The sequence below is a fragment of the Brevibacillus soli genome (genome assembly GCF_044759095.2).
GTDB lineage: Bacteria > Bacillota > Bacilli > Brevibacillales > Brevibacillaceae > JBIYSM02.
In genome coordinates, this window is the sequence record NZ_JBIYSM020000019.1 from 1 (window position 1) to 57671 (window position 57671).

The following is a 57671-nucleotide window of genomic DNA, read 5'->3' on the forward strand; positions in this document are numbered from 1 at the left end:
GGATTGGTTCAGGGAGAAGGGTATCCCACAATGTGATTTGCTCGTTACGAAGTTTTAACATAATCGCTCACCTCAAATAGGATTTTCGAGGAGCACTGTTGAATTTCTTTATGAAGAAAGGAATTCAGTCCCTCTTTTTGGATGTATTGCCTCGTCAACAACTACTTCCATTTAGAGAGCTGAATTCCTTTTGTTTTTGACTTACCCCAGGAATTTTTCAGGGGAAACTAGCTATCCTCGCCCCACTCGGCGAAAGCTACCGCTGTGCAAAAAAAGCCTGCGGGCGCAAGCCGTCACAGGCAATCTTACAAAATGCAGTTGTCAGGACTCCAGCCAGGTTTGCAACGATCGATACGCCCTGCGTGCATCGTCGTAACCCAACTGGTAAAGCTCAAGCAATTTGATCGGATTTCGTTCCATTCGTCTCATTCGCACAGGTTTGCTGGGGGAAAGGACGAATGCGCGGTTTTCCCGCTGCAAGGCGCGAATCTGCCTCAGTGACTGATTGTAGCGGGCATGATGCTCAAACATTGCACGTATCAGTGCCTGATAACGCGGCCATATCCGCTGCAGCAGCCAGGACAGGTTGACCGGCTGCGGGACCATTTCATCGTTCCCTGTTCGAACAATGATGTTCCATTCGTTTCCGTCGGCCAGAGACTTGTTGACAGGAATGGGATCGACAATTCCGCCGTCCAACAGCTTCAGCCCCTGATAGTACACCACGCCGGACAGCAGCGGAATGCTGCAGGAGGCGCGTATCGCTGTGACAAACGGTTCGCATTCGCCCTTGGAAAAGTAGACACTCTCTCCCGTCTCGCAATTGGTCGCTCCGACGACGAGCTTTTCCTTCGCCTGATCAAACACGTCAAAAGGAAACGGGCGAATGCGTCTGGGAATCTCGTCAAAGATGAAATCCATTCCAAGTAAGCTGCCGTGTCGGAGCAGATTGCGCCAGGACAGGTAGCGCAAGTCATGCAAGTGCTCCGTGTACATGTACTTGCCAAGTCCCTTGTCCCTCCCCAGGTACGCCATCGCGTTGCACGCCCCCGCCGAAACAGCGATGACATACGAGGGAAACACGTCCTGTTCAATAAAAAAGTCCAGAACCCCGGATGTGTAAATGCCTCGCGTTCCGCCCCCCTGGAGAACCAGTCCGACTTGCTTCATCGCCACCATCCTTGTCCGTTGCCTGTATTTCTTAGCTGTTAGTATTTCAACGGACAAGGCGGACATGCACATTGACTTTGATGACATGAATGGTCACCACAAATTCCCACCCCACGCCTTTCCTTTTTCTAGTATGATAAGTGTGCCAGATTATCGAAGGGAGCCATATCTTTGAAGAAACGAATTGCGTGGGTCACGGACAGTACGGCTTATGTGCCGGATGACATTCGGGAACAGCATGATGTCCACATCGTGCCGCTGGACGTCATCTTTGAAGACGGCGTTTATGAGGATGGTGTCGGCTTGACGCCAGAACAGCTCTATGAAAAAGTAAACACTTCCCGAACCGTTCCCAAAACCTCGCAGCCTGCCATCGGAAAGTTCGTGGAATTATACGAATCATTGAAAGAGAAGTACGACTGCGCCATAGCAGTGCATGTCTCCAGTCAACTGAGCGGAACGTACAATACCAGTCAGTCTGCGGCCAACATGGTGGATTTTCCAGTCGAAGTGGTGGACTCCAAAATAACCTCCTATCCCATTACCTCGATCATGCAAAAAGGGTTCAAATTGGCCGAACAGCAGCTTGATTTTCGGAATATCGCCTCTATTTTGCGAAGTGAATACGCCAAGATCGAAAACTATATCGTGGTCGGCAGCCTGCAGCAACTGCACAAGGGCGGCCGTTTGAGCAGCGCCCAATTCCTGATCGGCAACCTGCTGCAGATCAAGCCGATTTTCCGCATCCGGGAAGGCGTCGTGGAGCTGTTTGAAAAGGTTCGAACGGAAGGCAAGGCCATAAAACGGATTCTGGAACAACTGGAACTCGCCCGCAGCATGCACCGGGTGACCAGCGTACAGATCCTCCACGGAAATGTCCTGGAAAAGGCGCTGGAAATCAAAGAAAAAATTACAGAAACGTATCAGGATGTGGAGGTTTTGATCGGACCCATCAGCTCCGTCCTGGGCGTCCACGGCGGGCAGGGAACAATCGCTCTCACTTGGGTAAACGAATAACCGTATATCATTCAAACACCAGACGCCCCTCACTCAGGAGGGGCGTCTTTCTCTGCAAAACGTTATATTTCGATGATTCCGATCTCGTGTCCGGCGTTGTCAAAGAAACGAAATTCCTTTATGCCGTTTCCCTCTGCCAAATCCGTTGTCTGCACGCCCTGTGAACAAAGCGTTTCGTGATCGGCGGCCGCGTTGGTCGTCCGCAGTTTACACTGCATGTGCAAGAGGGGGGGACCGGCGATTCCACGAGCTGAATCGGAATGTTCCGAAACGTGCAAGTTCTCGTATTTTTCCGCACGCAGAAATAACTCATAGATACCCGTGATATTCATGCCAGACCCCCCATTCCTTTTCTTTATATGGTAGTATTTACCAAACACTTCGGCAAGAGGGTACTCAGGCGCTCCTGTTAGCTTAAAGCGAGATCATTTTCGATACAACGGGTAGTCCACTTCCTGCGGAACCTCGATGAACACAATCCGCAAGCCTTCTGATTCAGCCGCCGAGAAGATCACTTGTGCGTCTTCATCTGTCGTTACGACGCTGAAATCTCCCCTCTCAAGTGCTGAAGAGCCCACAGATCCGCTTCCTTGCACCGCGACCACAGCAAGCGCCTTCCCTGCCCGGAGGCTGTACGTGAACGTTTTTCCCTCAGAGATCTCTGCGTCAAACATGCTCGTGTCCGTTTCCAAAGAGATGGGAGAGCCTTTGCCGATGATCGTTTTTAGCTTCACGCCGTTCTCTTCGCTCAACGGAAAATCCTCATGCTCATACTGATTGTACGTCGGCGTTTGCTTGGTGGTTTTTGCAAGATGCGGTTCAAACCAGATTTGAAACAGCTCCGCGTCTTTCTCGATATTTTCCGCGTGATAAACACCCGAACCGGTTTGCATCACCTGAGCACCGCCCGCGGAGACTCGCTGGAAATTTTTCAGTGTATCGCTATGTCCTACCGTTCCCTTCAAAACGTAAGTCAAAATTTCAAAACCGGAATGAGGATGCAAGGGAATTTCGAACGTTTCCACTCCCTTGGCCCAGGACCAATAAAACAGCGGCCCTACTCGTTTTACAGCCGTTTCTTCATGGGGAAACGCAATCGGTTTGCTCTCGATGATTCGGCCGCCCCCAAAATTTCCGACGCCTTGCTGGTCAAGATTGTATACGGAAATGTTCATGGCTTCTCTTCCCTTCCCTTCATAAATCTCCAAATTAAATATCTTAAATTAAAGATAATTAATTTAGAGTAAAAATGTCAAGGCCCTTTCAAAAAGTTCTCTTGAGCCGCACGTCCCAATTTCTTCAGCAGTTGAATCGCCTGCTTTTTCTCCTCGGAATTCAAACCGTTCACAGCCAACTCAATCACCTTTTTATGCTCGGGAAAAATCTCCGCCAGCAGTTGTTCGCCCTTCTCCGTGAGCTCCGCAAAAATGACGCGCCGGTCGTTCGGAGACGGTTTGCGTACTAGCAAATGCTTCTTCTCCAGCTTGTCAACGACATAGGTGATATTGCCGCTGGAGATCAGGATCTTCTCGCCGATTTGTTGAAGCGGCTGCGGGCCTTTGTGGTATAACACCTCCAGAACACCGAATTCGGTAGGATTCAAACCGTGTTTGCGGATATCCCGATGAGTATGGGCTGTCACCCAGTCATAGGCGCGCGACAGCACAATCAACAAATCGAGTGAATCGTCCCGTTGTAGGTCAGGCATAGGCTCCCTCATCTCCTCCCGTGTCATGCAATACGATCTTAAATTCAAGACAATCCTATCCAAGCGGACGACTCTTGTCAAATGGATGGACGCAAATGAAAACAGCACCCTGATTTGGGTGCCGCTCACATGAAATAATAGAAAATGCCCAGAAAAGCCAACAAGCTGAGACCGTAAAAAATCAACAGCCTGGAGAGATTTTTCTTTGTTTTCATTCCGTACTTTGTCTCGGGCGGCGTGACCCCCACGAGGATGGTTCCGATCCCGAGTACAATGCTGAATAATATAATGAATACAATCATGTATTGATCACTCCTCATTCGGACTACACCTTCTATGATAATGGATGTTGCCGTCTTCCGCCCCATCCACTTGAACTTTATTTTACCCATCCAGTTGTTTATAATCTGGTTAACTATCACAATCGAACAGAAAAAGGCCGTGATCAACCCATGGATTGGAAGCCATCTGACACACGCGACAAACCTTTATACAAACAAATTGCCGAGTATATCGAACGGCGGATCACCTACGGAGAATTTCCTCCGGGCAGCCTGCTCCCCTCGGAACGCACCCTGGCCAAGGAGTTGCAAGTAAATCGCAGCACGATTGTGGCTGCCTACGATCTCCTGCGGGCGTCAGGTGTGATAGAAACCAGACACGGAAGCGGGACACGGGTAAGTACGGATATATGGGGCATCTCACGCACCCGCGTCCCCAACTGGCGGCAAATCGTAGAGACAGGCTCTTTCCTTCCGAATCTCCCGCTCATCCGTCAAATTCGCAAGGAAACGATGGAAGGCGACCTGATTGATCTGGCAAGCGGAGAGCTTTCGGCTGACCTGTTTCCCAACAGAGCCCTTCGCAGCATCCTCTCTTCCGAAGAGTTTGACGGTCATCTCGGCTACGAGCATCCCCAGGGGAATGTACCGCTGCGGGAAACCCTTTCCGCCCATGTAAAAACGTGGCGGGACATTGACTCGACACCGTCCTCCATCCTGATTACCTCCGGCGCTCAGCAGGCGCTGCACCTGATCGTCCAGTGCCTGCTAAAGCCGGGGGATGCGGTTGCCATTGAGGATCCCTCTTACTGTTATTCGCTCCCCCTGTTTCAGTCGGCGGGCCTGCGCACCTTCTTGCTGCCTGTTGACAAATATGGGGCCAATCCTGACGATTTGGCAGCCCTGCATCGAAAGCATCGGATCAAGATGGCGTTTCTCAACCCCAACTTTCAGAATCCGACCGGTACCCTTCTTGATTTGTCCCGGCGAAAAAGGTTTCTCGAGCTGTCTGCCGAATTCGGAATCCCCTTGGTTGAGGATGATCCGTACAGCGTCACCTCGTTTCACGGAGAAAAAATACCGACGCTCAAATCGTTGGATCGAAACGGGACCGTCCTGTACATCAGCTCGCTGACGAAGATCGTCGCTTCCGGTTTGCGGATCGGTTGGATTATCGGGCCGCAAACAGTGATTGAGCGCTTGGCTGATGCCAAACAGCAGGTGGATTTCGGCCATAGTATTTTCCCGCAGTGGATTGCCAACCGTTTTTTGTCATCCGCCGACTTTCCCGAACACATCGCGATGCTGAGGGAAGAACTGAGGAAGAAGCGGGATTTGCTGGTTTCCGCTTTGCATCAGTGTCTTCCTACCGAAGTAGAATTTACGGTCCCCGAAGGAGGCATTCATCTCTGGTGCAGCGTGAAGCAGACCGACAACGAATCCCGCCTGCTGAAAGCGGCGATCAAGCGCGGTGTTGTATTTGTTCCGGGGAGTGTGATGGGATCAAAAAAGGGGTATGCCCGCTTTACGTTCGGGCGAGCGGAGAAGGATTCCATTACCGACGCCATTCAGCGCTTCTCAGAAGCCTTGCGTGATGTGATCCCCTCCTAATTTTGTCATTACGGTTCCCCAAACCAGACCTGGAACAGCAGCTTGATGCCTTGCTCAATTTCTTGCAGGGAAAGACCGCCAAAACCGACGAAAAACTCTTTCCTCTCTTCTTCCGGCGGCTGCATCCATGTGTACGAAGCCGGAGAAATTCGGATCCCGGCGCTTTTTGCCATCCGGGTCAGCTCTCGCTCCGAGTGGGGACTGTTGATTCGCAAGAGCACGTGAAGCCCCGCTCCTTTGCCGATTACAGCCGCCCTCTCCTGAAAGGTATTTTGTATCGTTCCGACCAGTACATCGTGTTTTTTTCGGTAAATGTTTCGCATTTTTCGTACGTGCTTTTCCCAATATCCACGCTGCATAAAAAGCTGCAGGGTTTTCTGATGCAGCGGGGAAGAGGATTGCTCGAACAACAGGTTGTACTCCAGCTCATGGTAAGCGTCAAGCAGCGCTTCCGGCAGCACCATGTAGCTGATGCGGATCGCCGGTGCCAAAGCTTTGGAGAATCCCCCCATGTACACCACGTTGGTGTCCGGCAGAAGCCCCTGCAGCGAGGGAACCGGTCTGCCGTGGTAACGAAATTCTCCATCGGAGTCGTCCTCGATGATGTACCCGTTTGCCTGTTTTGCCCATTCCAGCAATTGCAATCGCTTCGCGACCGGCATGATCATGCCTTGAGGGAATTGGTGAGACGGTGTGACATAGACAAGCCGAACGCGGCTTTCGTACAAATCCTTCAAATCGATGCCGTCATGCTCCAGAGAGATCGGTACGACCTGAAATCCATGCTGCCGAAAGGTTGTGAAGATGAGGGGATATCCTGGCTCTTCCACCCCGATGCTGGTGGAGTGTTGTTTCAAAAGCAGACTGAGGAATGTCAGCAAAACGTGTGAACCTGCCCCGATCACGATCTGTTCTGGTGAACAGGAAACCCCTCTGAACTGGTGAAGATACCTGGCAATTTCATAACGAAGCCCCTGTTCTCCTTGAGGATCCCCATAGAAGAGCAATTCTTTCTGTTCCAAACGAAGAATCTCATTGAACAGCCTCCGCCAAACAGAAAACGGAAAGTGGTCAAAATCATTTTTCGACAAGTGAAAATCATATCGATAAGCCGTTTTATCACGGGCAGGGTACTTTCTTCTTTCCATCAGATCGGAACTGCCAAACTGTCCTTTTTCCACCTGCAGGCAGGGATCGGTCAATTTCGGGACATAGTACCCGCTCCTGGGCTTGCTTTCGATAAAGCCTTCTGCGAGAAGCTGATTATACGCCATTTCAACCGGGGTTGTACTGATTGCCAAAAATTCCGCGAATTTACGAACGGAAGGAAGCAACGTATGCTCTGCGATCCGTCCGGCGATGATTTCGTTTTTGATATAGGTGTACAACTGCATGAACAGAGGGGTTTCACTGTGTTCGTCGAGATTGGGCAGGAGCAGCATCCGGCATCTTCCTTACATCTGTCCTTTGGTTTTTTACAAAACTGCACATTTCCCAGTATACAACAATGCGCTATCGTATACATAAATGTGAAAAACAGGAGGCTCACGACATGCAGCACCAACACACGACAAACACACCCGTACGTTTCCTAGAAGGTGAACAGGTCTATCTGCGTCCCATCGGTTTGGAGGATACCGATCTCTATTTCCGCATGCTGTTTCATCCGGAAACCAGAAGATTGACCGGAACCCAAAAAAGTTTTACTCGGGAACAAATTCACCGTTATATTGAAGGGAAGTCGCAGGACACTTCCAGCCTGCTGTTGTTGATCGCCCTGCGCGAAACGGACGAAGTGATCGGCGACATCGCCCTGCAAAGCATTGACAGCTACAACCGCAACGCCAACATCCGGATCGCCATTGAGGAACCCTACCAGGGAAAAGGCTACGGAAGCGAAGCAATGAAACTGATGCTCGACTATGGATTCGGGATCGTAAACCTGCACCGCATCGAATTGAACGTCTTTGCCTACAATGAGCGGGCGACCCATGTCTATGAGAAAATCGGGTTTAAAAAAGAAGGCGTACAACGGGATGCTCTCTATTACAACCACCAGTACCATGATTCCATCCTCATGAGTATCCTGGAGGACGAATTCCGAGCCATACACGGGAAAAAGACACCTTAATCGCGATGCCAAACAACATGACATGTGCTACAATCGTGGAAGTTTCCATCAAGATGGGAAGCATGGCAGTTCCGATAGTAGAAATAAAGGGTGATGGAGTTGTCACTTGGGATTCGTTTAAAAACCATAAGGATAGACAAAGGGTATACACTTCAAGAACTGGCCGAGCGTTCCAACGTAAGCCGTTCCATGCTGTCGCAACTGGAACGTGACCAAAAAAACCCGACGATCAACGTCCTCTGCCAGATTGCTGAAGCGTTGAATGTAACCGTTTCGCAGATCCTCGAACAAGAGGAAGCGAAAGAAGTCGTCTTGATCCGTAACCGACAGCGCCCTCAATTCCACGACGAAGAAACAGGTTTTCGGCGCATCCTGCTATCCCCTGCTTTTCCTTCCAAAGGGCTTGACTTTCTGTTGAATATCCTGCCGGAAGGAAAAAGCACCGGAATCATACCGCCTCACAAGCACCCTGTACCGGAATACGTTTACGTTACACAAGGTGCCTTGCAAATTACTTTGGGGGAGCGCCAGACGTATCAACTGGAAGCCGGAGACTCCTTTTACTTTGAGGCGGATGTCACCCATCGAATGGACAACATCGGAGTCGGTGATTGTCAGTATTTTCTTGTAATTGACTCTCACCGCTGAGCTGGACTTGACGCAATAGATTGTTTGGAGAAAGGAGAAGCTCATGAACAAAAAAGAGATTGAAGATCAAATCATAAAAAACTATCAGCGTGACGAAGGCATGATGATCCTGGTATTTGCCCAATGGTGTGTGAATCATGAACTGGATGCGCTGGAACTGTACCACCGTGCCTATCCGCAACAAGGCGCGAACACCTTGCTTCGTCAGATGATGGAGGTAACCGTCCCAAAGGAGGAATCTGAAGAGATTCCTGATGCTACCTTGCTAGGTGTCTTGTCTCTTTTTGGAAATGATGACTTGGCGTTTGTAGTGAACGAAGAGATTGAGAAGCGCAGGAAAAAATAGGAAGTTACACTCCCGGTTACCCTGCCTTCCTGCAGTGCCAGAGAACCCAGCGGCATCCCGCCTGGTGACCAACGCTTACCCTTTACTAGCGAGAAACTCAATCATCTTTCCGTCTGTTTCCCCTGCTTCTTTTCCTAGCCAAATCAGATGGCCCCATGTCGGTACAAAAACCAGCTCAGAATGAGGAATCTGTTTTTTGGCATGGTATGCATGTTCAACAGGTACAGCTTTATCATGTGGACTGTGTAAAATGAGCGTCGGACACGTAATCGCTTGAAAATGTTGGGTTGAAATGGTCCCGATCTGAGCAAGATCGATAAAAAAACCATGACCTGATCGCATCCGGTTGTTCATCCTGCGTATCTGCTCAATGTCGTCTTCCTTCATTCTGGCAAGTACGTCTTCATAGGGAAGATTGCTAAACGAAGGCACCATCTGCTGAAACATGTATCTAGGAAATCGGTTATTCATGAGTCCGATCAGCTTCCAAATTATTTTCTCAAGCCCGGGACGAAATAAGATTTGAGCTGCACGGTACTCTTTATCACCTGGTTTGATCCATTCCTTGGTTACGGCACTTTGCAAAGTGAGTGTTTGCACTCGTTCGGGATGACGGGAAGCAAAATAAATGCCGCTCGGACCTCCTGCCGAAACGGCAACCAGATGGACTTTTTCTACTTTTTCATGGTCCAATAACGCAATATAGGTCCGGGAGGCTCGTTCCAGACTGTCCCCCAATTCCTTGGAAGTGCTCCCGTATCCAGGCCGCGAAGGTGTGATCAAGCAGTATCCCTGCTTTGCCAACACTTCGTAACCGAATTCCTCCAAACAGTTGGAATGTCCTCCGTGCATCACAAGAATGGGCGTTCCTTCCCCTAAGATCGAATATTCAAGGGTGTATCCGTCCACAATGATTTGTTCAATTCGTCTGTTCATGGGTCACCTGCTACTTTTTTACAGTTTCTTTTCAATATACCTCATCGCTTTTTATTTGTCCGGTGCCCTAACAGATTTTTTTAGAACAACTTAAACCATCTCCAAAGGCATTTTCTTACGAGGTTTCGGAAAAACCTCGTCGAGTCTGTTCAGATCTTCTTGGGTCAATTCAATCGAAGCAGCTTCCGCATTCTCAAAAACATGTTGTTCCTGCACAGCTTTCGGGATGGCAATTACATCATGTGTACGTATCGTCCAGACGAGAGCAATTTGTAATGGTTTTACATCGTATTTTTCTGCAATCTCATTGACGATTGGATCATGTAACAATTGTTTTCTTAAAGAACCTCCTTGAGCAAGGGGAGAATACGCCATAATCGGCATGTGATGTTCTCGCTGCCAAGGTAATAGATCAAACTCAATTCCTCTGGAGCCTAAATGGTATAACACTTGGTTCGTCGCACAATTTGGGCCATTGGCGGTGTTCCATAGCTCTTTCATGTCATCCGTATCAAAATTGGAGACTCCCCACCTTGCAATTTTTCCTTCTTTCCGCAGCTTTTCCATGCCTTCAATCGTTTCCTCTAATGGAATGCGGCCCCTCCAGTGTAAAAGATATAAGTCTACATAGTCTGTCTCTAGCCGTTTTAAACTGTTTTCACACGCTGTTGAAATCATGTTTAAACCTGCATGATGGGGATACACTTTAGAGACTAAAAAGACATCATCCCGACGTCCTTTGATTGTTCGCCTACTACTCGTTCAGATTCTCCATCCCCGTACATTTCAGCCGTGTCAATTAGTCTCATGCCCAATTCGATTCCCAGTTGTAACGCTTTGATTTCCCTGGCTTTCGCTTGAGGATTTTCACCCATGTACCATGTTCCTTGTCCTAAGCATGGAAGAGAAGTGCCATCGGGCAATGTCACTACGCGTTTTTCAATGCGGCTTTTCATCAACAATCTCCCCTTTCTCACAATCCTGCGCTCCTACTTATTTTTCCACGGGAGTTCTCATTTACCCTACGCCTCGATACAAAAAAAGCACCCTTTGAGGGTGCGTTGTGTCGTATATGGGTGGAGGCGGGTGTAATCCACCAAGATCATTTTGAGAGGTCCCCCATGATTCTTTCAACGACATTCTTCTCCAACAACGCTAGTGACACGTCTGAGAACTGACGCGGACGCTGGGCATTGTTGCGTATGTCCAATGCTATTTGGCCATCCTCGATTAGAATAATGCGGTCCGCTAGGCGAACAGCTTCGCGAACGTCATGAGTCACTAGCAATGTCGTAAAGCCTAACCTAAGCCAAATCTTTTCGATTAAATTTTGCATTTCAAGACGGGTTAGAGCGTCGAGTGCGCTAAGCGGCTCGTCAAGCAGCAATAACGATGGCTCATGAACGAGTGCGCGCGCTAGCGCAACACGCTGCTTTTGCCCACCTGAAAGGGTAGCCGGCCATTCTTTTTTAAACGGAAGCAAGCCGACAGCATCTAATACTTGCTCTGCCTTTTGCTCCCAATTCCCTTTTAAACCTAAGCCAACATTTTGAATTACTTTTTTCCACGGCAACAGTCGTGAATCTTGATACATCATGGTCGCCTTTGATTTTGATTCCTTTACAGGCACTCCATCAAATAATAAATCACCGTCCGTTGGCGTATCTAACCCGGCAATAAGACGCAGCAGTGTACTTTTACCGCTGCCGCTCTTTCCTACGATGGCAACAAATTCACCCGCTTCAATATTTAGTTGGACCCCTTTTAACACTTCTTTGTCACCAAATGTTTTACTGACATTGTTTACTTTGATATGAATCGCATTTTTCTTATCTGCTTCTTCTTTTTGCCTGTCTAAAGCTAATGCTCTCATCCTTCTTCCTCCTTATGCTTGACGGCTATAGTTCGGATGCCAACGGAGTGCGCGACGTTCTCCCCATCGCGCCAACAAATCAGCCAATTTACCAAACAATGCATAGAGAAGGATGGTGATGATAATAATATCCGTTTGCATAAATTCACGCGCATTCATTGCTAAATAGCCGACGCCTTCGTTTGTTGCAATTGTTTCAGCAACAATTAGCGTTAACCACATGACGCCAAGCGCATAGCGAATGCCAACGAAGATGGATGGTAGAGCTCCTGGTAATAAAATTTCTTTAAACAACTGCCATCCTTTTAATCCATACATTTTTCCCATTTCAATATAACCCGGATCGACCGTACGGATGCCGTGAAACGTGTTGATGTATATCGGAAACATCACACCTAATGCAACAAGAAAAATCTTCGCACCTTCGTCAATTCCAAACCATACGATGACCAGCGGCACGAGCGCTAAATGGGGAATGTTGCGAATCATTTGAATCGTGGTATCAAGCAATCGAAACGATGCGTTTGATAATCCGTTCACCATCCCTAAAATAAAACCGATTCCTCCGCCAATCACCGTTCCAATAAAAGCACGGCTAAGACTCGCTTGCATATGATAAGCAAGCTCCCCAGTCACAATAAGTCCCCAAGTAGACGATAACACCGTCGTTGGTGATGGAAACAGTTTTGTTGAAATCAGTTCAAGCGACGAGCTTATTTGCCAGCTAACAAGGAGAAGAAGGGGAAGAAGCCAGGGTAATGTTTGCTGTATAAATTTCTTTCTCACTTTGCTTTGCCCCCTTACGTTACTTTAAAAGCTCTGGCGTCCACTTTGCATCGATTGGCATATCTTTTGAAACATCAACTTTTTTTGGAATTAAGCCGATGCGATAATAGACATCCGCTTGCTCCTGTTGTGCTTGAATGACCTCTTTTGATATTTTTTCAACTCCATATGTGCGGCGCTCAATTGCTCTGGCAATCACTTTTTGATCAATGCCAAGCATCTCTGATAACAGCTTCACGACTTCAGGTTTATGGTCGTTTGCCCATTTGTCCGATTGATTTGTTGCTTCTAAAATGATTTTGACTAACTCTGGATGTTCCTTTGCAAAATGAACATTCGCAAAGTAAAACGTCCGATTCGGATAATGGTAGTCAATACCTTCCGTTAATGTGATCGGATGCAAATCGGTTTCAACTCCGGCAAAAAAAGGATCCCATGAGGCAAGTGCATCAACTTCTTTTGTTTCAAATACCGCGCGACCTTGCGAAGCATCCTTTACATATACCCACTCTACATCATTAACCGTTAAACCCGCCTTTTCTAAGGCCAGTACAGCCAAGTAGTGGTGATTTCCACCTTTAAGAGTAGCGATTTTTTTTCCTTTTAAATCTTTTATTGTTTTCATGCCTGAATCCCTTAGCACCATTACGCCTACTCCTTCTGGATTAGGCAGGTCGGCACCAACGTAAACAAGCGGCTTATCACTTGCTTGCGCAAAGATACCAGGGCCATCTGCCGCATGACCGTAATCAATGCTTCCGGAAAACAACGCCTCCAATAAAGGCGCACCGGTAGCAAATACTTTCCACTCCACCTTATACCCTTGCCCCTTCAAACTTTCTTCCAAGAAGCCGCTTTCTTTTAATATGTTCAACGTATTTCCTTTCTGATACCCAATTCGAATTACTTTTTCCTCTTTGTTCGCACCGTTAGCCTGTTGATTATCTGCTGTACCGCATCCTGCCAGCACAAACATGAGAACAACGCAAGCAACTATCCATTGTGCCATGATTTTATTGTATTTCATTTCCTTTCACTCCTGCTTATTTCTGATTAACTATATTGAAATACTATGAATTATTTGTATGTCGAAACCAGGCAACATTGAGCTCTTACCCAATAAAACGATAAATACTGCCCAGCAGATGTTTGTCTCCTTTTTCCGAACTCCCTGATAACCCGACCAGGAAAGGTCGTTCTCCACGCGTTGCAAGGACCTCTGAAACGATCCCGCCGTCGATTGGACTGCTAAACACTAAATTCCCCCCAGGAAGTTGAAGCGTTTGGCACACTGCCTGTAGGGATTCGTCAACAAATTCATCTCCGCGTTTCAAGCCAAGCCACTTCGACCAGTTGTCTACCGTCGTATTCAAATCTTTAACTGCAAAAGCGACATAGGATAACGATACATCGCCGGCCGGATGCGGAGCGATCACTTTCCGATCTTTCAAATCATTTCTTCGTTCTTCATCGTTTTCTTCCCATTGGATAAAAAATGGTAATGGCAATTCTTGATCCTTATGCCCAACGTACAGCAACTTCCAATGAATGACGCTTCCATCGGGTCTTCTTCGGCTAAGTGGAACAGGGCCGTTTACCGTCAACCCCTGTTTGAGAAAGTGTTCAGCAACCTTTTCCAGTTGATTCGTCCGTATGGCAATCCGCGAAAATCCTTCGGTATATGAGTCTTTCACAATGGTTTCAATTAAACTATGTTCGATACTCTGGCGTTCCTCCACTATCTGTTTATCATACACACCCAAAAACTCAATATAACTTAAATCGAAATAACTAAGTACATTGTAGGTGCCCCTGTTTTCATGGACGCCACCTTCTACTGCATAAATGCCATTTTTTCGTAAAAGCTTTATGGCTTCCTGCGGATCATTGACGAAGTGTACAAGATGGTCAAAACGAAAACTCATACATTCTCCCCCTTGGATTCAGAATTGTTAACTCATGCAGTTGGCTGATCTGTTAATTCATACTAAATAGGTCGGATTAATTTGAATTATTTACATTTTAACCTGCAATAAAATAATGTCAAGAAATAATTATTCTATTCCAAGTTGCCTAGTTTTTCTTCTACATATTTCGTAACCAACTGTCCAAATGCATGGACCCCTTTTTTCAACTCGTCTTCACTCAACAAGGAATAACTGAGTCGAAGATGATGGGATTCAGGGTCATATGGATAACATGCCGACCCTGGCAGAAAGGTAATCGAGTGTTTTTGCAGCTCAAGCAATAACTCATCGGTGTTGATCTGCTTTGGGAATGTCAGCCATAAAACCCAAATAACCCAGCCGACTTAAGCTAGGCTGATTCCGGTTCCAGATAATCTCCTTGACGAACTTCCACTCCGAGATCAGCAAGAGCAGAGGCTTTTTCCACATGACGGACGATTGCTATGATCTGACTTGCGGGTACTTTCTTGAGCAGGTGTTGAATCACAAGACCTCCAAGCTGGCCTGTAGCACCTGTAACAGCAATGGTCATGGACATTTCCTTCCCTTCTTCTGATCAATTCAAGACAGCTAAATGTAACCATATTAGTTACAACGCACTTGAAAAAAAATCAGCTCTTGCTTGAGCCAATTTTCTCACCAAGTTCACTCACCAACTGCTTCATCGTGACTTGAGCCAATACATGTTCCATTGCGGACTGGGCTTGAAGCAAAGTGGATCGAAAAACAGCTTCGATATTAGCGCCAACAGGACAATCCGGATTGGGATGGTCATGGAAATGAAAAAGATCACCTTTCTCGACGACTTCAACGGCTCTATACACGTCTAGCAGCGTAATTTGATCCAATTCTTTCCTCAGGGATGCTCCGCCCGTTCCAGCTCGTACGTTTACCAATCCAGCCTTTTTTAGCTTGCCCATGATTCTACGGATCACCACCGGGTTGGTCTGTACACTTTCCGCTATGAAATCCGATGTGCACGGTGATGTACTTAGTGCTAACAAAGATAAGATGTGAACGGCGATGGAAAATCGACTGCTGATTTTTTTCATGTGCTTCACCCTCTTGGTGTAACTATTATAGTTACAATCAAAACGAAAGTCAAATATGGAGAGTGGAACGATTTAACTCATCGGCGGAAGATGCCGCCTTGGAAGTTGCCTCTCCAATTTCATTGATAACCTGGGCCAGCAGACGCATATCCCTCTCCACTTTCTGAATATCGTGGATGCTGTGTTCCAGGGATTCCATGATTTCATCGAACGTTTGACGTGTGGCAGCCGACTCCACTTTCCCATTCTCCACCAGCTTGTTGACTTGTTGAATGGAGTAAACGACCACTTCACTGTAATAGGACGACTGCGCAATCAAATGGTTGATTTGATCGACGGACTTCCTGGTTTCTTCCGCTAATTTTCGCACCTCATCCGCAACCACCGCAAAACCGCGCCCGTGTTCACCTGCTCGTGCCGCTTCGATCGCTGCATTCAACGCCAAGAGGTTGGTTTGATTGGCAATTTGCTTCACCATGACCACAATGTCCTTGATCTGCTCGGAGGAATCGTTGAGACTTTGCACGATTCCTTCCATGTTTCTTGTGCTGTCGTAAATGGAAGCAATCCGCGACTCCAACTCTTGAATTCGTTGCTGCCCCATTTGAGCTAATTCTTGGGTTTCTTTCGTGCGGGCAGATGTTTGCTGGGCAAAATCATTCACCTCATCAGTTTTTCGGACGACCTGCTCCACCGACGCACTGGTTTGCTGGGTTAGGGCGGCTAACTCCAGCGCTGTGGCAGCAATCCGTTCTTTTAATTCTGTTTTGACTTGCTCGTAATAACTTTGTTTCTGGTTTAGATTTTCTTTTTCATAAGCATCTAACACCAATTGCTGCTCAAAGTTAAAGATTTTCGCAATCACTTTGGTTGTAAGGTGAATATCTTCTTTATGATCGATTTGCTCATGTAAGAGATCGATGAGGGCGTCCTGCAAATTTTGAAAGGCTCCAATATACCATTTTGGATCCAAACCGATTCTCATATGAGTTTCAGCGACCTTTCTCCGCTTCTGGACAAATGAGGCATCCATCTTGCCGTTAAACATTTCAAGCAGATGGATACGAAGTGTCTGGCGCAAGCGATCGACCGTACTGTGACTTTGCACAATATGCTTCAACCGGTCAACATTCAGGATGGTTTGGTAGAAGGTTGAGACAATCTTTTCAATGTGTTGATCGACCAAAGGGCGAATATGCGCGATGATCTTCAGTTCCTCTTCCGATAACCCGATCATTTTCATTTGGTTTTGTAACTCTTCATTTTGAATATGCAGGGTAACCTGCTCGAATTTGGACTGCTCCACCATGCTTGAATGTTTCTCTGGTTTTTTTCCAAATAGCGCAGCCATAGCGGAAAACGGGCATTTCGACATAGAAATAACTTCCTTCCCAAGATTCAATTCATTCGATCTTTAATAATTTTGTTAATCCTGTTACCTCAAACCATTCCTTCAAACTGCCTGTAAGCCCTGTGATCACGACTTCCCCCCCTTTTGGCTGAACACGATTATGGATCGATACTAATAGGCCCAATCCTGAGCTATCAATGCGATGAACATTCCGCATGTCCACATGAAACGTTTTATAGCCTTCCTCTATAAAATGAATCAGTTCTTCACGCATAAAAGTTGATTCCTCTACAGTGATCTCACCCGTCATCACAACGGAAATCTGGTCATCCGATGTATAAATTTGATAGAACACGCCACACGAAACCTCCCCCTGTCTAATTTGTTATCTTTTGAGCCAGTATATGTTTTTCGAAATCTTCTTTCGAAAGCGGTTTTTCGAAAAAGTACCCTTGTCCCATATCACAATGAATTTGTTTTAGGAATGTTACCTGGTTGCCATTTTCAATGCCTTCCGCAATCACGTTGAGACGCAGTGAATGAGCCATGGTAATGATCGAGGAAACAATGGCCAAATCAGTCGAACTAGTCGAAATATTTTGGACAAAAGATTGATCGATCTTCAATCGGTGAATCGGAAATCGCCGTAAATAGCTTAGCGAAGAGTAACCGGTGCCAAAATCATCTAGTGATAATTGAATGCCAAGTGATTTACATTCATGGAGTGTTTCTGCAGCTTTCTCCAAATTCCTGACGAAGACGCTTTCTGTTAATTCCAGCTCAAGGTGATTTGGGCTTAAACCCGTTTCCTTGACGATACGGGTCACCATGTCTACAAAATCATTTTGCAGAAATTGAAAAGGAGAAATATTGACCGCTACACGCATTGGCGGATACCCCTTTTCCTGCCACATGATGTTTTGCCTGCACGCTTCCCATAAAACCCATTCGCCAATTGGTAAAATTAACCCGGTCTCTTCTGCCAATGGGATAAACCTGGATGGAGGAATACATCCCATTTCAGGATGATTCCAACGAAGTAACGCTTCCATCCCTACAACTCTCCCTGTATGCAGTTGGAATTGAGGCTGAAAATACAGCTGGAATTCCTGGCGCATCACTGCTTTCCGCAGATTTGTCTCAAGTTTTAATCGCTCCGCAACTTTCGTGTTCATGGCATGGGTATAAAATTGATAAGTGTTCCCACCATTCTCCTTGGCTCTGTACATGGCAGCATCCGCGTGTTTTATCAATGTTTTTACATCTTTCCCGTCAATCGGGAAAATGCTGCTGCCCACGCTGACTCCAATAAACAGCTCGTGTCCACTCACATAAAAGGGTTCGGATAAAGAGTGAACAATCTTATGCGAAACCTCGGCAACGTCTTGTGTTGATTTTATATTGGGGAGCAATACAATAAATTCATCCCCGCCTAAACGTGAAACGGTATCTGTTTTTCGCAAAATGCTGGAAAGCCGTTTTGCCACCTCTTGCAATATCAGATCTCCGACAGCATGTCCTAATGAATCATTAATCGGTTTAAAACGATCCAAATCAATAAAGATGACCGCAAAGGATTGCTGATAAAGAGCGGCGTGCTCCAACTCCAATAAAATGCGGTCCTCAAATAAAAAGCGGTTAGGCAATCCGGTTAGATTATCATGATAGGCCTGATGTATGATTTGTTCTTCAAAGCGCTTCCGTTCTGTTATGTCACGAAAGGTTGCGGAGTAAAAAACCGTTTTTCCTTTTTCGTCCTTGATCGATTGAATGGAGAGATGCTCCAGGTAATTCTCTCCATTCTTGCGGCGATTCCAAATTTCCCCCGTCCAATAGCCGGATTCGTGAATCGAAGTCCACATGTCGACATAAAAATCTGCGCCATGACGACCTGAGCTTAAGATCTTGGGATTTTTGCCGATAATTTCTTCTTTTTGGTATCCCGTCAGTTTCGTAAATGCGGGATTAATCAGCAGGATGGTTCCCTTTCGATCGGTGACCATGATGGCTTCACGTGCAGTCTCACACGCCAATGCTGCTAGCCGTAACGTATATTCGTTCCACATGTTTAGGCTATTCGTATGTTCATGGCGGACACCGGTTTGATAGTTAGCCAGCTCCTTAATAAGTTCTTTCGTACTTATCTCTCTGCTCCCCATATGATTCCCCCTGATTCGCAGCCTTCCCCATCATTCATTAGGGAGAAGGTAATTTTCTAATGCTTGAGAAGGTATAGGAGGGCTGAATAAATAACCCTGCATTTCATTGCAATGTAGCATTTTCAAAAATTCCACTTGCTCGATTTCATCGACTCCTTCGGCGATTACCTTCAAATTAAGCCCTTTTGCCAACGATATCACCGCTTTCACAATCGCTGCATGATCATCCTTGGTTGTAACATGACGAACGAACGATCTGTCAATTTTTAAGGTATCGATGGGAAAACGGCTCAGGTAGCTTAAAGAGGAATATCCGGTCCCGAAATCATCAATCGATAAGGTAAGACCGAGGCATCTTAATTCATTGAGGGTTTCAATCACTCGGTTTCCATCGCTCATGGCGATGTTTTCGGTTATCTCCAATTCCAAATACTGAGGATCCAATCCAGTTTCCTCCAAGATTCGCGCAATCGTTTCTACCAGATTTTCTTGTTGAAATTGGCGGCCTGATAGATTCACTGCCACTTGAATCGGTTTGTACCCGGCATCCTGCCAGGCTTTGTTCTGTTTGCAGGCAGTACGCAGCACCCACTCCCCAATCGGAATAATCAAACCTGTTTCTTCTGCAAGGGGAATAAAATCAACGGGACTTATCATTCCCAACTCAGGATGCCTCCACCGAATCAAAGCTTCCGTCCCTACGATCTGATTTGTCTTCAAGTCTACCTTGGGCTGATAATACACGAGGAATTCATCGCGCTCCAATGCCTTATGAAGATTACTCTCCAGCACTAGCCTCTCCAGTGCCTTTTCGTTCATATCAGATGTATAAAATTGATAGGTGTTTCCTCCCTTTTCCTTCGCACTGTACATGGCCGTGTCGGCATTCTTCAATAAGGTTTCCGGGTCGTTTCCGTCTAGCGGATACAAACTAATTCCCATACTCGTGGTCAAAAAAAATTCTTGATTCCCTACGACTAATGGTTGTTCAAAGGATTGAACAATGTTCCTTACCTTCAGTGCCGCATCTTCCACATTTTTGATGGGTGAAAGCAGGATCGAAAATTCATCACCGCCCATACGAGCCACGGTATCCCCTTCTCTAACCGCACTTTGCAGCCGTTCTGAAACAGCTTGCAATATTTGATCTCCAACGGAATGCCCCAAGCTGTCGTTTATACTTTTAAATCGATCCAAATCAAGAAATACCAGTGCCGCCCATGTATTCATGTGTTGAGCTTGATCCAATACCGAGGTAAGCTGCTCATGAAACAAAGATCTGTTCTGCAAACCGGTGAGGGAATCGTGACCCGATTGATGTGCAATTCGTTCCTCAAAGAACTTGTGCTCCGTAATATCTGTAAAAATACCCGCATACCCTCTGATTTGGCCCGTTGACTCTTTAATCGCCGTAATCGTGAGCCATTGTAAATAAATTTCACCGTTCTTCCGCCTATTCCAAATTTCGCCCTGCCATCGACCCGTTTCATGAATAGAGGCCCACATATGCAGATAAAACTCCCCATCATGACGTCCGGAACTCAGGATGCTTGGTTTTTTTCCGATCACATCTTCAGCCAGATATCCCGTAACCGTTTCGAAAGCAGGATTAACCTTTTGAATACGTCCGGAACGGTCCGTAATCATGATTCCCTCAACGGTATTGTTAAAAATGGCGGAAGCCAGATACAACTGCTCTTCATGGTCATTTAACACGTTTTGTTTCGAAAATACACCAAGGTAGTTGGTGATTTCTTCCTCCTCGTTCTTAACCACGCTGATCGTCAGCAAAACTTTAAGCGTTTCGCCATGTCTACCACGAAATCGAGGAGTACCCTTCCATTGATCAAACCCAACCGGAAAGAGAAATTCGTGCTTCTCCGCAAAAAAAAGGGACATATGCTTGCCTACCACTTCGCGGATGCTGTAGCCCGTAATGGTCGTGACCGCAGGGTTAGTGAATTGTATGATTCCGTTCGCATCGGTAATGACGATCCCATTATGTGACATCTGATAGATTTTGTCTCCTTTTCCAATCATGATCGACAAGGCATTTTATCTATAATTGTAATCGGATGGAAATTTCAGATACAATCAGGGAATTCCCTGATATTTAACCGAAAAAAAACAAAAAAAACAGTTATCTTTTGATTCAGCGATAACTGCTTTCCATACGAAACTACTTATCCTACCGCATCAGATACCTGTTTTTGATTCAAGATAAAGCCAATCGAGATTCGGTTAAATTCTTCTGGCTGATCCACGTTGACGACGTGGCCGGAGTTGGAAATCAAAGCCAGTCTGGAATATTTCCTCTGGCTCACACATGCTTCGACAGAAGGTAAAAACATATAGTCCTCGTCCCCCATAATGTACAGGGTAGGGATCGGAGGTTCCTTTGCCAACAGTGCGCTTAAGAACGAATTAACGCCCTTGGTCAGTTTAAACCATTTCTTGAATTCTTTCTGGCACAGCTTTTTGGCTTCTCTTACAAAAAGTGACCGGGATTCCCGATGTCTTTTCCTCGGCATGATAACCCACGCAAACAAACGATACAGCCACATATAGGGAACAAAATGCTTCACCATGTTGCCTAATGTAATCAGAACCTGGGAACGAAAGTTCAGCTTGGTTACAGCGCCGCCCAATACCATCGAACGTATTTTGGAAGGATACCTCTCGGCAATCGACTGAATCACGATCGTACCGAGAGATATCCCGACAAAATGCGTGGAGTGGATTTGCAAATGGTTCAAAACATCAATGATATCCTTGCTTACTTCGGCAAACGTATAGTCCTTAAACCACTTGCGCTTGGAGTCCTTTGATTTCCCATGGCCACGAAGGTCAACGAGTAGAATATTAAACTTCTCTTTGAATGGTTTCAGCTGTTTATACCATATGGTTGAGCTCCCCCCTGCCCCGTGCACAAAGGTCACCCATTCATCATTTTCTCCGCGTACATACGTCTTGTAATGAATCAATTGCCTTACCCCCTCTGTCTATTATATAGAAGGGGCAGCACCCTTAAAAGGTTTACCATTTTCTAGGATGAACGCTTTTGGCCCATGAATTTCAGTGTTTCGACGATCCCTGTTTGATACGGAGTCATGGGAATTTTCCCGATTTGCTTTTCCAGTTTCTCTCCGCTTAGCACGACAGGATTTTCCGTCAAATACATCATTTCCACAACTTCCTTCATCATCTTATCCACCAGTCCAAGCAGCCATAGCATTGGCTTTGTAACCGTTCCCACCCGTTTCCGGTATCCTGTCTCCTCTCTTAGAATCTGCACAATCTCCTCCCCGGAAATGACCCCGCTCCCCGGTATATTCCAATTCTGCCCATAAGCCGAATCACACAAGGAAAGCTGTACCAAAGCTTTGGCTCCATCAGGGGTATAGATGTATTCCCTTTTCCTCTTTTGATTTCCAATAAACATGGCTCGTTTGTTGGATAGAACGCCTTGGAAGGTGTAGTGGAGCATGGTATTTCCGGCATGAGGACCGTAAAAGTCGGGAAAATGAGCGATGATCGCCGGTATGCCAGATTGTTTGACCATTGTCTCGAGTTGGAAACGAATGCGCCCTTTTTTTGTATGCGGAACTTTTGGTGTATCTTCCGTCACTTTTGTTCCATTGCCTTTTCCATACGCATAAATATTATCTACCACCACAAGCCTTGCGTTGTTTCTTTCAGCGGCATTCAGAATGTTGCTCATGAGAACAGGCAGCCGGCTTTCCCATTCATAATAGGGCAGATTCATCGCATGGAAGATAACATCTGCCCCTGCTGTAGCTTCTATCAGACGATCCATATCAAAAGCATCCCCAGGAAAGATGTTCACCTTTTCCTCCTCTCCAAATAGGGATGCAAGTCTTGACTCACCACGTGCAAAAGCCGTTACTTCTATTCCTCTCGCAATCAATTCCATTACAATCGCATAACCTATACTACCGCTTGCGCCTAACACAGCCGCCTTTTTCAAGGGTATCCCTCCATTAATTAACCATTGTTCAATTAAATTGCAAAAAAAATTATTCCCTATGCAATGCCTTGAGAAGAAAGGAAACATGCGATTCTGCCATCATCCGAACGTCTTCAAACGTTTGGTTGCAGTGGCGACAATAATGGGTGACAAAACCGTGCAGGGACAAAAACACAGACCATATTTCCTGGAGAGTCACCTTGTTTCCGCATAAGGAATGCACCGCTTTTGCAAATTTTTCATAGCTTGCGCTTGGCCCATCATCCATAAAGTTTTGAACTTCCTTGTCTTTGATGAGAAACATAATCTCGTAATGACTCTGATGCGTGAGACCAAATTGGATAAATCCCAGCAACACTTCTCTAAGCTTTTCCTTCGGATCCAACTGTCGGCTCATGATCTCTTCAAGGATTCCGTCCAGAAGAGAAAAATCCAGCTTCACCATCGCATAGAACAAATCCGCTTTATTTTTAAAATGATAGTAGATCGCACCGTGGCTGTAGTTCAATTCTTGGGCGATTTGTCTCATGGAGACATTTTGATATCCTCTCTCTCTAAATAATCCCCGTGCTACGTCCATGATCATCTCTCGGGTCAGTTCTTGCGCAACTGCTTTTCTCGGTGTCATGTCGCCCTCCTTTTTGACCGCTGTTCAATTAAATAATAAGCACTAATCCAATTTTTGTCAACACTCATTTTCTGAGTGATGAGACTGTCGAAAAAGGAATTCGTGTCTATTCGGGACCGATTTCTCCGCTCCGGGACGATTCGCGTGGGCATCGCCAAAGCCGCGTCCCTACGCTAGCAGGTAGTCACAGCTCGCGGGTAGCTGGAGGAATCGGTCCCTCTCCAAACCATTGGTTTCTCAACAAACTGATCACTCATTTCCTGAGTGATGTACTCGTTCGGACTTGCAAGATCCAACCTTACTGCTTGTCAAACCACTTGATCAGCGCCTGCGTGCCGCTGTCTTCCTCTCCCATTGCAGCCAACTCTTTGTACAACGACTGGGACAACTCCAAACCGGGCGTCAGCAGGCCCATCTCCTTTGCCGCCTCCAGCGCAATCGTCATGTCCTTGATGAAGTGCTTGACGTAGAATCCCGGCGCAAAGTTGCCGGCGATCATGCGCGGGGCCAAATTGCTCAGCGACCAACTCCCAGCCGCGCCCGCCTCGATACTCTTCAGTACGCGGGACGGGTCGAGACCTGCTTTTTTGGCGTAGGCGATCGCCTCGCAGACGCCAATCATGTTGGAAGCAATGGCAATCTGGTTGCACATCTTCGTATGCTGCCCGGCTCCGGGGCCTCCTTGCAGGATGACGTTGGTACCCATCACCTTGAGGATCGGCTCAACAGCAGCAAACGCTTCCGCATCGCCGCCTGCCATGATAGTCAGCCGCGCCTCCCGCGCACCGATATCGCCACCGGAGACAGGGGCATCCAGCGCATGCAGGGAGCGCTGTTTCGCCTCGTCGTAAATCTTTCGCGCCAGGGACGGTTTGGAGGTCGTCATATCGATCAAATAGCTTCCCGGCTGCGCATTCGCCACGATTCCATCCGTACTGAGATAGATCTCCTCCACGTCCTGCGGATAGCCGACCATGGTGATCACCACCTGCGCGGATGATGCCAAATCAGCCACCCGGTCGACCCAGACCGCGCCCTGGGCGATCAGTTCTTCCGCTTTTGCTTTCGTGCGGTTGTAGACCAGCACGCGATAACCCGCCTTGAGCAGATGGCCCGCCATGCTTTTACCCATCACGCCCGTTCCGATAAAGCCGATCACTGTCTTGTCCGTTTGCAAGGACATGTTCACCACTCCCATCGCTGTAACAGAACATTCCAAGTTGTAGTTTTCTCCTTGATCCCATCATCTCCTTTTTTTATGCGGCTTCTTTTTCGATCTTTTATGTTTTCGCAAACGTAACGTAAAGCACAGCAGAAAACCTAGCAGTGATCTTTCCGCTAGGTTTTCTTACTAGTGGGGTGATTTATTTGGCGGCGGCTGAAGACGGCGTATTGGAGTTGGCGATAATGAGAACCACCCTGCGATTTTTGCGGCGCCCTTCTTCCGTGTTGTTCGGGTGCGACGGACGGTACTCGCCGTAACCGGTAACGACAAACCGTCCCGGATCCAAGTGGTGCCGGTCGATCAAATAGCGGGCAATCGCGCTGGCTCTAGCTGCTGACAATTCCCAGTTTGTCGGAAATTTGGCACTCGCAATCGGAACGTTATCGGTGTGCCCCTCCAGCCTGATTTCGTTCGGGATCTGCTGCAGCAGCGGAGCGATATGATCCAGCAAGGATTTGGTCATATCCAGAAGATCCGCTTTGCCGGAATCAAAAGACATCACTTCCGGCATGGCGATCTCGATGCCTAGTTTGGTTCGCTGCACCGATAAGTCAATCTTGTTGTCTTTGGAAAAGTGAGAGACCGTTTCCATGATCTTCTGGATTTCCTCTTCGTTTTTCATGACTTCAAGCAACTGCTCTTCCGTCTTCTTGTCGATTTGAACCGTATTCTCTCCTTGGTTGCCGAGCAAACTGCGATTGTTGAACGAATCAACCACAGACTTCATTTTGATGCGGTCGACTTGGGAAAAAGAAAAGAGGAGCACAAACAACACCAGGATCAAAGTCATCAAGTCAGCGTATGTGACCAGCCAGCCGGACTGTGGCCTATCCAGAAATCCCCTGCTTCGCTTCATGTTTTGCACGGTCGTCATACCTCGTTTCCAATTCCTTCAGTTGGTTTATTGTCTCCTGCGTAATGAAGGCCTCCAATTTTTGCCGCAAAACCAATACACTTTCATTTTTTCGGATGCTGATAACGGCTTCGGTCACGATAGTCTTCATCAATATCTCATCTTCGGAAAGTCTCAGCAGCTTGTTGGCGATCGGAATCAAAATCAGATTGGCCAAAATCACGCCATAAAACGTGGTGATCAGAGCCAGGGCAATGCCGGGCCCCAATTTTTCCGGGTCGTTCAACTGTTGGAGCATCAGCACCAAACCGATGATCGTTCCGACCATCCCCCAAGCGGGCGCGACTTCACCGGCTTTACTGATCAGCGTGTAACCTCTGAAGTGCCGGCTTTTCAAAGCTTGAATTTCAATTTCGAGGATTTCCTTTATTCTTCTGGACGGCACTCCATCCATGACCAAATCAATTCCTTTGCGGATAAAAGCGTCCTGAATCCGGTTTTTTCCTTCCTCCAGCCCCAAAATGACGCCTTTCTCTTTCGACTGCCTTAGCAGCAGCACAAAAAACTCAATTAATTCCTGCAGATCCACTTCTTTTCTGTAATACGTTTGACGAATGACGGACAGGCAATTTTTCATTTCCTTCCATCCGAAGTCGACGAAAATCGTCGCAAATATGCCTCCAACGACGATGGCGAAGGAAGGCAGACTAAAAAAGCCGAGAACGCCCGATGTACCTCCGGCAAAATAAATGGAAACCAAAATCAATATCATCCCGATGATAATACCAACGGGAGTGCTCCAATCTTTTCTCATTTTCTTCCCCACTCCAATTTTCGGAAATGTCATGATAAATGGCGCAAACGGCGGCTTCTGTTTCGGCAATTCGTTCGACATGATCCCCCTTATTTTCCTAATTATTGACATGTATTTTTCTACTTTCAGATGATAGATGGGGGTAACTTCAATGTCAATGAAATTTAGCTTTAGCAAAAAAACATCAAACAGAAAATCATTCGTTACGATTTCCCGTTTGATGTTTTCCCTTGGTTATTCAGTTATATCCGCCCATTTAAAATCTTGGAAGCTCAGGCTATCATGCAAAACATCTTTCACTTTGGGCGATTGAACCCACATGTCTGTGTAATAGTAAATGGGCGCAACCGGCATTTCATCCATAAAAATTTGTTCCGCTTGCGCAAGGAGTTGCTTACGCTTTGCTGGATCCATTTCTTTTCCCGATTGATTGAGCAAATCAACAAACTGTTTATTTTCCCAGAAGGTGTTGTTATTTCCGCCATTCTTGTCTTTAAACAGTTCAAGGAAATTGATCGGATCATTAAAATCCCCTGACCAACCGGCACGGGCAAGCTGGAAGTTTCCTTGGTCGCGGGTTTCGAGGAATACTTTCCACTCCTGATTGACGATTTTCACCTCAACGCCTAACGTTTGTTTCCACATGTCTTGAACGGCTTCTGCGATCTTCTTATGACCTTCGCTCGTGTTATAGATCAGAGTAAGTTCTGGAAGCTTTGTGATGCCAAGCTCCTTCATCCCTTCCGCAAGCAGTTGTTTTGCCAACTCTGTATCATTATCCTTAAAATATTCGCCTTCATGCACCGCCATGGTTGGAGGAACAAAGCCCATTGCCGGCATTTCTCCTGCCTGCGATACATTTTCGGTAATCATTTTGCGATGAATCGCGTACGAAAATGCTTTGCGGATTTTTACATTGTTAAACGGCGGCTTTTCTGTATTGAAGAGATAATAGTATGTGGCAGCCGTAGGTTTTACCTGGAGCTTGCCCGCCTCTTGAAGAGGTTTCACAGCGTCAAGCGGAACGCCTCCCATAGGTTCCCCTACAAGATCAAGCTCTCCATTTTCAAACATGGAAAGTTCGGTATTTTCATCTTCGATCATCGATACTTCAATACCGTCCAGTTTCACTGCATCTTTATCCCAGTAATTTTCATTCTTTTTCATAACAATTTTCGATTTATGCTCCCAGGTTTCCAATACAAAAGGGCCATTCCCAACAAAAGATGCTGCTTCATTTGCCCACTCTGCTTTTGATTGAACCCATTTCTTGTTTACGGGATAATACGTGTAAAAGCCAGTCAACTCAAGGAAATATGGCGTTGGATTTTCTAGCGTAACGACAAGTGTTTTATCGTCGACAGCTTTCACACCCAGCTGATCAAAACCGATTTGTCCACTGTTTGCTTTTTCGGCGTTTTTGATATAGAAAAGCTGGTAAGCATAATCGGATGCTGTCTTCGGATCGAGTGCCCGCTTCCAAGCAAATTCAAAATCATGAGCCGTTACTGGATCACCGTTGCTCCATTTTGAATCACGCAGATGAAACGTATACGTTAATCCGTCTTGTGACACATCGATTTTTTCAGCTACGGCCTCATGCGGCTTTTCATCAAGTCCCGTGCGAGTAAGACCATCAAACAATGCTCTTGCGATTGTACCGCCCGTCGTGTCGGTAATGAGTGCTGGATCAAGACTTGGTGGTTCAGCTGTGGAATTTGTGCGCAGAATTTTCGATCCGTTGGCATTTGATGTTTGCTGTTGACCACTAGCTACAGGTTGTGCAGCTTCTTGAGCGCAACCGGTTAGAATTGTCGAAATGAACATGGCAGAACTAAGGAACATCATTCGTTTTTTGTTCATGGTTGTTATCCCCCTTTTATAAAGATTTTTACAGTTGCGAAAACCACCTTTGCGTCATTGTAGCAAGCGAAAATAAATCGTGAATAAAATTTTGATTATTAAAAATAAATATTATGGTCATAATTATTAAGTTAGCTATGTCCAGACGTAGGCGGGGGGGATTAGAACCCTCTTCCAAAACGGCGACACATTCATACTCCGAAGTGACTACAGATGCTAAGAAAAAAATTTAGAAAAATGAATGATCTTCTTCGAATATGGTATATACTGCAAATCAGAGCAGGTAGAAGTAAGAGAAAACAGTGGCGGCTCCCGGATCAGGGAGGAATCTCCGCTGTTTTTCTTATTGGGGGATATGGGATGGAAAATCGAGATTGGTTTATCTTACAGGAATTGTACCAACACAAAAACATTACAAAAGCCGCACAGAGCTTGTATATATCTCAGCCGGCTTTAACCAAGCGCATACGGCAAATCGAAAAAGAATTTGGCGTTCAGATTGTACATCGTGGAAGAAGAGGCGTTCATTTCACTCCTCAAGGGGAGTACCTGGTGAAATGTGCCGATGAAATGCTGTTACGGCTGAGAAAAATAAAAGAACATGTATGGAATATGGATCGTAATGTTACCGGCTCTCTGCGTCTGGGTGTTTCCAATTATTTCGCCCGGTATAAACTTCCAGGAATATTAAAGCGGTTTAAAGATGAATATCCTGACGTCGAGTTTAAGGTTTTCACCGGCTGGAGCGCAGATGTTTACAAAATGGTGTATAACCAGGATGTTCATGTTGGTTTTGTCCGCGGCAATTATCAATGGCGGGATCAGAAACAGCTCTTGTTTGAAGAAACGATCTGCATCGCTTCGAAAAACAAAATCGCCATCGAAGATCTGCCCCTCCTGCCGAGAATTGAATATGAAACCGATCATTTGTTAAAAGCATTGATTGATAATTGGTGGGCGGAAAATTACTCGCAGCCTCCATCTATTGGCATGGAGGTTGATAAAGCGGATACCTGCAGGGAAATGGTTCTGAGCGGATTGGGATATGCCATTCTCCCGAGCTTCATCTTATCCGGAAGAGACGATTTATTCACCATCCATCTTACCGATCAGGAGGGAAATCCCCTTTTGAGAAAGTCGTGGATGTTTTATCATCAGGAATCCCTGGAATTAAAGATCGTCAACGCATTTGTCCGTTTTTTGGAAAATTTGGACTTGCAGGATTCACACTCTTGTTAGCTATTCGAATTTTTGATTGGTAACAATAACTTATCTATATTTTTCATTTCCTGCGATCTCTTTTACACTTAGCCTACATCGAACTTGATACCGCAAGTCTCAATACAAACGGGAGGGTCTATGCTGCAACGCTTGCTTCGAACACTACTCATCGCAGCGACAGGGGGAGCCCTTTTTACCCTGATTCATTCTCCTCTTCCCTGGTTACTTGGACCTTTGGTTTTGACTGTCCTGGCAATATTTCTGGGATGCAACACGCTTTGGGTTCCTGCGTGGTTTCGCAAAGCGGGGATAACCATTGTCGGAATTACCATGGGGCTTCGCATTACACAGGATATCTGGCAGACGATGATGGATCATGTAGGTCTCATGCTGATTGCCACCATCATCACGATCTGCTTCGGTATTCTGAATGCGTGGATCATGCATAAGGTGCACAAAGTGGATGTGACCACTTCCATCTTTAGCAGCATTCCCGGGGGACTGGTAGAGATGGTGAATGTCGGGCAGAATTTGGGCGGCAACCTGCCAATCATCTCGCTGTTTCATTCCATTCGGGTCGTCATCATTGTGCTGCTTACGCCTTTTATCGTCACCCTTCTGCCGAATCAGCCCGGCTTTTCCCTGATCCATTCCGGGGGGCATGTGCTCGGAGGTATACCAACCCTATGCGTTCTCGCAATCGGAGCGGCAGGTGCGCTGGCTGCTGCCCGCTGCAAGGTTCCCGCGCCTTTCTTACTCGGACCCTTGCTGTTTACCACGCTCGTATCGCTTAACACAACATTTTTGGGTGGTACGCCTGTATTGTCCGATGCCATTGTCAACACGGCGCAAATATTCATCGGGGTCAGTATCGGACTTGATTTCAGACGGGAAGATTTAATCAGATACCGAAGGCTTTTCCTTTCAGGGTTGGTCCATTCCCTCTTCTTAAGCGCGGCGAGTATTCTGCTGGCTGTTTTTCTGGCGAACACGACCCGTATCGATCTGATCACAAGTATATTGGCAACGGCACCGGGAGGCATTGCCGAAATGAGTTTGACCGCCCTGGCTACAGGGGCTGATCCGCTTTTGGTTACCGCCTTTCAACTGTTTCGTGTGTTGTTTATCGTAACGATCTTCTCCTTTTTCATTCGTTCCTTTGTAAAAAATGTCACACAGAAGTCTCTGCCGAAAGAAGTCGAATAATGGAATGGAATAAGAACGGAGGTATGCACGTATGGGAGACTATCAAATAGCGGTTTTGGAAGGCGACGGTATTGGTCCGGAGATCGTTGGAGAAACGATTAAGGTTTTACACGCTGTCCAAAGAAAAGTGCGGGATTTGCGTATGGAGTTCAGATATCTTCCCGTTGGTCTGAAATCATACAAAACAGATGGATCCACTCTGCCGAATGAAACGATAGAGGGTCTGGCAAAATGTGATGCGGGCATTCTGGGTCCTGTAACCACACATATTTACGACACATCTGATCCTAATATGGTCAACCCAAGCGGTACATTGCGAAAATATTTTGATCTGTATGCCAATATTCGTCCTGCCAAAAATTATCCCGGTGTTTCCAGCAGATACGAACATGTGGATCTGGTCATTGTACGGGAAAACACGGAAGGAATGTATGCAGACCGTAATCTTCACTTTGGCACAGGAGAATTTATGCCCGACCCGGATACGGTGCTTTCTTTCAGGGTTGTGACCAGAAAGGGCAGTGAACGCATCGCGAAGGTTGGGTTTGAATTGGCACGATCACGCAGAAAATCATTGACGCTGGTGCACAAAATGAACGTGCTCCGAAAGGGATGCGGCTTATTTTATGACAGCTGCCAAAAAATAGGGGCAGCGTATGAAGACGTAGCGGTCCGTGATTATCACGTGGATGCTTTTGCGTTGCACCTGGTCCAAAGACCGGAAGTTTTTGATGTCGTGGTGACGACCAATATGTTTGGGGATATCCTCTCCGATCAGGCAGCCGGCTTGGTCGGCGGGTTGGGATTGGCTCCAGGGCTTAATCTTGGCGATCATTTCATGATTGCTCAGGCAACACATGGGTCTGCGCCTGATATTGCGGGAAAAAATATGGCAAATCCGATTGCGGAAATATTGTCTGCCGCCATGATGCTGGAATGGCTGGGCATCAGAAATCATGATCAAAGTGCATTCATCGCAGCATCCATGATTCAAGCCGGGGTGGCTAAGACTCTTCAACAAAACAAGAAGACCCCTGATTTGGGAGGAACGCTTACCACGGAGGAATTCGGAGATGCGCTTGTCAGCGTAATCGAAAGTTCGTGAAAAAAATCAAAAAAATAATAAATATGGAGTTTATCCGAAAAATCCGAATTACGGGGCGATGTATGGGGGGTCCACGACTTCCATCCTGCTCAATACACCCGGTGAGTCTTCCTCCGTTGTGACTACGCTGGACGGTCACCAAATGGCCAAACAAGGAAGAGCGGGATCGGCGTTGGCTATTTCGGCGATCGGTTCCTTCGTGGCCGGTATCGTTGCCTTGATCGCACTCATCTTTTTAGCCCAACCCCTTTCCCAGATCGCCATTACATTCGGTCCGGCGGAATATTTTTCGCTGATGATCCTTGGCCTGTGTGCGGTCAGCGGCCTCGCGGGCAAATCAATGACAAAAGCGTTGATGATGACTGTTTTTGGATTGCTGTTGGGAACCATTGGCATGGACGTTGTATCTGGTGTGACACGATTCACGTTCGATTTTCCGATTTTATATCAGGGACTGGAGTTTTTGACGATCGCCGTCGGTTTGTTTGCCCTCGGGGAGGTATTTAAAACCATTTTGGAGAAAGAACAGAATGCGGGGACCATCGCGCGCATTACCAGAATTACACCCACGAAGCAGGAATTAAAGGATAGCGCCGGTCCTATTGTCCGCGGGTCTTTTTTAGGTTTCTTCATTGGCGTATTGCCTGGTGCCGGGGCGACATTGGCTTCCTTTTTCTCCTATATCGTGGAGAAGAAAATCAGCAAGCGTCCGGAAACATTTGGCAAAGGGGCCATAGAGGGTGTCGCCGCACCCGAATCCGCCAACAACGCCGCTTCCGGCGGGGCGATGATTCCGCTCCTAACCTTGGGAATACCGGGTTCAGGGACCACAGCGATATTAATGGGGGCTCTGATCATGTACAACATTCAGCCGGGTCCCTTGCTGTTCGAGGAACATCCGCAGGTTGCCTGGGGATTGATCGCAAGCATGTTTATCGGCAATATCATGCTGCTCATCCTCAATCTGCCGCTGGTAAAAGTGTTCGCAAAGATTATTGCAACCCCGCCCAAATATTTGATTCCGATGATTGTTGCCATATCGGTATTCGGTGTTTACGCGGTCCAATTGAACACATTTGATCTGATGCTGTTGATCGCTTGCGGCATCGTCGGATACGTGCTTGCCCGTCACGACTATCCGATCGCCCCTATTGTGCTTGGATTGGTGCTCGGACCGATGATCGAAAACAACCTGCGAAGAGCGCTGACGATATCAAACGGGGATCTGATGATCTTCTTGCAAAAACCGGTCTCCGCTGTTTTCTTGCTCATCGCAGCCTTGTGGATTGCTGTACCCATCGTATTGAAAATGAAAGGAAAAAATGTGGTTATGAACGAAGAAGCGTAAGAATGGAGGGTACCAATGTTTAAAGATGATAAGATCAAAGAGGCCGTACAAAACCAATTTGCCAAAAATGCCGAAAAATATGTAAAAAGTGAAACGCACGCAAAAGCTGACGATCTCAATCAGCTGGTAGAGTGGCTAAGTCCCGGTGCGGACTGGCTATGTCTTGACATTGCGACAGGCGGAGGTCATGTTACCAAAGCGATCTCCCCTCATGTCGCGCACGTATTTGCGACTGACCTGACACAGCCCATGCTGGAGGCCGCCCAAAAGCATCTGAAAGAGTCCTGCGACAATGTTTTTTATGTCGTTGCCGATGCGGAAGCGCTGCCATTTTTGAGCGAAACGTTTGATGCGGTGACATGCCGGATCGCGGCACACCATTTTCCAAATCCCCAAGCATTTGTCAATGAAGTGAGCCGAGTGTTAAAACCGGGGGGGAAATTTTTACTGATTGATAATATCGCACCGGAAGATAAACAGCTGGATCTGTTTGTCAATACGCTGGAAAAATTGCGGGATGAAAGTCACGTGAGGAGCTATTCCATCGCGGAATGGATGAACTGGATCAATGATTCCGCTTTGCGCGAGCAGCAATCGTTGATTCGCAAGAAAACGTTCCCCTATCCGGTATGGGTAAGACGTACGGCAAAATCGGAGCAGCAGGTTCAACAAGTCACACAGTATATAGAAGCGGCTGAAAAGGAAATACATGAGTACTTCTCGGTGGTTGTCCAGGACGGTCAGATTGTCTCCCTGCAAGTGGATGAGTGGATGGCCCTGTTTGAAAAACCACGCAAATAATAGATTCGATCCAAGGGGCTGCTCTTTCAATCAGCCCCCTGCGTTTTTCCCAACCACTTGTACTTTCTTTCTGGACGCCCTACTGTACCGTATACGGTCTCGACCTCAACTTCATCGATCGAAACCAAATATTCCAGGTATCTTCTCACTGTTGAATGACTCATTCCAGCCAGGCTTGCCAAATCATCTGCATTGATGCTGTGAGCGACCATCCGCATTTTGTCCCGAACCAGCTTTAATGTAAGTTTGTCGATTCCTTTCGGGTACTGGACAACAGCTTCGTCCGGCTTTTTTGCTGCCGCTTTATTCGCTGTGGGAAACAGCATGTCCACTTCGGTTTGATCCATGTATTTGGCGTGCTTCAACTGCCGTCTCGTCAACGCGAATTGTTCCAATGTAGCTAAAAATTTGTCGATGATAATCGGCTTTATGATATAGCTGATCGCTCCGCCGCGAATGGCCTCGCTAACCGTGTCAACATCATTGGCGGCCGTGATCAGAATGACATCAATGCCTCGATAATTCTTTCTGACCTCACGCAATAAATCAATCCCGTTCATATCAGGCAAAAAAATATCCAACAAGAGGAGATCCGGTGTGAAAACTTGCAGCAGTTCCAAGGCGTGTTTTCCTGTAAAAGCTTTGGCAATCACTTGGAACCCCTCTACTTTTTGCGTGAACTGCTCGTAAATTTTTGCGGCAATTTCGTCATCTTCCACGATCATGACTCGAATGGGGTTTTCTGACAAGACGTCCACCTCCAGACTCTGTCTTACTGTTTCGGAACAACAATCGTAAATCTCGATCCGCCTAGCGTGCTCCTGGCCAGATACATTTGTCCATTTAAAAGCGCCAGGGAGTTTTTTACGATCGCCAGTCCGAGTCCGCGGTTTTCACCGGATTTCGTTGTGAATCCGTTCTCAAATATTTTCCTTTCATGTTCCTTGGGAATCCCCTGTCCATTGTCTTCGATATCAAAAATGATATCGCGACCCAAATCGGTAAACGAAACTTTTACGGCAGCGTCAAGACCCTTGTTCTCCAAGGCAGCCTCAAGGGCATTGTCAATCACGTTGCCAAGGATCGTCACGAGTAATTTGGTATCGATGGATTGTGGAATATCGGTCAAGTTGCTCTCATGATCAATCTCCAACGAAACTTTCAGCTCTTTGGAACGATTCAGTTTGCCGAGCAAACAGGCGGCAATGTACGGATCCTTCACAGAGGACATGAGGAAAGCGATAATGTCCTGTCGTTCTTTTACTTCATCAGAGATTAAAGCAAGTGCCTTGTCGTATTCTTTTAGCTTTAACAAGCCATAAATGGTGTTTAAACGATTCAAATATTCGTGATTTTGCGCACGCATGTTTTCTGAAAAGGTGCTGATTTTTGTCATTTCATCTGTTAACTGCTCGATCTCCGATTCGGAGCGGAACGTAAACACAACACCCTCCACTTCATTATCCTTAATGATCGGAGAATAATCGATCACAAAAATTTCGTGACCCAGCAATATTTTATGGTGGTTTTCTCCCTGGTTTGTTTGAATTACTCCGTGAATGATCTCCAACAAATGGGGATTTGTAATCTTTCCACCGATGGTCAGATGATTTTGCTGCAAAAGTTCACGAGCCCTTTTATTCATGGAAACGACACGACCGTGCATGTCGACGGCAACAATCGCATCACGAATCGATTCCAGTATGGCTTCTTTTTCCGTAAACAGAAAGGAGATTTCTTCCGGTTCCAGACCGAAAATCAGCTTTTTTACGCGACGGGCTATGATGATGGCACCGACAACACCAATGACCAAGAGGAGCAGGGAAAGCTGAATGATTTTCTCTTTATATTCCTCTACTCTTTCCTCCACTTCATCCATGACAAACCCGACCGATGACACTCCGATCGTTTCCCCGTTTTTGTCGATAATGGGTGTTTTCGCTTTAATAGCCGGTCCCGATATACCCGCTCCTCGATAGATCACTGATTTATTTTCCAGGAAAACGGGATCGTTGCTCGTTCCCATCGGTTGGCCGATATTTTCAGGATTATAGTGAGAATATCGAATTCCTTCCTTATTTCCGATTACAACGTAACTCGCCCCTGTCTCTATGCGAATCTTCTCCGCAATGGGTTGAATTACTTGCGAAGGGTTTTCATCATCGAACGCGTCGATAATCCGCTCGTTCATGGCTGCCAATTTTGCGACAGTCATGGCTTGCTGCCCGAGATAGCGATCGATGATATCGTCAAGAATGAGGGAAAAGAGCGTATTTCCGATAAACATGCTAAACAGTACGACAATAGAGATCAGCAGCACCAACTGCGTTAACAGACTGACTCTGCCCTTTTTCCTGGAGGAATTCATAAAAATGACCACCTTTGTAACGCCTGCCGCGATAATGTAGCCAGTTGCTATTACCCATTATAAACCCTTTGTTCGCAGTGTTCAGCAAGTGGTTATTTGATTTGACCATCGTCCGCTCATGCCGATCGTCATCACTTCTTCTTCAAGCCTCTCTTTGCTCGGCCACGCCTCTGTCGGATTCCGATCCGGGCTCCCCCCGCTTCGCTTCGGTCCCTCGCGGTGCGAACCCAGGGGGGCCTCACCTCCCCACGCCTCGTACATAAAATGAAAAAACGCCTCCGTTTTCCATATAACGGAAGCGTTTTGCAGTGCTCTCCACAAGGGTGCTTTTATTTTATGTATGGTGGAGGCGGTTCGTGGCAGATTAATCCACGATCCTCAGAGACATGTTAAGAAGACCTCCTCTTACGCAAGGAGGTCTTCCGGGGCTTTCCCCATATCAATCCGCTACATAGCCAATGCTATGGGATCAATGTAATGATATTATATGCTGTAAACCAAAAAATATGACAAAAGAGCAACTATGATAGTTGCTCTTTTGGGATCAATTAGGTTTACGTGATTGCTCACGGGATCAATGCTTTCACTATGAATTATTGCATGACAAAAAGCTTCTGTCAAGTTTCGTTATGTCTTGTGGTAAACAATTTCCTAATTGCCTCATCAATTTTGACTATGTCTTGATGACTTACGGAAGCTACCCTTCCCTTTACTCGTAACGGATACGTGATTCTTCTTAAGCTTATCGTTCGAATCTGTTCGATTAGCGCTGTGTTATTAAAGTGCTCCAGATCGATATGGAAAAAGTATTCATCGTTCAGGCGCTGTGTCGTTAGTGGCACAACTACGGCGATTGGAGCTTCTTTTGTGCTCCATAGAAGAACAACTGGCCGGTGCTTATTTTCTTCGCTACCTATATTTTCCCCCAATTCTGCCCAATAGATTCCCTTTCGGAAAATGGGAAAATGAAAGGATGGTTCCGAACCAAATGCTAACATAGCTTTCAGTTTCATCCACTTTACAAATTTCACAGCTTTTTCACGATCCGTTTGTATGGTAAGTATCTCTTTTATCTCACTCCATACCTTATCAAAATCCTCTTCTTGCGATCCCTGAAACAATCCCTACACCTCCGACCCGTAAGCTTCCACCCAATCATGCAATAGCTCTTCAACAAACACTTCCTGATGAACCTTTGACGCAAGCAAACTCATACGGGTACAAAGGCTGTTATCCCAATCAACCGTCATTTTTTGCAGTTGCTCTTTCTCCTGATCCGCCAAAGTCATACCGTAATGAGCGAATCTTTCGTAATCCGCCACGCTCATCCGCCACGGCACAAAGTGCTTCCCATATCTCCGCGCAAGTCCTTGTGCAATAGTCAATCCTTTTACATCGAAATCTCCAGAATAGTGAAGCCGCACGTCATTTTGGTCACTTGCCTCCAAACAACGGTCTATCAATCGAATCGTTGCCGCACTCGCTTGTCCGTTTAAACAGATTAAAATCGGAGCGCTATCATAGGACGAACGGTTCCTATATTTCTCATATTGCAGCGTTCCATCCAACAAAGTCGCAAAGACCGAAGGATTTTCAACTACATACAGGCCGGAGAATTTTGGAATGGCAGTCAATCTCTCTACCTGTCTCAGTGTTAGAACAAGCTCTTCACTCTTTTCTGTCAGTTGCGGCGCAAAGAGAATGACTTGGGAAGAGATATCATCGTCAGCTATGCCAGCGAATCGATACGTTTTTCGAATTTCTAAGCTTCTGACTGGATCAGCCACATGAATCCCGCCCATGTCAATTATGCCGGACGACTCCCATTCATCGTCAGCATCCATTGAGTCGAGTGAATCGTTTGGCTTGTCATCCGATACCTCTGAAAAAATCTCTCGAAGACCGTGCCACAGCAATCGTCCGGCAGGATTTTTGAAATCAAACGCGTGGGCGTCTCTTGCAACCTTCGCAGCCAGCACGGGGAGGCGAATCAAAATGCCGGAAACTTCACCGTCATCCTGTACAATCTTTTTCTGCTTCCTCTCCCACACACGGCTAAGCGCATCCAGGCAGTATACAAATTGTTGACGGGCATCTTCCGGATTTTGCACATGTAGTCTGCGCAAAATCCGGCTTCCTTGTGCTGCTCCTATACGCAATCGTTCCACCCATTCGACGATCCGTACCGGCAATTGGCCACACCTCATTGCCTTCAACGACTCATCGATAAAGTGATTCCAATTTCTCTCAGCTTGTTGTTCCCGTTCGGCTCGCGTCAATACCTCCTGCCCATCCAAACAAGCAAGCAATTCCTGAATCGTGAAGCCGCTTTGGTGCAAGATGTTTTCCAGTTTTCGTATCGAGAATTTCAAATCTTCCCCAGGCTTCTGTAGTTCTCTCAGTAGTCCTCCTAACACATCGCATTCTTCGGAAGTAAGCTGTTTCACTCGAATGAATCCGGACAAGCCTCGCGCACGATAAGTGGCTCGAACAGCATCTAAAAATCGCGCAAGCCCAGGCTCGGAAAAAAATGCCTTGATCTCATTCATCCGTAGTTCGTCCATATCCATTCTCCTCACTTGCAGCCGCCGCTTCATCAGTGGGAAACAATTCGAGTCGCTTTCCATTCCAGCGATAGCGGAACAACGTAACAAAGTCGGCATCATTGGGGCGATAGATTTCCACCACAGACAGACTCGGGACCGTATCATAACAACCCCAGAGCACCTGCGAGGTCATCATGTAGTCGAAATTCATTTCGGTCAGGAGCTTGAACAAGTCGCGGATATTTTCTTCGTCAACACCGGCAAACGCCTCGTCCAGAGAGATGATTTTGGGCGCTTCGGGACTGGCGTCTGCGTACCGTGAATACGTAGCGGCAAACAGCGGGATGTACATCGACATCGCTTTTTCGCCACCGCTCATCACGTTGAATCTCGAGTCGGTCAACTCCCGGTATCCTGCCTCCCCGCCCTTTTTGTACCGAAGCATAAACTGGAACCACGTCCGGTAATCCAGGATCTCGTAAATGTGTTTGCGAAGCGACTCTCTCTCTTCCTGTGCCCCCTGTTTCGCCCACTGGATCCGCGAGCGGAAATGCTCGATCATTCGTTCAACCTCGTCTTCCCGCAGCAGCCGCGCATCCCGGCGCAAAAGCTCCACCAATTGCTCGGCGTTCATCTCTTTTTCCGACTGTGCGGCTTTGGGGACCCATTGCAACTGCAATTTCAATCCGCTTGAGGTGTTGCGCTCTGCCATCAGCCGGTTCATTTCCTTGATCCACTGTTCGGCACGCATAATGCGCTGGCGAATCGTTTTGCCTACGCTGCGCAAGATAATTTCTTCGTAAAGCTGTCGATCCTTTTCATCCAGCAAACCGGACTGCTCCAAAATCAGGGCGTTAATCTCCTCCAGCAGGGCAGACGGGGTTTGCGGTCGCAACCGATCGCGCATTGATACAACTGTTACCCGCCCGGTCTTGTCATCAACCACGGCTTCCAGCGCATAATCCATTAATAATTGGCGGACCGCATTAAACTGATCGAGCAACGACGAAGTCACGCTTTCGCGGTTTCTGCCCGCCGAGGAAGGCTGCAATTCCTGATAGACGGCTTTGCAAAGGCGAAATACCTCAAGATCGTCCCATTCCGATCTGGATACATCCGTCCAGTCCGCTACAAGCCCCAATGACATTTCTCCATTCCATCTTTGCATAGCGCGTTCTACTGCCTGTTGCAGTTCGTCGAATTGACGTTTTCTTGTCTCGAGTCGCTCCATGTACCGCGCCCGATCTTTTTCCGCCTCTCTTATTCTTTGGTCTTCGTCAACGATTTGTCCTTCCAATCCTTTTTTCTCTGCATGTAACCGGGAGATGCGTTCATACAAATCGTGGATGCCCAACTCCTGCATGTGGCGACGCAGGCTCTCGACCTTTACTTTCAAAGAGTGATATTTCTCCTCCAGCTCGTACGCCAGTTCTGTTTCATTTTCAACTTCCGACAGCAGTTCCTCTGCCTCTTCTTGCAACCTCCGAATGGTTTGAGCCGACTGCCTGTACTGTCTCCACTCCGCATGCAAATCGGATAGGCCGTTCAAATAATGCTGGATCGTTTCTCTCGCTACTTGCAACTCTCCGAGGTTGTTGAGGCGGGACCATTGCTCGGTGCTGACTGCCAACTCGATTTTCAGCTGCTGCCAATGATTGTTCTTTTCCCGCACCCGATCGGCCATCCGCTGCGCATGGGCCATCACCGCATTGAGTCGGTGCACGGCTTCGGCCAGCGCGTCCAATCGCTCTTGAGCCAGCTTGTCATCCGGAAACGCCTGCACATCCTCATCCACCTGAGTAATGGCCACCTGGATTTCACTTACTTGCTTGGATAACTCCTCCAGTTGTTGATCACATGCCTCTATCTCGCGCTGCAACCGTTCAATTTCCGCCAGCTTGAAGCGACGGCGGGCTTCCTTACCGATAAAACGGGCTGGCTGGGTATCCGTCACACACCCGCGAACCGGCCCAAATTGAAAGAAGGAGGAGCCAATCCAGATAGACGTTGTGTCCAACTCTTCAAATTGCGGCGTGTCGTCTACCTCTCTCCAGGCAAACGTCCGCAAAACAGCATCGATCATTGCTTCATCCAGACCTCTTTCCGGCGATGGAACAGGCTTCAGCACATCGGCGAGGGTATACCCCCATTCCACTGGCGCAGGTGTAAGCCATACTTCTTCCCCTTCTTCGAGTCTGCCAATACGTCCATCAGGGGTTACCCATGCGTCAAGCAAACCGCAAGCGCTCAGTACTCCTTCGATGCGGGCTCGCTCCTCCTCGGTCCAGTGTCCCAGGAAATCGCACACCGCATAAAGCGGTGCCCCTTCTCCTGCACCCCGGCTAACACGCGAAGCTGTTCTAGCGTCGCTGCGTTCCGGCTCCGGTTCACGGCTCTCCCGCCAAGCCTGCTGCTCCCGCTTGTGATCGGCCCGCTCTTCTTCGATCCGCTGCATGTCGTGGCGGAGTTGCCACTCCTGTTCCTTCCATTGTCTCCGAATCTCTTCTGCGGTTTCTATTACAGGTTGCTTCACACTGGCGTAATTCCTGTTTGTCACAGAAATAGCAGAAACCGCCTGCAAAATCCGCTGGAACGTCTTTTCTTCAACAGCAAGCCCTTTCACTCGCTGTTTCCACTGAACAATCTCCTCTTTTAGCTGTTGCAGGGCCGCTTCTGTCTGCTTTTCAGACTCAACCTTCGCCAGTTCGGCTGCGTCACGTTCCTGACGTATGGCTCCCAGTTCCTTCTCCAATTCCTGCAGACTGTTCCACGCTTCCCGCTCTGCCTGCGCAATCTTCCATGCATGCTCGATCGCTTCGCGGTGGCGGGCCACATCCTTTTTCCACTCAAGAACAAATCTGTCTTCTTCAGGAGGATGTTGGTGCCAATAACGATGGTAGACATCGTGCTCGGCAAGTTCCATCTCCCTTGCCAGACTCTCCAGTTCCAGCAGCTGTTCTTCCTGGGCGCGCAACTGCTCTGTCATTAGACCTTCATTCCGCACGATTTCCGATTGCATCCGGTCCTGACGCTGTCTTAGTCCATTAATGCGTGCACGCGATTTGTGCAAATACTGCCCTGTTTCGGCAAAACTCCCCTCCATCGCTTGCAGTTCTCTATGCTTTTCAATGGCTTCATGCCGATTCAATACATCCAGATCTGCATTAACTTCTTGCAAACGGACGCGGTATCCCTGCAACCGCTGATGGGAATCCGATAATTTTTGTTCAATTTCACTGCACTGAGCTTGAACTTCTTCAACATGCTTCGCAGCTTCGTCCGCTTTTGCTTTGGCATCAAGCACCTCCTCTGATGCTTGATAGAGGAGAAATCGATTATAACGGTCATATGATTTCTCCAGCTTTTCCAGCTCGCTCTGGTGCAGCTTTAGCTCATCCAAACGATCCGCGATCTGGTCCATATCTTCCAAAACCTCGGAAAGTGGGCGCAAGTCATCTTCCTGGAGGGGCGGCAGCGCTTCCGTCAAGATATGATAAATAGCCGATGGTTTGAAATCTTTGGACAACTTCGGGCTGCGTAGCTGGATGATCAAGTTCATTAAATCGGCAAAGGCCTCGCTGTCGTAAAAGCCAAATAACGCTTTGTTCACCAGATCGCGGTACGCTTTTTGTTCCTGTACCACCTGTCCCCCGGCACCGATCCTCGCTTCCAATTCACGTCGATCAAGGGGGTATTTTCCTTTCCCCTCCAACCAGGCAACCCGGTCATACAACCAGAAATCCTGGTTCACCCGGCGGCCGTCGTCCAGCAGAAACCCCCAAAAGCTTACCTGGGAAGCAGCCCTGCGCGCACGCAACCCGATGCCGATCGTTTTGTATATGCCTTTTTGCGGATGATGGAACTCCATCCATAAATACCCGATACGGTCGGTATGTTTGCCATCATCGCCCAGCAAATAATATTCAACGCGTCGGTCCCGTGAGCCAAACGGGTCCAAACGCTGCGGCCGCTTGTCGCCATCCAGCACCAGCGGGAGGAAGCTTTGCATCGTCACTGATTTTCCCGCGCCGTTTGTCCCACGCAGGATGAGACGCCCTTCCTCCAGTGAAATTTCTTCATCATCGTACACCCAAAAATTGAAGATGCCTGCCCGTGCCATCTCCCAGCGGTTGCGTGTCTGATTTTCAGCAACAGCAGCGGTAGACTCATTCAACGATTCATTTTCAAGCTGCATGAATCTCCCTCCCCTTATTCCAGATCTTCTGCTTGATAGTTGCCATTCCAACGGCCCAGCACGGGGGAAATGGCGAACCGGTTTTCATCCTGCCAACGTCCCAATCCCCATTCACTCATATGCCTGGTCAAAGCTTCAGCCAATTCTGCCGCTGTCATCTCCTGGTGCTCCTTGCTCCAGTATTCTTTGTAGCGTTGGCGCAAAACAAGCAACAGATTTTCCAAATCCGTGCGGCCAAGCACCATCTCCCCATTTTGTTCCACATACCAAAGCGACGACTCAGCATGCAGCAGCCGTCTCAATTCTCCCGCTAACAGCAATACCAAATCGGATATAGCCGACATGGTGGGAAAAAGATCTCCGTCACTGGTGGAGTCTGGATGAAAAAACAATAATCCTTCCCGATACCGGCTTCCTTCCCAGCCAAACATGGTACGGAGTTGCTCGATCAACGACCTGCGCTGGGTAATGACATAGTACAAATCGTCCGGATCCCAATCCTGATCCAGGATAACCGGCTCCAATAAAAGCCTCCTGTAGACACGATGCCGACGCCTTCTCATTTCTCCGTCTGCTGTGTCCGTATAGACCATCTGGATATTGAGTTCATGAATTTCAGTGAAGCGTGTAAGCTCCTCTGGAAAGTGACGCAGCACATATCGGACATACGGGGTGCATTCGTAGAGGACATTGTTTTCATCGTTGTGGGCCCAATCCTGCTCATCACCATCCACCGCGATTAGCACCCCAAGCTGTTTGAGCTTCTTTAATGCACGCACCATCGACAAACGGTGGTGATAGAGTTCCCAATCGACATGCAGTCCCGTTCCAACCATCTGTTCCCGGATTTGTACCACCATGTCTTTTAACAGGAATTGGTCCAACTCCGTTTTCCCTTCCAAAAACCATAATCCGTAGGTAAAAAAGGTATAATCCCTCGGCTCACGAAATTCCTGGATGCCCATCCACGGGTATGCCCGCAACGGAGCCTTGTCCAATTTTGCCATGGCCCTGGTCAGGATCAAGGGAAATCCGGCGTATTCCGCAAACCAGTCCCTCAGTTCACGATACTGGTCGCGAATCCAGTAAAACAACTCCGGATCCTCCTCCTTGGTGATCCACGGTCGGTTGAGCAGAGCAAGGGCGCATGCCTTGCGTCTTTCCCGCCACACATCGTCTCCTGCTCTGCCTTGCATCCGCATACGACGCAGAGCCCACGACCGAGTACCGCCTCTACCCATGAACCGTCTCCTCCTTATAAGGCACGTCAAACCATAGCGTATAGTCGGGCATGTCCAGTTTGCCGTCTTCACACAGCAACGTTGTCATCTCGCCGGACTGCGCCAGTTGCAACCGCACTTTGATTCCCTCCGCTGTAACAAACGAACGGGAGACATTTCCCATACAGCGGCCGATCCAATGCAATAACCGCAAACGCGTCTTTGCATCGACTACACCCAATTCAGAGATGCGTACCTGCTTCTTCCTAGCCATCCGGTGGACAAACTCTCGCTCCTCCTGAAGCTGCCGCTCAATGACGGCCCTTGCAGCCTTCTTTCTGTTCTCCGATTGTCTAACCGGTTCCGTTTCCGAGCGCGAAAGCCTTTTCCGGCTACGTGAACGAACCCCCCGAATCTTGGGCACTTCATTCCACATGGAAATATCGGCAAGATCGGTCGTACGTTCGTCCTCGCCTTGCAGATGCCTGCTGGGGAACAGGCCAAACGCATACGCGGCAAGGCAGTGTGCGTCATCCAACGAAGTCAGGCTGTCAAACCACTGTGCCAAATACTCCAGTTCTTTCTTCCGGCTGATTCCAGCCCGTTTTCGCTCTTGCAGCCTCAATGCACAACGAACCACTTTCGCGATCGTCTCTTTGGTTGCCCGCTCCAGTAATACAAGCTCGCTCTGCTCGCTTCCTTCTCCCAAAAACCATTTTCTCAGATTTTGCCAACCTTGTCGTAAGGAATTGGCCATCTCTTCACGTGAAAAGCTTTCTTCCAACCGGGGCTTTCGCATCTCGTCACCCACGACTTGCTCCATAAACGTTTCAGCCACAGAAGGGGAGATTTTCTGCAGATGCCCTTCAATTTGATAGGCTTTTTTCTGCAGCCCTTTGATAAAATGCTGCAAATAGTCGGTCAGTTTGTCTTTCATCAACAAAAACGCTTCAGTAGCCATCATCTGTTCTGCTTGAATCGAATGCATGCTGGCGATGAAGTCAGCGGCATTCTCATGCATGGTTTTAAATGCCTGATACAGTTTTTCCCAGCAAACCGATGCTTCCCCTTCCTGAAACAGCCCGCCGCTTGCTCGTACAGCTACCAGACACTCCGAAATCGTATCAAGGTAAGTCGTCTCCAACGACCCGCCGTACCCCTTGATGGTTTCAAGCGTTTCCAACATCCGCTCGATTTCGATTGAATATGGTGTCAGTACATACTGACTCTTCTTTCTCATATACTCTTCCACAGTTTGGGCACGGCCGCCATCGTGTCTGGACGCAAGATTGCGCCATTCTTTGAGTTGCTCCAGATCTGCCTGGCACTGTTCAACTGTATATCCTTCCAGTATCCCCCACTGTTTCACTCCTTCGAGTACCTCTTCTACCCGGAGCCAGTAGCGTAGCCGCTGGTATTCCTGATAGAAATAACGCATCACAGCCCGATATCGAGCTACATTGTCTGCGTTTAAATAACGAAATTCGGGAACGCCTCGCAGCATTGCAGGTGACATGGAATGGTCCATGGAGATGATCCTCCCATCCGATTTTTCTTATCGAATATGGTAAATGTGAATATGAAAAAAATCCACGTTGCTACAGTTCGGCAATTATTTCCCCCTTTCATTAGTTAAGTTAATTGTGGTTCCTATTCATCTCTACATGATAGAATTAAAGAAAGATTAGTGTGCGGAGGTAAAAAATATGACTCGGCGAGGATCTAACGAAGAAAATAGGATGACAGAGAACCAGCATTTATTTGCCGATATTCAAAGAAATTGGAAGAAGTATCAATCATACGCCCAATATAGCGGCCTCCAGTGCCGGAACTGCAAAAGAAAGGACACATTTGCTTTTCATGCCCACTATCGGGGGCGCAACCGCTATAAATGTAAAAATTGTGGAGCAACTTTGAATGATTTATCCCAATCTCTCATGCACCGCAGTCGCCACCCGAAAAAATGGCTTGAATTTATGGAGATGACGGTTAAAGGAGCAAGTTTAGGGCAAATGTCAAAAAAATTAGGGCTGAGTAAGGTAACCCTTTACCGCTGGAGAAAAAAGTTTTTGCAACTCGCAACTGATTTTTATCAACAGCGATTGCAAGGGGTCATTGAAGTCGAAGAAGTAGCGCTTACTAGTCAAGCAGGAGCCAAATTAATTCGCGGTTCAAGAAAAGAAGGGAAGGATAATGAACAAATCTTTCTTCTAGTAGCCAAGGATCGACTGGGTAACTACCTATTCCGGATGAAGCGTAACCGTTCAAAGCTTTGGCGATCTTTTTTGAATCAAGTTCAAAAAAGATCAAAAATACTTGCAAATGTTCCCAAGTCGGGGCTTCCGAACAACATTGTTCCCAAACATGTATGGTTCTTTGGCCCACCGGAAGGACTGACGACAGTAGAGAAACGAGATTGGAATAGTCCGGTTTCTGAATTCCTACGCCATTTTGCTCAAGAAAGTTCGGTTTATCGGGGCCTATCAAGCAAATATCTGAAAGGATTTCTAAGCATATTGGCATTAAAACATAAACTGCATAAAATCTCCATGGAACAACGAGAAGCATTTTTTATGTACACGCTACTGACGAATAATATGAGAGCTGCAAATGAACTGGTTTTTAACTGAAACCAGCTCGACTGTTGTGTATTCGACGAGCAAATTATTTGTGACAAATCTGTGAACGTATTTATTCTTGCTATCTTGACCACATTTAAGTTATATAGTTGATGTTTTTATTTAATTGAATTTTACGAAATATTTCTAATAAAAATAAATTTTAATAATTGCGACAAAATAAAAACAGTCATCACAGAGGATATCCTGCGACAACTGTTCGCTACGTTCAAAGATTATGTAACTCAGAAAAACATTACGGAAATCAAGAAGTTCATTAGCAGTTACGTTGAAAAAGTGATTGTCTACAAAGATCACGTAGACGTTATATTCAAACTCAAAATTGTGGATATGTATGGTGGAGGCGGGGATATAATGGGAACTTTCCATTTTCCCTCCGTCGCCTAGCCTCCGCTGTCTTCTCAGCGGAAAGTTCCCATGCGCTCCGTCGTTCCACTCCTCCGCGAACGAACCTCCCATCCGTTCGGACTTGTGAGGTCAAATCCTGCTCCCTCACGTACATAAAATAAAAAGCACCACAAGGGTGCTTTTATTTTATGTATGGTGGAGGCGGGGGGATTAGCGATATCTTCATCTTATTGCTCAGTCGCACAGCTCCTTCGCCTTTTATGGATGATATCGATGCGTTCAGTCGCTTCGCTCCTTCACGGACGAACCTCCCGTCCGTTCGGACTTGTGAGGTCAAATCCTGCTCCCTCACGTACATAAAATAAAAAGCACCACAAGGGTGCTTTTATTTTATGTATGGTGGAGGCGGGGGGATTCGAACCCCCGTCCGAAAACGGCGATACATAAGCATCTCCGAGCGCAGTCACTCATTTGGAGTTCGGTACCGGATTCGCGGAGTGACGCGCTGACCCGTTACCTAGCCTGATTGATCTTCTTCCTTTGGCCCCAGGCGGAGACCTCCGGCGTATCCCGCTAGAAGTGAGCGCTAGTCACGCCACACGGGCGATGGAGTGGTAGCGCCTCGCTGGTTATTAGGCAGCGAGAGAAAGTTGTTTGTTGCCAGTTATGGCTTTCCGCGTTGATGACGAGGTCCGCAGCCCCCCGGCTCGCTTCTTATGCTCTACCATCCCCGTCGAATCCAAAACGCCCCCAGGATGATAATGAAAAGGAGATTAGAAAAGTCTAGGCGAAGAAGGCAACGTTTCCACACCTAGACTGTTTTTCTTGAATCAACTCATTGCCTTATCAATATAGCACATTTGCTGCACAAAACTCAACGTAGATTTGTGCCAGGCCTGCCAGCGTCCGCCAGCAGCTACACTTTTTGCCGCTCGCGCAGTGCACGTTCCACGTCCCGTGCCGCTTCCTTCTTCTTCAGGTCTTCGCGCTTGTCGTAATTTTTCTTGCCTCGCACCAAAGCCAATTCGACCTTGGCCCAACCGCCCTTCAGGTAAATGCTGAGCGGAACGAGTGAATAACCCTTTTCCCGGGTGAGACCGCGAAGCTTGAGGATTTCCAGACGGCGAAGCAGCAGCTTGCGCGTCCGCTCCGGCTCATGGTTGAAGCGGTTGCCCTGATCGTAGGGACTGATGTGCACATTGTGCAGCAGCACTTCCCCGTTCTCGACACGGGCAAAGCTGTCTTTCAACTGTACGCGACCCGCACGGATGGATTTGATCTCCGTGCCGGTCAGCGCGATGCCGGCCTCGAAGACGTCATCAATATGGTAATCGTGGCGTGCTTTTCGGTTTTGGGCCACGGTCTTGTTGCCAGCCTTTGCCTTGGACATGGGATCACCTCCCTGCGTGATTGGTACCAGTTAGTCTAGCAAAAATTGTGCGGTGTGACAAGATGCTACCGTCGTTTCTTCTTGGCCTGGCTGACCACCTGTTTCTTCTTGTGTTTCTTGGCGTGGACGAGATCTTCCCAAAAGGCTTTTTCCCGTTTCGGGCTTTCTTCTCCGCCTTCTTCCATGGGGATGACACCGATCTCTGCAGTCGCAATCCGGTTTTTCCGCTCGCTGGCACGCTTTCTGCGCGCAGCCGGATGTTCCTTCTCTTTTCTGCGCTCCGGTTTGGCAGTGGCTCCGCGTTTTCCCCCGCGACCGTCGATTACTTTAGCCGTTCGCTCTCCGCGGGGACGGTACTGGTTGCTCTTTTTCATCCCGACAATCTCGAAGTCGATGGCCCGCTCGTCTACGTTGACGTTGGCGACACGCACCTGCACGACATCGCCGATGCGGAACTGTTTGCCCGTCCGCTCGCCGACCAGCGCGTACATCTTTTGATGGAAATGGTAATAGTCATCCGTGAGGTAACTGACGTGTACCAGCCCCTCAATGGTGTTGGGCAGTTCCACGAAGATACCAAACGAGGTGACGCCGGAAATGACGCCCTCGAACTCTTCGCCGATGCGCTCCAGCATGTACTCCGCCTTTTTCAGGTCGTCCGTCTCCCGTTCCGCATCCACTGCCACACGCTCCCGCTGCGACGAGTGCTCGGCGATCAACGGCAGGTGTTCCCGCCAGTGTCCGGCACGCTCCTCCGACATTTCTCCACGCTCCACCCATTCGCGTATGAGACGATGGACGATCAGGTCGGGGTAACGGCGAATCGGCGAGGTAAAATGCGTGTAAAAGTCGGTGGCCAAACCAAAGTGCCCCAGACTCTCGGTGTCGTAGCGGGCCTGCTTCATGGAGCGAAGCATAACCGTGCTGATGATCACTTCCTCCGGTGTCCCCTTCACTTCCTCCAGCAGCTGCTGGAGCGCGCGGGGATGGACGGAATTGCCCTTTCCGCGTATGCTGTAGCCAAAATTGGTCACAAACTCCATAAACGCCATCAGCTTTTCCTGGTTGGGATCCTCGTGAACACGGTAGATAAACGGCTGTTTCATCCAGTGGAAGTGCTCAGCTACCGTCTCATTGGCGGCAAGCATGAATTCTTCAATGATCTGCTCGGCGATGGAACGCTCCCGGAAGCCGATGTCGGTCGGGGTTCCGTCTTCGTTGACGTAGATTTTCGCCTCGCGGAAGTCGAAGTCAATGGCCCCGCGCCGCATCCGCTTGGCCCGCAATTTGAGCGCCAGCTCCTCCATCAGGCGGAACATGGGAACGAGCTCGCTGTACTTCTCGATCAACGCCTCGTCGTTGTCTTTGAGGATGCTTCGCACGTCCGAGTAGGTCATCCGTTCATTTGTTTTGATCACGCTGAGGAAGATGTCGTATTTGACCAGGTTGGCGTCCTTGTCCAACTCCATGTCACAGCTGACGGTCAGGCGGTCTACCTGTGGATTCAAACTGCAAATGCCGTTGGACAGGCGGTGCGGCAGCATCGGAATCACACGGTCCACCAGGTAGACGCTGGTCCCGCGACGGAACGCTTCCTGGTCGAGCGCGGAGTTTTCCCTTACATAATAGCTTACGTCGGCGATGTGAACGCCCAGCAGATAGTTTCCGTTCGGGAGCTTTTCCAGCGAAACGGCGTCGTCCAGGTCCTTCGCGTCGACTCCGTCAATGGTTACCATCATTCGATCGCGCAGATCCCGTCTCCCTTTGATCTCTTCCGCAGAGATTTCGTCAGGGGCGGCATCCGCCTCTGCCAGCACATCCGCGGGGAAAGCCTCCGGAAGCCCGAATTTACGGATAATGGACAAAATGTCGACGCCCGGGTCGTTTTTATGACCAAGAATTTCGATGATTTCCCCTTCAGGATTGACCCTGCCCTCCGGATAGCGGACGATCTTGACGACGACCTTATGTCCGTCAACCGCCCCGTTATAGGCCGTTTTCGGAATGAAAATGTCCTTCCCCACCCGTTTGTCGTCAGGAATGACGAAGGCGTAATAGGTCTCGTCCTTAAATGTTCCGACGATCTCTTTCATTCCGCGTTCGACGATGCGAATAATCCGACCTTCCAGCCGGTTGCCCCCTGTTTCCTTCTCCACCCGAGCCAGCACAATATCCCCGTGCATCGCACCGTTCATATCGTTGGCATGAACGTAAATATCGGCTTCTCCCGGTGTTTCGGGAATGACAAACCCAAACCCTTTTGGATGGTTTTGCAGACGGCCGCGCACGAGATTCATTTTTTCCGGCACACCGTACCGGTTGGCACGGGTGCGGATGATTTCGCCGCGATCCTCCAGGGTATTCAGGGTTTTCACCAATGATTTGAATGCGTCAGCGTCCTTTATTTGAAAAGCTGCTTCCAGCTCCGCAACGGTCATCGGATGGTAAGCCTGTTCCCGCATGAACGAAAGTATGTCTTGTTCTTTCATGAAATCAAACCTCCTTTGCACAAGACTGTGGTGTCCGAAAAAGATCCCTTTCTATGTAGTATTCGCAATTCTTCGCAATTGCAATCCCCATAGACAAAAAGGCAGCAAGATATCCTTGCTGCCTTTGCTACCTATTGTCTTACGCTGCCGCTCGGAGGACATATCCGAGCAGAATGGTAGAAATCATAAACAGTACACCGAACACGACGGTCAGTTTCCCAAGGAGAGCGTCAATTCCTCTCGCTTTTTGTTTTCCCAACAGCTGTTCAGCACCGCCCCCGATTGCCCCGGAGAGGCCTGCACTTTTTCCAGATTGCAGCAACACGACAATAATTAAGCCAATACTTGCGATGACAAGTAAAATTTTTGCAGCCAATACCATGTACGTTCACCTCAAAACTTATTGCCAAGACAATAAAAAACCATTATCTTCACTCTACCACAGACGAGGCCTCTCGGCAACCTGTGCAATTTTGGGCAATACTACTTCTTATAAAATGTGTACTTTCTTTGTCTGTCTTGCCGGGTTCCTTGCAACTGTCAAGATTTTGCCGTAAAATTGCACATGTACCGTTTAATTAGATTAGGAGGTCTTTGTTACATGGCTGGTTCAAACAAAAAAGACATGAATCAAAATGACGTAATTGACTCCGCGAAGGCCTTTTTTACTTCGTTTGGTATCTTGTTCCTCGTATTCATTCTTGCACTCGTCGGATCTATTTTCTTCCCGCCAAAACACGGTGAAGAAGCCAAAGGCGGAGCAGGCGCACCTACTGCCAATATCGATGCAGCCGCTATCTTCAAACAAAACTGCGCTTCCTGTCACGGACAAAACCTGGAAGGGATCGCCGGTCCGAACCTGACCAAAGTAGGCAGCAAATACGATGAGAAGGCAATTGCCGACATCATTAAAAACGGTAAAGGCGGCATGCCAGGAGGTCTCTTGAAAAAGCAACCGGAAGTTCAAGCCGTTGCAAAATGGTTGTCTGAGAAGAAGTAACTACATACAACCTGTACCCAAACACCGAGGTTTTGCTTCGGTGTTTTTCTCGTTTGCAAGGAGGACCACGAACCATGCCGCCTATTTTACAAATCGAGCAGCTGAGCAAGACGGTGGAATCCGCTCCCCTATTTTCCCAGGTAACGGCTGAAGTGGATACCTCCAGCATCATTCATATCCTGGGAAAATCAGGTCAGGGCAAAAGTACGCTGCTGCGGATTCTGGGTCTCTTGACCAAACCGGACACCGGCACCATCCGCTTGCATGGAATACCCTCGTCGAAGTGGGAACCGGAGCAATGGAGAAGCAAGGTAAGCTATGTGGCCCAGCATGCCATTATGCTGCCCGGCAGCGTCGAAGACAACCTGCGCGCAGTCAGCCGACTGCACGCCAAACCGTTTGATCAAGCGCACGCGCTGTCTTTGATGGAACGACTGGGACTTGCCGACATCGACTGGTCCAAACCGGCTGCCCAACTGTCCGGCGGGCAAAAACAGCGTCTGGCCTTGATTCGCACTCTGCTGCTGCGTCCGGAAGTGCTGCTGCTCGACGAAGTAACCGCCTCCCTGGACACGGTCAGCAAGCAGGCAGTGGAAAGAATGCTGTCCGAACTCCACTATGCTGACGGAACTACTCTCATCTGGGTGACGCATGATCTGCAGCAAGCCAGAAATCTCGGCCAACGGATCTGGTTTCTGGCGGATCACAGGCTACTGGAAGATACCGATGCCGCCAGCTTTTTCACAAATCCCGCGACGGAAGCAGCCAAACAGTTCCTCCACTCTGTCAGCGACTCGTTGAACGGCAAGGAGGGAAAATGATGTCGCCTTCGGCCATGTGGTTTGCCCTGATTTTTGTCATTATCGCTGTCCTGCTTTCTGTTTGGCAGCGGCTGAAGCTGGAAAAAGAGATCATGATCAGCGCAGTCCGCTCCGCTGTCCAGCTGATCCTCATCGGGTACGTGCTGCAGTTTGTCTTTCACGGGAATCAACCCGGGCTGATTTTGCTGATGATTGCCGTCATGATCGGAGTGGCGTCATGGAATGCCACCCAACGGGGGAAAGGAATCAAAGGCGTCTTTTGGCGGATCGCCATCACCCTCTTTGCGACCGAAGGCTTCACCATGGCTGTACTCGTAGGCCTGAACATTGTGGAAGGGACACCGCAGTACGTCATCCCGCTCAGCGGCATGATCATCGGCAGTTCCATGATCGTCGCCGGCTTGTTTCTCACCCACATGATCCGCGAGGTGGAGACTTCCCGCGGGGAGATTGAGACGCTGCTTTGCCTGGGAGCTACCCGCAAGCAAGCCATTCATCAGGTCGTGCAAAGATGCGTCAAATCCAGCATGATCCCCACATTTGATACGATGAAAACCATTGGCCTGGTCCAACTGCCAGGCGCCATGACTGGCATGATTATCGCCGGCGCCAGTCCGGTTGAAGCGGTTCGCTTTCAAGTGATCATCATGTTTTCATTTTCTTCGGCTGCGGCGATCACCGCCATTATGCTGGCCATGCTCAGCTATCCGCTTTGGTTTACGGAAGACGGAATGCTGCGTTCTTGACATAAAAAGCTGTCCCCTTCGTGAGGACAGCTTTTCCTGTTACAACTGTTTATTTGCCTTCAATGATGTACTTGCTCAGATCATCCAGCAGCAGATTGGCTGCTTTTACACCGCCTGCGGTGTTCCAGATCACGTCATCCACTTTGTACGCCTTGTTGTTTTTCACGACATTGAGGTTTTTCCAAAGCGGGTCGTTCGTCCACTCTTGCTCCAATTTGCTCGCTTCTCCATTTCCTGTTTCATAGGAGAAGTAGAACAGGATGTCGCCGTCCATCTCCGGAATGCGCTCTTTCGTTACTTCAGCCGCAAATTCTTCTTTGTTTTGGGATTCCGGACGAGCTACGCCCAGTTCCTGCAGAATGATACCGGAGAACGTGTCTTTGTAATAAATGCGCACACGGCCAGGCATGAAGCGAACAATGGAAACTTTGGTGCTCAGTTTGTCGCCCGCTTTTTCCTTGAATTCGGCGATGCGTTTATCCCAGTCGGCCAGCACCTTTTCGCCCTCAGCCTTTTTGTTCAAAGCTTCCGCGTACAGCTTGAAGTTATCTTTCCACTTGCCGCGCAGCGTCTCGGAGTAAACTGTAGGTGCAATTTTGGACAGCTGCTCGTAGATTTTTTCGTGACGCATCTTGTTTCCGAGAATGATATCCGGCTTCAGAGCTGCGATCGCTTCCAGGTTCGGCTGGTCTTCCATGCCCAGTACCTGAACACCTTCCATCTCTGCTTTAATGTGATCGTAAAAAGGATTGCCGGTCCAGGATTGAACGGCCCCAACCGGTTTGATGCCAAGAGCGAGAACCGCTTCGGTCCCTTCATTCGTCAGAACAACCACTTTTTGCGGTGTGCCCTTCACTTCAGTTTCACCCATTGCATGCTTGACTACATATGGTTTACCAGCATCGGCAGTCGGCTGTTCAGCAGGTTTTTGCTCGGCTTGTTGTCCACCGCATCCGGTGAGAATCAAAAGAACTGCCATGATAAGGCCAAAGATAGATTTGCCTCGCACCAGTCGGTATGTACGTGAAAACATAATTGGAAAATCCCCTTTCTGTCATTGAAAATGAGAATTAAAATCACCGACATGAATTATCCTACAACCGCCAGCATGAGAAGTCAACAGGAAAATGATAATGACTCTCAAAATCATTGACGAATAGGTCGAAAGAAACTAAACTTTAATCTGAAGATTACTGCTCGTGTTTACTATTGTCGGGAAGAAGGATTTGCATGAAAAGTCGTTTGTCCAACCATTCTCTCAAGATTCTTGGACTGTTCGTCGGTCTATTGCTTCTTTTTTATTTGTCCTACTCCAGTCTCATCTTTGGCGTTGTCGATACCAGCTGGCAAACAGCCATTGACGCTTATACCAACTTCAATGGGACGAACGAGCACATCGTGATTAAAGAAGTGCGTGTGCCCCGCGTATTAAATGCGTTGGCCGTTGGATTCAGTCTGGGTCTGGCGGGAGCTCTGCTGCAGGCATTGACAAGAAACCCGGTGGCTGACGTTGAATTGTTTGGGTTGAACGCCGGAGCTGCATTCTTTATTGTGTGTGCGGTAACCTTCTTTTCCATAAATTCTCTGACGGAGTTTACCTGGATCGCTTTTGCCGGAGCCGGCTTCAGCGGAATCGTTGTATACATGCTCGGATCATTCGGCAGGGACGGCCTTACCCCCGTCAAGCTGACCCTGGCTGGAGCGGCGATTACCGCCCTGTCTGCTTCTGCCCGTCATGGACTGCTCGTCATCAACGACAAAGCCCTTGATGAGGTGCTCTTTTGGTTGTCCGGTTCTGTCGGCGGACGAAAGCTGGAATACCTGACCACTGTGCTGCCTTACATGATCGTTGCCTGGATTGCCGCTTTTGTACTGGCACGGCCCATCCATACCTTGATGATGGGCGATGACGTAGCAAAAGGCTTGGGACAGCGCACTCTGCTCGTCAAACTGGCGACAGGCGCAGTGATTGTGCTTCTTTCCGGCAGCTCTGTGGCAGTGGCCGGCCCGATTGGCTTTGTGGGTCTTGTCACTCCTCATCTCGCCCGCTATCTGGTGGGCATCGACACACGTTGGGTATTCCTCTACAGCGGCATGCTGGGTGCGATGATTCTGCTGGCGGCCGATATCGGAGGCCGTTTTATTGCCATGCCGGCGGAACTTCCCATTGGGGTCATGACCGCATTTGTCGGAGTTCCCTTCTTCATCTATGTGGCACGAAAGGGGCTTGCCTCGTCATGAAACAATACCTGCCTCTTCGCAATCGCACGCTTTCGTTTCACCTGCATAAACGGACGGTCTGGCTTGCCATCCTGTTTGCTCTTCTGACTGCTGCGGCCGCCGTCGTCAGTCTGGGAATGGGCGAAATGCACATCGCTCCCCTGGACGTGGTGAAGGTCTTTTTGGGAATGGGGTCAGAACAAGACGCTCTCATCGTTCGGGAGTTCCGACTGCCTCGCATCCTGATTGCCATTCTCGTCGGGGCAGCCCTCGCTGTCGCCGGTTCTGTTCTTCAGGGGATCGCGCGCAATCCATTGGCGGCCCCCGACATTCTCGGCATTTCAGGCGGCGCTTCTATCACCGCTGTCGCGTTTTTGCTGTTATTCGATTCAGTCAGCGTCAAATGGCTGCCCGCCGCCGCATTCCTGGGGGCCACATTGGTGGCCTTTCTGCTGTATGGTTTGGCCTGGAAGCAGGGAGTTACCCCGCTGCGGCTGGTGCTGATCGGCGTGGGGATCAAGATTGTTGCAGGCGCCGCAGTCACTTTGTTGATCACCTTCAGCCCGTTCCTTTTGCAGAACAAGGCGATTCTCTGGCTTACGGGAAGCATTTATGGCGTGGATTGGGGAGACGTACTGATGATCCTGCCGTGGATCATGGTTCTCTTTCTGCTGGCCGCCTTCTTCGTCAGACGGGTCAACGTTCAGCAGTTGGGCGATGACATTGCCACAGGGGTCGGAAGTCAAGTTGAACGGGACCGTTTCTTCCTGCTTCTCATTTGTACAGGTTTGACTGGTGCAGCCGTCGCCGTCGGCGGCGAGATCAGCTTTGTCGCCCTGCTTGCTCCGCATATCGCCAAGCAATTGGTAGGTCCTTCTTTTGGAGGGGCCATGTCGATTTCCGCTTTTGTCGGAGCCTTGATCGTACTGTTGGCGGACCTCGTCGGCCGTACTGCTTTTTCACCGCTTGACATCCCGGTCGGCGTCTTTACCTCTGCCGTGGGAGCGCCGTTTTTCATTTACCTGTTGTACAAAAAACGCCATCACTAACGAAAGGGGAGAATCACCATGCACGCCTTGGAAACCAAAGATCTTACCCTGTCCTATGGGGATCGCAATATTATTGAGCATCTGGATCTAAAGATCCCGCGGGGCAAAATTACCGTTTTCATCGGGAGCAACGGCTGCGGCAAATCGACGCTGCTCCGCTCTCTTGCACGGCTGCTGAAACCGAAGGAAGGAGCTGTGCTTCTGGAGGGTCAAGCGATTGCCAAGTGGTCCACAAAAGAGGTGGCGAAGCGCCTGGCGATCCTGCCGCAGGGGCCTACCGCGCCGGAGGGCCTCACTGTTCTACAGCTGGTGAAACAAGGGCGTTATCCCTATCAGAGTTGGCTGCAGCAGTGGTCGGAAGAAGACGAGCGCATGGTGACCAAGGCTTTGCAGGCTACTCAGCTTACCCCTTTGGCGGATCAAACGGTTGACTCCCTGTCCGGCGGTCAGCGTCAGCGTGCCTGGATCGCCATGACCTTGGCCCAGGGGACGGAAACCATCCTGTTGGACGAACCGACCACCTACCTGGACATGTCCCATCAGATCGAGATT

Annotated in this window: 50 protein-coding genes, 1 other RNA gene and 3 pseudogenes (1 of these 54 running past the window's edge); 17 read left to right on the forward strand and 37 right to left on the reverse strand. The window is 48.2% G+C overall.

All coding sequences use genetic code 11. From position 1 onward, the window contains the following. Window positions 1-321: 321 nt before the first annotated feature. A complete protein-coding gene (locus ACE99V_RS09615; protein ID WP_400490863.1) occupies window positions 322-1170 on the reverse strand; it encodes a patatin-like phospholipase family protein in 849 nt (282 codons plus the stop codon). A 171-nt stretch (window positions 1171-1341) separates the two neighbouring features. On the opposite strand from ACE99V_RS09615, the gene ACE99V_RS09620 reads away from it, so the two are divergent. Continuing rightward, entirely contained in the window at window positions 1342-2187 is an 846-nt protein-coding gene (locus ACE99V_RS09620) for a DegV family protein (protein WP_400490864.1), read from the forward strand. Between the two features lie 62 nt (window positions 2188-2249). Here the strand turns inward: ACE99V_RS09620 and ACE99V_RS09625 are convergent, their stop codons facing one another. From ACE99V_RS09625 to ACE99V_RS09640, 4 genes are all read right to left on the reverse strand, one after another. After that, complete coding sequence (locus tag ACE99V_RS09625; protein WP_420998567.1) at window positions 2250-2519, reverse strand: hypothetical protein; 270 nt, start codon at window positions 2517-2519, stop codon at window positions 2250-2252. Window positions 2520-2612: 93 nt separating this feature from the next. Then, window positions 2613-3362, reverse strand: coding sequence for a pirin family protein (locus ACE99V_RS09630; protein WP_400490866.1), 750 nt, complete (start codon window positions 3360-3362; stop codon window positions 2613-2615). Between the two features lie 77 nt (window positions 3363-3439). Beyond that, complete coding sequence (locus ACE99V_RS09635; protein ID WP_400490867.1) at window positions 3440-3895, reverse strand: MarR family winged helix-turn-helix transcriptional regulator; 456 nt, start codon at window positions 3893-3895, stop codon at window positions 3440-3442. A gap of 125 nt (window positions 3896-4020) precedes the next feature. Beyond that, window positions 4021-4197, reverse strand: coding sequence for a hypothetical protein (locus ACE99V_RS09640; RefSeq protein ID WP_400490868.1), 177 nt, complete (start codon window positions 4195-4197; stop codon window positions 4021-4023). A 150-nt stretch (window positions 4198-4347) separates the two neighbouring features. On the opposite strand from ACE99V_RS09640, the gene pdxR (ACE99V_RS09645) reads away from it, so the two are divergent. Next, window positions 4348-5787, forward strand: coding sequence for a MocR-like pyridoxine biosynthesis transcription factor PdxR (gene pdxR, locus ACE99V_RS09645; protein WP_400490869.1), 1440 nt, complete (start codon window positions 4348-4350; stop codon window positions 5785-5787). 8 nt (window positions 5788-5795) lie between these two features. Here the strand turns inward: pdxR (ACE99V_RS09645) and pdxR (ACE99V_RS09650) are convergent, their stop codons facing one another. After that, window positions 5796-7229, reverse strand: coding sequence for a MocR-like pyridoxine biosynthesis transcription factor PdxR (pdxR, locus tag ACE99V_RS09650; RefSeq protein WP_400490870.1), 1434 nt, complete (start codon window positions 7227-7229; stop codon window positions 5796-5798). A gap of 110 nt (window positions 7230-7339) precedes the next feature. On the opposite strand from pdxR (ACE99V_RS09650), the gene ACE99V_RS09655 reads away from it, so the two are divergent. From ACE99V_RS09655 to yxiS, 3 genes are all read left to right on the forward strand, one after another. Continuing rightward, the gene (locus tag ACE99V_RS09655) at window positions 7340-7918 is read left to right on the forward strand and encodes a GNAT family N-acetyltransferase (RefSeq protein ID WP_400490871.1); all 579 of its coding nucleotides are present in this window, start codon (window positions 7340-7342) and stop codon (window positions 7916-7918) included. A gap of 93 nt (window positions 7919-8011) precedes the next feature. Next, on the forward strand, window positions 8012-8566 hold the full coding sequence (locus tag ACE99V_RS09660; protein ID WP_420998570.1) for a helix-turn-helix domain-containing protein: 555 nt from the start codon (window positions 8012-8014) through the stop codon (window positions 8564-8566). Between the two features lie 43 nt (window positions 8567-8609). Continuing rightward, window positions 8610-8912 (forward strand): protein YxiS, encoded by a 303-nt coding sequence (gene yxiS / locus ACE99V_RS09665; protein WP_400490873.1) that lies wholly within the window; start codon window positions 8610-8612, stop codon window positions 8910-8912. 75 nt (window positions 8913-8987) lie between these two features. Here the strand turns inward: yxiS and ACE99V_RS09670 are convergent, their stop codons facing one another. From ACE99V_RS09670 to ACE99V_RS09760, 19 genes and pseudogenes are all read right to left on the reverse strand, one after another. Continuing rightward, window positions 8988-9848 (reverse strand): alpha/beta fold hydrolase, encoded by an 861-nt coding sequence (locus ACE99V_RS09670; protein WP_400490874.1) that lies wholly within the window; start codon window positions 9846-9848, stop codon window positions 8988-8990. 90 nt (window positions 9849-9938) lie between these two features. After that, window positions 9939-10804, reverse strand: a pseudogene (locus ACE99V_RS09675) (aldo/keto reductase). Between the two features lie 146 nt (window positions 10805-10950). Continuing rightward, entirely contained in the window at window positions 10951-11721 is a 771-nt protein-coding gene (locus tag ACE99V_RS09680) for an ATP-binding cassette domain-containing protein (protein ID WP_400490876.1), read from the reverse strand. A gap of 12 nt (window positions 11722-11733) precedes the next feature. Then, window positions 11734-12507 carry an aliphatic sulfonate ABC transporter permease SsuC gene (gene ssuC, locus ACE99V_RS09685; protein ID WP_400490877.1) on the reverse strand — a complete coding sequence of 258 codons (774 nt, stop codon included), beginning with the start codon at window positions 12505-12507 and terminating at the stop codon, window positions 11734-11736. A gap of 19 nt (window positions 12508-12526) precedes the next feature. Next, window positions 12527-13534, reverse strand: coding sequence for an aliphatic sulfonate ABC transporter substrate-binding protein (locus ACE99V_RS09690; protein WP_400490878.1), 1008 nt, complete (start codon window positions 13532-13534; stop codon window positions 12527-12529). An 85-nt stretch (window positions 13535-13619) separates the two neighbouring features. Next, window positions 13620-14432, reverse strand: coding sequence for a VOC family protein (locus tag ACE99V_RS09695; protein WP_400490879.1), 813 nt, complete (start codon window positions 14430-14432; stop codon window positions 13620-13622). A 397-nt stretch (window positions 14433-14829) separates the two neighbouring features. After that, a pseudogene (locus tag ACE99V_RS09700) lies at window positions 14830-15006 on the reverse strand (NmrA family NAD(P)-binding protein); the annotation flags it as partial. Window positions 15007-15085: 79 nt separating this feature from the next. Beyond that, on the reverse strand, window positions 15086-15526 hold the full coding sequence (locus ACE99V_RS09705) for an Rrf2 family transcriptional regulator (protein WP_400490880.1): 441 nt from the start codon (window positions 15524-15526) through the stop codon (window positions 15086-15088). A 49-nt stretch (window positions 15527-15575) separates the two neighbouring features. Further along, window positions 15576-16901, reverse strand: coding sequence for a protoglobin domain-containing protein (locus ACE99V_RS09710; RefSeq protein WP_400490881.1), 1326 nt, complete (start codon window positions 16899-16901; stop codon window positions 15576-15578). A 28-nt stretch (window positions 16902-16929) separates the two neighbouring features. After that, entirely contained in the window at window positions 16930-17232 is a 303-nt protein-coding gene (locus tag ACE99V_RS09715) for an STAS domain-containing protein (protein ID WP_400490882.1), read from the reverse strand. A gap of 22 nt (window positions 17233-17254) precedes the next feature. Beyond that, on the reverse strand, window positions 17255-19036 hold the full coding sequence (locus ACE99V_RS09720; RefSeq protein WP_400490883.1) for a putative bifunctional diguanylate cyclase/phosphodiesterase: 1782 nt from the start codon (window positions 19034-19036) through the stop codon (window positions 17255-17257). Between the two features lie 30 nt (window positions 19037-19066). Beyond that, a complete protein-coding gene (locus tag ACE99V_RS09725) occupies window positions 19067-21076 on the reverse strand; it encodes an EAL domain-containing protein (RefSeq protein ID WP_400490930.1) in 2010 nt (669 codons plus the stop codon). 143 nt (window positions 21077-21219) lie between these two features. Next, on the reverse strand, window positions 21220-22020 hold the full coding sequence (locus ACE99V_RS09730; RefSeq protein WP_400490884.1) for an alpha/beta fold hydrolase: 801 nt from the start codon (window positions 22018-22020) through the stop codon (window positions 21220-21222). A gap of 62 nt (window positions 22021-22082) precedes the next feature. After that, the gene (locus ACE99V_RS09735) at window positions 22083-23024 is read right to left on the reverse strand and encodes an NAD-dependent epimerase/dehydratase family protein (protein WP_400490885.1); all 942 of its coding nucleotides are present in this window, start codon (window positions 23022-23024) and stop codon (window positions 22083-22085) included. Window positions 23025-23073: 49 nt separating this feature from the next. Next, complete coding sequence (locus tag ACE99V_RS09740; RefSeq protein WP_400490886.1) at window positions 23074-23652, reverse strand: TetR/AcrR family transcriptional regulator; 579 nt, start codon at window positions 23650-23652, stop codon at window positions 23074-23076. A gap of 298 nt (window positions 23653-23950) precedes the next feature. Further along, window positions 23951-24835 carry an NAD(P)-dependent oxidoreductase gene (locus ACE99V_RS09745; RefSeq protein WP_400490887.1) on the reverse strand — a complete coding sequence of 295 codons (885 nt, stop codon included), beginning with the start codon at window positions 24833-24835 and terminating at the stop codon, window positions 23951-23953. Between the two features lie 181 nt (window positions 24836-25016). After that, window positions 25017-25751, reverse strand: coding sequence for an OmpA family protein (locus tag ACE99V_RS09750; RefSeq protein ID WP_400490888.1), 735 nt, complete (start codon window positions 25749-25751; stop codon window positions 25017-25019). Beyond that, window positions 25705-26625 carry a MotA/TolQ/ExbB proton channel family protein gene (locus tag ACE99V_RS09755; RefSeq protein ID WP_400490889.1) on the reverse strand — a complete coding sequence of 307 codons (921 nt, stop codon included), beginning with the start codon at window positions 26623-26625 and terminating at the stop codon, window positions 25705-25707. The genes ACE99V_RS09750 and ACE99V_RS09755 overlap by 47 nt, the downstream gene beginning before the upstream one ends. Window positions 26626-26778: 153 nt before the next feature. Then, window positions 26779-28407 carry a peptide ABC transporter substrate-binding protein gene (locus ACE99V_RS09760; RefSeq protein ID WP_400490890.1) on the reverse strand — a complete coding sequence of 543 codons (1629 nt, stop codon included), beginning with the start codon at window positions 28405-28407 and terminating at the stop codon, window positions 26779-26781. 360 nt (window positions 28408-28767) lie between these two features. Here ACE99V_RS09760 and ACE99V_RS09765 point away from each other — a divergent pair, with 360 nt between their 5' ends. The 5 genes and pseudogenes from ACE99V_RS09765 (at window position 28768) to ACE99V_RS09785 (ending at window position 34088) form a co-directional block, all read left to right on the forward strand. After that, window positions 28768-29646 (forward strand): LysR family transcriptional regulator, encoded by an 879-nt coding sequence (locus ACE99V_RS09765; RefSeq protein ID WP_400490891.1) that lies wholly within the window; start codon window positions 28768-28770, stop codon window positions 29644-29646. Between the two features lie 120 nt (window positions 29647-29766). Further along, window positions 29767-30834: an AbrB family transcriptional regulator gene (locus ACE99V_RS09770; protein ID WP_400490892.1), complete on the forward strand. Its 1068-nt coding sequence runs from the start codon at window positions 29767-29769 to the stop codon at window positions 30832-30834. Window positions 30835-30865: 31 nt separating this feature from the next. Next, entirely contained in the window at window positions 30866-31939 is a 1074-nt protein-coding gene (locus ACE99V_RS09775) for an isocitrate/isopropylmalate dehydrogenase family protein (protein ID WP_400490893.1), read from the forward strand. A 49-nt stretch (window positions 31940-31988) separates the two neighbouring features. Beyond that, window positions 31989-33287 (forward strand): annotated as a pseudogene (locus ACE99V_RS09780) (tripartite tricarboxylate transporter permease); the annotation flags it as partial. Between the two features lie 15 nt (window positions 33288-33302). Next, window positions 33303-34088 (forward strand): class I SAM-dependent methyltransferase, encoded by a 786-nt coding sequence (locus ACE99V_RS09785; RefSeq protein ID WP_400490894.1) that lies wholly within the window; start codon window positions 33303-33305, stop codon window positions 34086-34088. Between the two features lie 26 nt (window positions 34089-34114). On the opposite strand, the gene ACE99V_RS09790 is transcribed toward ACE99V_RS09785, so the two are convergent. The 7 genes from ACE99V_RS09790 to ACE99V_RS09820 all read right to left on the reverse strand — a co-directional run bounded on the left by ACE99V_RS09790 (window position 34115) and on the right by ACE99V_RS09820 (window position 45945). After that, the gene (locus tag ACE99V_RS09790) at window positions 34115-34837 is read right to left on the reverse strand and encodes a response regulator (protein ID WP_400490895.1); all 723 of its coding nucleotides are present in this window, start codon (window positions 34835-34837) and stop codon (window positions 34115-34117) included. 23 nt (window positions 34838-34860) lie between these two features. Continuing rightward, the gene (locus ACE99V_RS09795; protein ID WP_400490896.1) at window positions 34861-36456 is read right to left on the reverse strand and encodes an ATP-binding protein; all 1596 of its coding nucleotides are present in this window, start codon (window positions 36454-36456) and stop codon (window positions 34861-34863) included. Between the two features lie 617 nt (window positions 36457-37073). Continuing rightward, the gene (locus ACE99V_RS09800) at window positions 37074-37577 is read right to left on the reverse strand and encodes a type II toxin-antitoxin system PemK/MazF family toxin (protein WP_400490897.1); all 504 of its coding nucleotides are present in this window, start codon (window positions 37575-37577) and stop codon (window positions 37074-37076) included. Between the two features lie 3 nt (window positions 37578-37580). Beyond that, on the reverse strand, window positions 37581-39020 hold the full coding sequence (locus ACE99V_RS09805; protein ID WP_400490898.1) for a TIGR02679 domain-containing protein: 1440 nt from the start codon (window positions 39018-39020) through the stop codon (window positions 37581-37583). Further along, window positions 38998-43197 (reverse strand): TIGR02680 family protein, encoded by a 4200-nt coding sequence (locus ACE99V_RS09810; protein WP_400490899.1) that lies wholly within the window; start codon window positions 43195-43197, stop codon window positions 38998-39000. The genes ACE99V_RS09805 and ACE99V_RS09810 overlap by 23 nt, the downstream gene beginning before the upstream one ends. A gap of 14 nt (window positions 43198-43211) precedes the next feature. Continuing rightward, window positions 43212-44438, reverse strand: a complete 1227-nt coding sequence (locus ACE99V_RS09815; RefSeq protein ID WP_400490900.1) for a TIGR02678 family protein — start codon at window positions 44436-44438, stop codon at window positions 43212-43214. Next, window positions 44431-45945 carry a TIGR02677 family protein gene (locus tag ACE99V_RS09820; protein ID WP_400490901.1) on the reverse strand — a complete coding sequence of 505 codons (1515 nt, stop codon included), beginning with the start codon at window positions 45943-45945 and terminating at the stop codon, window positions 44431-44433. Before ACE99V_RS09820 ends, ACE99V_RS09815 begins: the two co-directional genes overlap by 8 nt. Before the next feature lie 178 nt (window positions 45946-46123). Here ACE99V_RS09820 and ACE99V_RS09825 point away from each other — a divergent pair, with 178 nt between their 5' ends. Next, entirely contained in the window at window positions 46124-47047 is a 924-nt protein-coding gene (locus tag ACE99V_RS09825) for a hypothetical protein (protein ID WP_400490902.1), read from the forward strand. A gap of 754 nt (window positions 47048-47801) precedes the next feature. Here the strand turns inward: ACE99V_RS09825 and ssrA are convergent. The 4 genes from ssrA to secG form a co-directional block, all read right to left on the reverse strand. Next, window positions 47802-48156, reverse strand: a transfer-messenger RNA (tmRNA) gene (gene ssrA, locus ACE99V_RS09830). Between the two features lie 164 nt (window positions 48157-48320). Beyond that, complete coding sequence (smpB, locus tag ACE99V_RS09835; RefSeq protein WP_400490903.1) at window positions 48321-48794, reverse strand: SsrA-binding protein SmpB; 474 nt, start codon at window positions 48792-48794, stop codon at window positions 48321-48323. Window positions 48795-48859: 65 nt separating this feature from the next. Continuing rightward, window positions 48860-51283, reverse strand: a complete 2424-nt coding sequence (gene rnr / locus ACE99V_RS09840) for a ribonuclease R (RefSeq protein ID WP_400490904.1) — start codon at window positions 51281-51283, stop codon at window positions 48860-48862. Window positions 51284-51422: 139 nt separating this feature from the next. Next, a complete protein-coding gene (secG, locus tag ACE99V_RS09845) occupies window positions 51423-51665 on the reverse strand; it encodes a preprotein translocase subunit SecG (protein WP_400490905.1) in 243 nt (80 codons plus the stop codon). A gap of 219 nt (window positions 51666-51884) precedes the next feature. On the opposite strand from secG, the gene ACE99V_RS09850 reads away from it, so the two are divergent. From ACE99V_RS09850 to ACE99V_RS09860, 3 genes are all read left to right on the forward strand, one after another. Beyond that, window positions 51885-52283: a YqzM family protein gene (locus tag ACE99V_RS09850; RefSeq protein ID WP_400490906.1), complete on the forward strand. Its 399-nt coding sequence runs from the start codon at window positions 51885-51887 to the stop codon at window positions 52281-52283. A 74-nt stretch (window positions 52284-52357) separates the two neighbouring features. Further along, window positions 52358-53104 (forward strand): ABC transporter ATP-binding protein, encoded by a 747-nt coding sequence (locus tag ACE99V_RS09855; protein ID WP_400490907.1) that lies wholly within the window; start codon window positions 52358-52360, stop codon window positions 53102-53104. Continuing rightward, on the forward strand, window positions 53104-53850 hold the full coding sequence (locus tag ACE99V_RS09860; protein ID WP_400490931.1) for an ABC transporter permease: 747 nt from the start codon (window positions 53104-53106) through the stop codon (window positions 53848-53850). Before ACE99V_RS09855 ends, ACE99V_RS09860 begins: the two co-directional genes overlap by 1 nt. Window positions 53851-53899: 49 nt before the next feature. Here ACE99V_RS09860 and ACE99V_RS09865 read toward each other — a convergent pair whose 3' ends face one another. Further along, window positions 53900-54883: an ABC transporter substrate-binding protein gene (locus tag ACE99V_RS09865; protein WP_400490908.1), complete on the reverse strand. Its 984-nt coding sequence runs from the start codon at window positions 54881-54883 to the stop codon at window positions 53900-53902. Between the two features lie 197 nt (window positions 54884-55080). Here ACE99V_RS09865 and ACE99V_RS09870 point away from each other — a divergent pair, with 197 nt between their 5' ends. The 3 genes in view from ACE99V_RS09870 to ACE99V_RS09880 are tightly spaced (at most 18 nt apart) and all read left to right on the forward strand, a layout consistent with a single transcriptional unit that may run on beyond the window. Next, complete coding sequence (locus ACE99V_RS09870) at window positions 55081-56091, forward strand: FecCD family ABC transporter permease (RefSeq protein ID WP_400490909.1); 1011 nt, start codon at window positions 55081-55083, stop codon at window positions 56089-56091. Continuing rightward, the gene (locus ACE99V_RS09875; RefSeq protein ID WP_400490910.1) at window positions 56088-57119 is read left to right on the forward strand and encodes a FecCD family ABC transporter permease; all 1032 of its coding nucleotides are present in this window, start codon (window positions 56088-56090) and stop codon (window positions 57117-57119) included. The genes ACE99V_RS09870 and ACE99V_RS09875 overlap by 4 nt, the downstream gene beginning before the upstream one ends. Before the next feature lie 18 nt (window positions 57120-57137). Beyond that, window positions 57138-57671, forward strand: partial view of an ABC transporter ATP-binding protein gene (locus ACE99V_RS09880; RefSeq protein ID WP_400490911.1) — the 5' portion only. It continues 291 nt past the right edge of the window; only the first 534 of its 825 coding nucleotides appear in the window; it begins with the start codon at window positions 57138-57140; its stop codon lies beyond the right edge, outside the window.

Bases quoted from the DNA above. Each gene is read 5' to 3' on its own strand.
- yxiS (WP_400490873.1), top strand. From the start codon at position 8,610: ATGAACAAAAAAGAGATTGAAGATCAAATCATAAAAAACTATCAGCGT.
- ACE99V_RS09855 (WP_400490907.1), top strand. From the start codon at position 52,358: ATGCCGCCTATTTTACAAATCGAGCAGCTGAGCAAGACGGTGGAATCC.
- ACE99V_RS09825 (WP_400490902.1), top strand. From the start codon at position 46,124: ATGACTCGGCGAGGATCTAACGAAGAAAATAGGATGACAGAGAACCAG.
- ACE99V_RS09635 (WP_400490867.1), bottom strand. From the start codon at position 3,895: ATGCCTGACCTACAACGGGACGATTCACTCGATTTGTTGATTGTGCTG.
- ACE99V_RS09870 (WP_400490909.1), top strand. From the start codon at position 55,081: ATGAAAAGTCGTTTGTCCAACCATTCTCTCAAGATTCTTGGACTGTTC.
- ACE99V_RS09625 (WP_420998567.1), bottom strand. From the start codon at position 2,519: ATGAATATCACGGGTATCTATGAGTTATTTCTGCGTGCGGAAAAATAC.
- pdxR (WP_400490870.1), bottom strand. From the start codon at position 7,229: ATGCTGCTCCTGCCCAATCTCGACGAACACAGTGAAACCCCTCTGTTC.
- ACE99V_RS09695 (WP_400490879.1), bottom strand. From the start codon at position 14,432: ATGAGTTTTCGTTTTGACCATCTTGTACACTTCGTCAATGATCCGCAG.
- ACE99V_RS09725 (WP_400490930.1), bottom strand. From the start codon at position 21,076: ATGATTGGAAAAGGAGACAAAATCTATCAGATGTCACATAATGGGATC.
- ACE99V_RS09770 (WP_400490892.1), top strand. From the start codon at position 29,767: ATGCTGCAACGCTTGCTTCGAACACTACTCATCGCAGCGACAGGGGGA.
- ACE99V_RS09860 (WP_400490931.1), top strand. From the start codon at position 53,104: ATGTCGCCTTCGGCCATGTGGTTTGCCCTGATTTTTGTCATTATCGCT.
- ACE99V_RS09745 (WP_400490887.1), bottom strand. From the start codon at position 24,835: ATGTCCTTGCAAACGGACAAGACAGTGATCGGCTTTATCGGAACGGGC.
- ACE99V_RS09760 (WP_400490890.1), bottom strand. From the start codon at position 28,407: ATGAACAAAAAACGAATGATGTTCCTTAGTTCTGCCATGTTCATTTCG.
- ACE99V_RS09710 (WP_400490881.1), bottom strand. From the start codon at position 16,901: ATGTCGAAATGCCCGTTTTCCGCTATGGCTGCGCTATTTGGAAAAAAA.
- secG (WP_400490905.1), bottom strand. From the start codon at position 51,665: ATGGTATTGGCTGCAAAAATTTTACTTGTCATCGCAAGTATTGGCTTA.
- ACE99V_RS09740 (WP_400490886.1), bottom strand. From the start codon at position 23,652: ATGACACCGAGAAAAGCAGTTGCGCAAGAACTGACCCGAGAGATGATC.
- ACE99V_RS09755 (WP_400490889.1), bottom strand. From the start codon at position 26,625: ATGTCGAACGAATTGCCGAAACAGAAGCCGCCGTTTGCGCCATTTATC.
- rnr (WP_400490904.1), bottom strand. From the start codon at position 51,283: ATGAAAGAACAAGACATACTTTCGTTCATGCGGGAACAGGCTTACCAT.
- ACE99V_RS09805 (WP_400490898.1), bottom strand. From the start codon at position 39,020: ATGGACGAACTACGGATGAATGAGATCAAGGCATTTTTTTCCGAGCCT.
- ACE99V_RS09615 (WP_400490863.1), bottom strand. From the start codon at position 1,170: ATGAAGCAAGTCGGACTGGTTCTCCAGGGGGGCGGAACGCGAGGCATT.
- ACE99V_RS09705 (WP_400490880.1), bottom strand. From the start codon at position 15,526: ATGAAAAAAATCAGCAGTCGATTTTCCATCGCCGTTCACATCTTATCT.
- ACE99V_RS09655 (WP_400490871.1), top strand. From the start codon at position 7,340: ATGCAGCACCAACACACGACAAACACACCCGTACGTTTCCTAGAAGGT.
- pdxR (WP_400490869.1), top strand. From the start codon at position 4,348: ATGGATTGGAAGCCATCTGACACACGCGACAAACCTTTATACAAACAA.
- ACE99V_RS09815 (WP_400490900.1), bottom strand. From the start codon at position 44,438: ATGGGTAGAGGCGGTACTCGGTCGTGGGCTCTGCGTCGTATGCGGATG.
- ACE99V_RS09785 (WP_400490894.1), top strand. From the start codon at position 33,303: ATGTTTAAAGATGATAAGATCAAAGAGGCCGTACAAAACCAATTTGCC.
- ACE99V_RS09670 (WP_400490874.1), bottom strand. From the start codon at position 9,848: ATGAACAGACGAATTGAACAAATCATTGTGGACGGATACACCCTTGAA.
- ACE99V_RS09660 (WP_420998570.1), top strand. From the start codon at position 8,012: ATGGAGTTGTCACTTGGGATTCGTTTAAAAACCATAAGGATAGACAAA.
- ACE99V_RS09865 (WP_400490908.1), bottom strand. From the start codon at position 54,883: ATGTTTTCACGTACATACCGACTGGTGCGAGGCAAATCTATCTTTGGC.
- ACE99V_RS09680 (WP_400490876.1), bottom strand. From the start codon at position 11,721: ATGAGAGCATTAGCTTTAGACAGGCAAAAAGAAGAAGCAGATAAGAAA.
- smpB (WP_400490903.1), bottom strand. From the start codon at position 48,794: ATGTCCAAGGCAAAGGCTGGCAACAAGACCGTGGCCCAAAACCGAAAA.
- ACE99V_RS09795 (WP_400490896.1), bottom strand. From the start codon at position 36,456: ATGAATTCCTCCAGGAAAAAGGGCAGAGTCAGTCTGTTAACGCAGTTG.
- ACE99V_RS09875 (WP_400490910.1), top strand. From the start codon at position 56,088: ATGAAACAATACCTGCCTCTTCGCAATCGCACGCTTTCGTTTCACCTG.
- ACE99V_RS09820 (WP_400490901.1), bottom strand. From the start codon at position 45,945: ATGGACCATTCCATGTCACCTGCAATGCTGCGAGGCGTTCCCGAATTT.
- ACE99V_RS09630 (WP_400490866.1), bottom strand. From the start codon at position 3,362: ATGAACATTTCCGTATACAATCTTGACCAGCAAGGCGTCGGAAATTTT.
- ACE99V_RS09750 (WP_400490888.1), bottom strand. From the start codon at position 25,751: ATGACGACCGTGCAAAACATGAAGCGAAGCAGGGGATTTCTGGATAGG.
- ACE99V_RS09690 (WP_400490878.1), bottom strand. From the start codon at position 13,534: ATGAAATACAATAAAATCATGGCACAATGGATAGTTGCTTGCGTTGTT.
- ACE99V_RS09765 (WP_400490891.1), top strand. From the start codon at position 28,768: ATGGAAAATCGAGATTGGTTTATCTTACAGGAATTGTACCAACACAAA.
- ACE99V_RS09640 (WP_400490868.1), bottom strand. From the start codon at position 4,197: ATGATTGTATTCATTATATTATTCAGCATTGTACTCGGGATCGGAACC.
- ACE99V_RS09720 (WP_400490883.1), bottom strand. From the start codon at position 19,036: ATGGGGAGCAGAGAGATAAGTACGAAAGAACTTATTAAGGAGCTGGCT.
- ACE99V_RS09810 (WP_400490899.1), bottom strand. From the start codon at position 43,197: ATGCAGCTTGAAAATGAATCGTTGAATGAGTCTACCGCTGCTGTTGCT.
- ACE99V_RS09775 (WP_400490893.1), top strand. From the start codon at position 30,866: ATGGGAGACTATCAAATAGCGGTTTTGGAAGGCGACGGTATTGGTCCG.
- ACE99V_RS09850 (WP_400490906.1), top strand. From the start codon at position 51,885: ATGGCTGGTTCAAACAAAAAAGACATGAATCAAAATGACGTAATTGAC.